We start from the raw sequence: 55195 nt of genomic DNA, 5'->3' as shown, positions 1-55195 counted from the left end.
GGAGGTTGAGGCTTTCCTCCAGCGCGCTGATCTGGCGGCTGACGGCCGACTGGCTAAGGTTCAGCACTTCGCCCGCATGGGTGAAGCTGCCGGCCTCGGCCACGGCGTGAAAAACCCTCAGTTTGTCCCAGTCCATGGTGCGACCGGTCTCCTCCCCTGGCGGATTATTTTTTCCGCCTCCCCAATCATTGCAGGCTACTGTGCCGTAACTTAACCGCCATGTCCATGCGCCGCGAGGAAGCGTTCGGCTTCCAGCGCCGCCATGCAGCCGGTGCCGGCAGCGGTGACGGCCTGGCGGTAGATCTTGTCCTGCACGTCGCCGGCGGCGAACACGCCGGGGATATTGGTGGAGGTGGCGCCCGCCTTGGTGATCAGGTAGCCCTCCTCGTCCATCTCGAGCGCGCCCTTGAACAGGTCGGTGTTGGGGGTGTGGCCGATGGCGATGAACACACCGTCCACCGGCAGCACGGACAGCGCGCCGGTCTTGACGTTCTTGATGCGCACGCCGGTGACGCCGGGGGGATTGCTGTCGCCGACGATCTCGTCGACGACGCTGTCCCAGGCGACCGACACCTTGGAATTGGCGAACAGGCGGTCCTGGGCGATCTTTTCCGAGCGGAGCGCGTCGCGGCGATGGATCAGGGTCACCTTCGACGCGATGCCGGCCAGGTAGAGGGCTTCTTCCACCGCCGAATTGCCGCCGCCGACCACAGCAACTTCCTTACCGCGGAAGAAGAAGCCGTCGCAGGTGGCGCAGGCCGAGACGCCGAAGCCCGAAAACTTCTTTTCCGATTCGATGCCCAGCCAGCGGGCGGTGGCGCCGGTGCAGATGATCAGCGTGTCGCCGGTATAGGTGTCGCCCGAATCGCCCACGGCGGTGAACGGACGCTTGGAAAGGTCCACCGAGACGATGGTGTCGTCCATGAAGCGGGTGCCCACATGCTCGGCCTGGGCCTGCATCTGCTCCATCAGCCAGGGGCCCTGGACCGCCTCGGCGAAGCCGGGGAAGTTTTCCACGTCGGTGGTGATGGTCAGCTGTCCGCCGGGCTGCAGGCCGGCCACCAGCATGGGTTCAAGATTGGCGCGCGCCGCATAGATGGCGGCGGTGCAGCCGGCGGGCCCGGAGCCCAGAATCAGAACCTTGGAGTGGTGGTGCGCCATGGACAGCTTCCCGGTTTGGTTACGATGTTGTTGCGCTACAGCATAAGGATGGGGCGCACCGCTGGCAAGCGGTGCGCCCCTTCGGACTCGACGAAAGGCCTACAGCTCGGAAGCGTGCTTGGCCAGGTACTCGGCGACGCCGTTCGGGTTGGCCTTCATGCCGGCCTTGCCCTTGTTCCAGCCGGCGGGGCACACCTCGCCATGCTCCTCGGTGAACTGCAGCGCGTCGATCAGGCGCAGCGCCTCGTCCACGTTGCGGCCCAGCGGCAGGTTGTTGACGTGGGCCGACTGCACGACGCCGTTCTTGTCGATGATGAAGGTGCCGCGCAGCGCCACCGAATCATTGATCAGCACGCCGAAGGACTTGGCGATGTTCTTGGTCAGGTCGGCCACCATGGGGAACTGGACGTTGCCCAGGCCGCCCTTTTCCACCGGAGTGTTCTTCCAGGCCAGGTGGGTGAAGTGGGAATCGACGCTGACGGCGATGACCTTGGTGTTGCGCTCGGCGAAGGCCTTGACGCGATGGTCGTGGGCCAGGATTTCCGACGGGCAGACGAAGGTGAAGTCCAGCGGGTAGAAGAACACCACGCCGTAGGAGCCCGCCAGATAGGACTTCAGGTTGAACGACGGATTGATCTCGTTGTCGGGCATCACGGCCGGGGCAGTGAAATCGGGGGCGGCCTTGGTCACCAGAGAGGTCGGATTCACAATCGCGTCGGACATTATGGAAGCTCCATCATAGGGCTTGGGACGAATGATGCCGAGAAATCTAGTCTGGTTCTCGACCTCGCACAAGATGGAATGATTACAAAACTAACGCCATGCCCCCGCGTGCGAAGGATATTAACTTGCACTTTCCCTGTGGTCTTGCCGGTGACGCGCCGAGCAGCCGTCTCGGCTGCCGCCAAGGGCTGAAAATCGTCGCCGCGACAGAACGTTGGGCTTGCTGGCGGCGGCCGAGTAATATAATTTCGCAAACCAGAGTTCTTTTGGAGTTCCCTTATGCAGCGGGTCAAGCTTGACCGCATCGATCGGCGCATTCTGGCCGACCTTCAGGCCGATGGCCGGATGACCAATGTCGAACTGGCCCGGCGGGCGGGAATCTCCGCGCCGCCGTGCCTGCGACGGGTGCGGGCGCTGGAGGAGGCCGGTTACGTCAAGGGCTACCATGCTGAAATCGACCCCGGCGCGCTGGGCTTCAACGTCACGGTGTTCGCCCATGTGGGGCTGAACAGCCAGGCCGAGGCCGATCTCAAATCCTTCGAGGAACTGGTCAAGGGCTGGCCCGAGGTGCGCGAGTGCCACATGCTGGCCGGCGAGACCGACTTCCTGCTGAAAGTGGTGGCCCACGACTGGGACGACTACCAGCGCTTCCTGACCACGCGGCTGACCGCCGCGCCCAACATCAGCCATGTGAAGAGCGCGTTGGCCATCCGCACGTCCAAGCTGCAGCCCGGCGTGCCCATCGACGTCGAGGCTGGGCCCGAGCCCGAGCACGAGTAGGTTCTTCAGCCCCTCAATCGCCGGGCGGGCCGTCTGTGCCGGCCCTTGGCTCTCGCGGCATAAGCCGCGGCGCGCCTTGCGCTTGCCTCCGCGCCTGCGGCGCGTCGGAGGTTTCAGCCCCCCGATCACCGGGCGGTTTCCTAATTGGCCAGCCTCTGGCGAATCTCCCCTTCGCAGCCCATCAGCCAGGCGATGCGCTTGAGCCGGGCGCTCTGCTCGGCCATGTCGCGCCGCTCCTTCTCGGCGCGGTCGTCCACCCGGCCCTGTTCCCGGTTCAGCCTGTCCATGCGCCCCTCGATGGCCGAGGCCTCGGCCTGAATCTGGGCGTCGATGCGGGCCCGGCGCGCCGGGCGGGCCAGAAGGTCGTCGCGTTCGATCAGCACCGCCATCAGCTGCTTTTCCCAGAAGGTGCCGGGAAACAGGGTCGCGCTGATGGCCGGCGGACCATTGGTGGGCTTGCACGATTCATCCAGGGACAGCGAGGACGGCGGCGTCACCGCCCAGGCGAGAAAGCCCAATCCGGCTCCGATCAGCAGCATGTCGCGAAGGCGCAAGGTTGCCATGGCACGTTCCTCCTGCTTTTCGCATGTTAGGACGGCAATCCGGCCACGGCAAATGCCGATCGGCCGGGGATGGTCTGCGTGGAAGGGATATTGCCCTTTTGCTCAACTTGTTCCAGCGGGCGGGGCGGGGGTACAGTACCGAGGTCGCGGGCTTTGGGAGGATGGTTTGCCAGTCAAGGGGCCACGCGGCGTGACGCCCGGCCGGGAATTGCTGCGCAGTGAATCCGTGGCGCGGCTGCGGGCGCGCATCAAGGCGCTGGAGGCCGCCCAGCGCGAGGCCAAGCGGACCCAGGGGGCGCTGTTCGCCGCCACCCGCGCCCTCCGCGAAAGCGAGGAGCGCTATGCCCTGGCCATGCGCGGCCCCAACGAGGGGCTGTGGGACTGGAACCCCATCACCAAGGAACTGTATCTGTCGGCCCGCCTGCTCTCGATCCTCGGCTTCGAGAGCGAGACGCTGCGCACCACCTCGCACGAATGGCTGAAGCTGGTCCATCCCGAGGACCGCGACCGCTACCAGTCGACCCTGGTGCGCCACTTGAAGGGCTTCGACGCCCATTTCGAATGCGAATACCGGGTCAGCGACCGCCAGGGGCAGTGGCGCTGGATGCTGGCGCGCGGCCTGGCGGTGCGCGACGCCGAAGGGGTGGCGACCCGCATGGTGGGCTCCATCGGCGACGTCACCGAGCGCCACGCCTACCAGCGCGCCCTGAAGGACGCCAACGAGCGCCTCGAACAGCGGGTGGCCGAGCGGACCGCCGAACTGGATCTGGCGCGGCGCCAGGCCGAGGAGGCCAACCGCTGCAAGAGCGAGTTCCTCGCCAATATGAGCCACGAACTGAGGACGCCGCTCAACGCCATCATCGGTTTTTCCGACGTGATGCGCTCGGAGATCTTCGGCCCCGTGGGCAATGCCCGCTACGAAGAGTACGTCTCGGCCGTCTGGGAATCGGGCAACCATCTGCTCAGCATCATCAACGACATCCTCGATCTGGCCAAGGTGGAGGTGGGGCGGTTCGAGCTCAGTTCCCGGCCGACCGGCATCGCCCAGCTGCTCGACGCCGCCATCCGTCTGATGGCCGAGCGCGCCGCCCAGGCCGAGGTGCAGCTCGAATGCCTCGCCGCCCCGGATGTGGGGGAGGTGATGCTCGATCCCCTGCGCATCAAGCAGGTGCTGCTCAACCTGCTGTCCAACGCCGTCAAGTTCACCCCGGCCGGCGGCAAGGTGCTGCTCAGCGCCCGCCTGTCGGACAACGATCTGGTCATCCAGGTGGCCGACACCGGCATCGGCATGGACGGCGAAAGCCTGGAACGGGCGCTGCAGCCCTTCGTCCAGGTGGAATCCAGCCTGTCGCGCCGCTATGCCGGCACCGGGCTGGGGCTGCCGCTGGCCAAGTCCTTCGTCGAGCTTCACGGCGGCTCGCTCTGTCTGGTCAGCCGGCCGGGGGCGGGCACCACGGTGACCGTGCGGCTGCCTCGCCGCTGATGCCGCCGGCCCAATGGCAAGCCTCGGAATGATTCCTTTCTCCCGCCACAAAGCATGAGCTTTGCGCATGGCTGCCTTCGAACTCCTTTCGCACTTGCGAGAAGAGGCGTAGATGGCAAGGGACGGCCGCGCCATGCTTGCGGCCAAGGAGAGAACGATGATTGCTTCGACCATGGACATCGTGATGGCCGCCATCGGCGTGCTGACCATCGTGGGCCTCGGCATTTCCATCAGCGCCTGGCGGCATGCCGCCCGGGTCGAGCGCGAACTGGCCAAGGAAGGCACCCAGGCCGGCATTCCCTCGGCCATCTGACGGCTAGGGCTGTCCCAGGGACAGCCACAGGCCCGTCCGGTCCCGTTTGAGGGACAGGCCGGCACGGGTCGCGAGCGACGGCAGCCGGCCCCGGATATCAAGGCCGAAGCGGCGGATCAGATGATCGCCGACGCCGCCGGCGGCGGCCCAGCCCCCCGCTCCGGCGATCTCCACCACCACCAGACGCAGCAATCCACCGTCGTCCAGGTCGAAATCCTGGCGGGCGGCGATGCCCATGGCCGTCAGATGGGCGATGTCGGCGGCGAAGCCCCTGTCGTTGGAGGCGATCACCACCGGCCCGGCCGGCGGCGGGGTCGTCATGAGGCGGACGGCCCGCGCGATGGCCTGGTCGGCGGCCTGGGAGGGGGCGTCGTCGGGAACCGGCGTTTCCGCAGCCGCAGGCAATCCCCGCCGCGCCAGGGCGGCCCGCCACGGCGCCATGGCCGCCTCGCGCCCGAACAGCTCGATGCGCCCGGCTCCCGCCCAACGGCCAAGGGCTTCCAACCGTCGGGTGCCGGTCAGATTCTCGCAGTCAATCAATACGATGGCGCTGTGGCTGGTCATCAGAATCTATTCCGCATGGCACAAATCTCACGACACGGCTTCCCGTCCGCCTCCGTGTCATATAACCTCTGTCCTGTCGGGGCTGTTTTCGGACCCGGCGCGATGATCATCTCATCTAAGGTGAATTCGGCGGGAGTAGGAATGTTCAAGCGCAAGTCCGTTGATGCACAGGTCGGCGACATGTTCATCAAGACCCACGACACCAAGAAGAGCATTTGGGTGGTCGAAAAGATCTTCGAGCACGTGGACGGCATCATGCACGCCCGTCTGTTCAACAAGGCCCAGCCCAAGACCATGATCACCGTCTCGGCATCGACGCTCGCCGATCCCGACTTCTTTCACCGGGCTCCCGCGCTGCCGCAGGACTGAGGTCCGGTCAGGGCCTTGATCGGACCGGCATGGACCATGGTGGGCGGCTGGAACGGATTGCCCTGCACCAGCACGATGGCCGCCGTGGGCGCTGCCGCCGCGGCGAAGATCGCCATGGCCAGGATTTCGGCGCGGGCCTGGTCCACATGGACCATGGCGATGGAAATCATGGTGAGGAAGCCGAGAAAGGCCATTCCCAGCCATTTCAGCGGATTCACGTGGGTCTGGGACAGGGCGATGCGCGCGCCCCGCGCCGTCCGCACCTGGGTGGCCTGAGCCAGCATCAGGCTGTGGACCCCGGGCGGGGCGGCCCCGGAGATTCCCGGCCCCGACAGCAGGGCCAGCAGGCCGTCCAACTGTTCGGCCGCCAGGCGGCTGCTCTGGCGCCGGGCCAGCAGCGGCCATTCCTCGTTCACCGTGATGCAGGCATAGTCGCGCACCGCGCTCACCAGGCCGGCCTTGACCGGAGGCGGCAGGTGCTCGGCCAGGGCGTCGATGCTGCGCAGGCCGTCGGCTTCCTGATAGACGGCGTTCAGCGCCCGGTCATGGGCGTTCCAGGTGTCGTTGGCGAGAAAGGCCAGGGTCAGGGCGAACAGCACGCCCACGACGCCCAGGAAGGGCGGCGACACCCCGCGCCACAGGCGGATCCGCTCGGCCCAGGGCGAGCGCAGCGTCACCCACAGCAGGAACCAGGCGCCGAGAAAGGTGCCCAGCAGGGCGATGGCGGCGTAGCCGTAATGATCATAGGTGCCGAGGAGGGTGGTCATGGGCTTTCCTGAACGGGGAGGCGGCCCATTTCATCGCAACCGGCCGCCAAGGGCCAGCGATTGCTTCAGCGATAGGCGATTCCGGCCATGTCGAGATGGCTTTTGAAGTTGATGTCGCCCTTCAGCAGGTAGTCGACGAAGGCCATGCGCATCTCGGTGGCGATGCGCCGGGCGTCCGACAGGTTGGTGCCGGCCTTCACCATCTCCCTCAGCCGTTCGAGGCGGGCCAGATTGGCGGTTTGAACCTCGCGGATGTGGTCGATGCCGGGATAGTCGGTGCGGACCAGCAGCTCCATCTCCTCGGCCTGATGGCTGACGAGGTGCCGCAGCAGGCGGTCCAACAGGGCGCAGGCGCTCTCGCCCTCTCCTTGGCCGAGGGCGGCCTCTATCTCGCCGATGGTGTTCAGTTGCTCGCGATGGGCGCGGTCGAATTCGTCGACTCCGACACTCAGCGCGTCAACCCAGAAATCCGTGGACATGGGCTTGGTACGGGCCATGACGGTTCATCCTGGCTTGATGCTATCACAGGGCCATACTTTCCGCCAGTTCTCCTGAAATCACCCGCGGGCGCGGGCCACCTTCGAGCCGGTGGGCCGGTCCAGGGCCGAACAGATGAAGCGTCCCGCCTCGATCAGCCGGTCCAGATCGATGCCTGTGTGGATGCCCATGCCGTTCAGCATGTAGACCAGATCCTCGCTGGCCACGTTGCCGGCCGCGCCCCTGGCGTAGGGACAGCCGCCCAGCCCGGCCACCGAGGAATCCATCACCGCCACGCCGCGTTCCATTACCGCCAGCAGGTTGGCCAGGGCCTGGCCGTAGGTGTCGTGGAAATGGGCGGCCAGCATCTCGACGGGCAGGTGGGCGGCCACGGCATCGATCATGGCCTGGGCCTTGGCCGGGGTGCCGACGCCCACCGTGTCGCCCAGGGAAATTTCGTAGCAGCCCATGGCGGCCAGCTTATCCGCCACCCCGGCCACCGCCTCGGGGGCGATTGCGCCTTCGTAGGGACAGCCGAGCACGCAGGAGACATAGCCCCGCACCCGCAATCCCTCGGCCTTGGCGCGGGCGGCCAGTGGGGCGAACCGCTCCAGGCTTTCGGCGATGGAGCAGTTGATGTTCCTTTGCGAGAAGGTTTCGGACGCGGCGGCGAACACCGCCACTTCCTCGACCTTGGCGGCCAGCGCCGCCTCGAGGCCCTGCAGGTTGGGGGTCAGCACCGGATAGGCGATGCCCGGCCGGCGCTTGATGGCGGCCATCACCTCGTTGGTGGCCGCCATCTGCGGCACCCATTTGGGGCTGACGAAGCTCCCTGATTCGATGGCGGCCAGCCCGGTCTCGGTCAGGCGGTCGATCAGTTCGACCTTGACCGCCACCGGGACCGGCCGGGCCTCGTTCTGCAAGCCGTCGCGGGGGCCGACCTCGACGATCTTGACGCGGGCGGGGTGACGCATGGCGCTCGTATCCTTGATCAACCTCTTGGCCTTTCCTGGAGCGCGGGCGTCCCGCCCGCTTTCACCCGGATAGGCCTATTCCTTCACCTCGAAGGCCAGCAGCTCGGTGCCCTCGGCCACCGCGTCGCCCACCTTGAAGTGGATGGCGGCGACCACGCCCTCGGCGGGCGCCTTGATGGCGTGCTCCATCTTCATGGCTTCCACCACGATCAGCGGCTGGCCCGCGGCGACCGCGTCGCCGGGCTTGACCAGCACCTGCACCACCGTGCCGGGCATGGGGGCGGCCAGACGGCCGTCGCCGCCTTCGCGCTCGGCCGCCGTGGCCGACGGGTCGTCCAGCTTGATCTTCCAGACATGGCCGTCGTGCAGCACGGTCAGCTCGAAGCCGGCGCGCACCACGGATGCCGTGCGGCGTTCGCCGCCGATTTCCGCCGTGAGCGTGGTGCCGGAAAGGGTGGCGCGCCGGGCAGGCAAGGTCTGGCCGGGCAGGTCCAGCGACCAGCCGTCGGCGACGAAATGCACGGTGACCCGGCGCTCCTCGCCCGCATCCACGAAGCGGAAATCGTGGTGGTTGTCGTCGTTGAGCCGCCAGCCGTTGGTCTGGTGCCAGGGCGAATGGGGATCGCCCGAGGTGGCGGCGGCGTGGCGGCCGTCCTCTTCGCGCCACAGCAGCAGGGCCAGCGACGCGAAGGCGAGGCCCAGCGCCGGCACCGGGGCGGGGGGCGGCAACAGGTCGGCGCGGTAGCGCTCGATGAAGCCGGTGTCGATCTCCAACGCTCCGAAGGCCGGATGGGCGGCGATGGCGCCCAGGAAGGAGACGTTGGTGGTGACGCCCGCCACCTGATAATCGGCCAAGGCCCGGCGCAGGCGGCGCAGCGCCGAATCGCGGTCCTCGTCCCAGACGATCAGCTTGGCGATCATGGGATCGTAGAAGGGGGTAACCTGATCATTCTGGCGCACGCCGGTATCGACGCGCACATGGCGGTTCTCGGCCGGAGGGGCCAGATGGACCAGCCTGCCGATGGCCGGCAGGAAGTCCTTTGCCGGGTCCTCGGCGTAAAGCCGGGCCTCGAAGGCGTGGCCCTTGCGGGTCAACTGCTCCTGGGCGAGCGGCAGCTTGCCTCCCGAGGCGACCTGCAACTGCCACTCCACCAGATCCAGGCCGGTGATCATCTCGGTGACCGGATGCTCCACCTGCAGCCGCGTGTTCATCTCGATGAAGAAGAAGCGGCCGTCCTGGTAGAGGAACTCCACCGTGCCGGCGCCCACGTAATCCACGGCTTGTGCGGCGGCGACGGCGGCCTCGCCCATGGCGCGACGGGTCTCGTCGGCCAGCGCCGGGGCGGGGGCCTCCTCGATCACCTTCTGGTGGCGGCGCTGGATGGAGCAGTCGCGCTCGAACAGATAGACGCCGTTGCCGTGGGTGTCGCAGAACACCTGGATTTCCACATGGCGCGGACGGCCCAGATAGGTCTCGAGCAGCAGGGAATCGTCGCCGAACGCCGCCTTGGCCTCGCGCTTGGCCGAGGCCACCGCGTCGGCCAGACCCGCCGCTTCCGTCACCACCCGCATGCCCTTGCCGCCGCCGCCAGCGCTGGCCTTGACCAGCACGGGATAGCCGATGACGGCCGCCTCGCGGGTGAGCTCTTCCAGCGTCTGGCCCTTGCCGTGATAGCCGGGCACCAGGGGCACGCCGGCCGCTTCCATCAGCCGCTTGGATTCTGCCTTGGAGCCCATGGCATGGATGGCGCCCACCGGCGGGCCGATGAACACGACGCCGGCCTTGGCGCAGGCCTCGGCAAAGCCGGCATTCTCGGACAAAAAGCCGTAGCCGGGATGGATGGCCTGGGCTCCCGTCCGCTTGGCTGCTTCCAGGATCACGTCGCCCTTGAGGTAGCTCTCGGCCGCCGCGGCCGGGCCGATCAGCACCGCCTCGTCGGCCATGGCCACGTGCATGGCGCCCGCGTCGGCCTCGGAATAGACCGCCACGGTGCGGATGCCCAGACGCTTGGCGGTGCGCATGACCCGGCAGGCGATTTCGCCGCGATTGGCGATCAGGATCTTGTCGAACATGTTTGTTCCCCGAGACACTCTAAATCCGAAAATCGTCATACCCGGACTTGTTCCGGGCATCCACGCCGGTCCGCAACTCCACCCTTTGGGATTTGCCGCACCACATGGATGGCCGGGGCGAGCCCGGCCATGACGCACAATAAGGCTAGTTCTCCACCCAACCCGGCTTCCGCTTTTCCAGGAAGGCGCGGATGCCTTCCTTGCCCTCGTCGCTGGCGCGACGTTCGGCGATCTGTCCGGCGGTCCAATGGCGAAGGTCGTCGTCCAAAGGCTGGTCGGCGGCGCGGCGGATCAGTCCCTTGGCGGTGGCCATGGCGTCCGGGCCGTTGCCCTTGACGCGGGCCAGCCACTTGTCACGCACCTCGGCCAGACGCTCGGTGGGCACCACCTCGTGCACCAGCCCGGTGGCTTTGGCCTCGGCCGCGTCGAACAGTTCGGCGGTGACGGCGTAGCGCCGGGCGGCGCGGCCGCCCATGGCGCGCACCACGTAAGGCGAGATCACCGCCGGGACGATGCCCAGCTTGACCTCGGACAGGCAGAAGGTCGCCCCTTCCGCCGCCACGGCCAGATCGCAACAGGCCACCAGCCCGACGCCGCCGCCATAGGCCGCGCCCTGGACCACGCCGATGACGGGGCGCGGGCAGGCATCGATGGCTTCGAGCATGTCCGACAGCGCTTGGGCGTCGGCCAGGTTCTCGGCGTGACTGTAGCCCGCCATGCGCTTCATCCACTCGAGGTCGGCCCCGGCCGAGAAGCTTTTTCCGGTGGAGTCGAGAACCACGGCCCGCACTCCGGGGGCGTGGCCTGCATCCTTGAAGGCGGCGGCCAGCTCCTTGATCAGGGCATCGTCGAAGGCGTTGTGCCGTTCGGCCCGGTTCAGCGTGATGGTCCGCACACCGTCATGGGTGGTGACGAGAAGGGCGCTCATGGCCTTACATCCGGAACACGCCGAACTTGGTCGGCTCGATGGGGGCGTTGAAGGAGGCCGACAGCGACAGCGCCAGCACCATGCGGGTCTCGGCCGGGTCGACCAGACCGTCGTCCCACAGCCGGGCCCCGGCGTAATAGGGGTGGCCCTGGGTTTCGTACTGGTCGCGGATGGGAGCCTTGAAGGCTTCCTCCTCGTCCGCCGGCCAGCTTTGGCCCTTGGCCTCCATGGCGTCCTTCTTGATCTGGGCCATGACGTTGGCGGCCTGCTCGCCGCCCATCACCGAGACGCGTCCCGTCGGCCACATGTAGAGCATGCGCGGCTGGTAGGCCCGGCCGCACATGCCGTAATTGCCCGCCCCGAAGCTGCCGCCCATGATCACGGTAAAGCGCGGGACCTTGGCGCAGGCCACGGCGGTGACCATCTTGGCGCCGTCCTTGGCGATGCCGCCGGCCTCGTACTTCTTGCCGATCATGAAGCCGGTGATGTTCTGCAGGAAGATCAGCGGGATGCCGCGCTGGCTGCACAGCTCGACGAAATGCGCCCCCTTCTGGGCGGATTCCGAGAACAGGATGCCGTTGTTGGCGACGATGCCCACGGGGTAGCCCCAGATATGGGCGAAGCCGCAGACCAGGGTGGTGCCGTAGGTCTGCTTGAACTCGTCCAGGCGCGAGCCGTCGACGATGCGGGCGATGACTTCGCGCACGTCATAGGGCTTGCGGCGGTCCTTGGGGATGATGCCGTAGATTTCCTTGGGGTCGTAAAGGGGCTCCTCCGGCGTGGCCATCTTGAGGCTGACCGGCTTGGTGCGGTTCAGGTTGCCGACGATGCGCCGCGCGATGGCCAGCGCATGGCCGTCGTCCTGGGCGTAATGGTCGGTGACGCCCGAGGTGCGGCAATGGACATCGGCGCCGCCCAGTTCCTCGGCCGAGACCACCTCGCCGGTGGCGGCCTTCACCAAAGGCGGACCGCCCAGGAAGATGGTGCCCTGATTGCGGACGATGACGCTTTCGTCGCTCATGGCCGGGATATAGGCGCCGCCGGCGGTACACGACCCATGCACCACCGAGATCTGCGGAATGCCAGCGGCCGACATCTGGGCCTGGTTGTAGAAGATGCGGCCGAAATGGTCGCGGTCGGGGAACACCTCGTCCTGGTTGGGCAGGTTGGCGCCGCCGGATTCCACCAGATAGACGCAAGGCAGGTTGTTTTCCTTGGCGATGTCCTGGGCGCGCAGGTGCTTCTTCACCGTGAGCGGATAGTAGGAGCCGCCCTTCACCGTGCCGTCATTGGCGACGATCATGCATTCCTGGCCGTTGATGGAGCCGATGCCGGTGATGATGCCGGCCCCCATCACGTCCTTGGAATACATGTCCCAGGCGGCCAGTTGCGAGAATTCCAGGAAGGGCGAGCCTACGTCGAGCAGGCGGCGGATGCGCTCTCTGGGCAGCAGCTTGCCGCGTGCGATGTGGCGCTCGCGCATGGCGGGGCCGCCGCCCTGCTTTACCTGGGCGACCACCTTCTTCAGGTCGTCCACCAGGGCCTGCGTGGCCTCGGCATTGGCCTTGAACTCGTCCGAGCGGGGATTGACGGTGGATTTGATGACGGTCATGTCCACAAGCCTGTCGTGTCGTAGGTGACGATCTTGGAGCGGCAACGCTCGGCGATTTCGGCGGGCAGCGACGCCGCCCGGCGGGTGGTCTTGTCCAGGTGTACGCCCACCAGTTCGGTGACGGCGGCGACCTCTCCGGTCTCGCCGTTTCTCATCTCGTGGACGAAGCGGACGGACTTGTCCTTGACCTCAAGGAGGCCGGAACGGATCGTCACCACGTCGCCGGCGTGCAGTTCGCGCCTGTAGGCGATCTTCTGGCTGACGGCGGCCATGCCGCGCTGATTGTCGCGCATCCAGGACGGCGTGACCCCCAGCGCGGTGAACACGTTCCAGGTGGCCTCGTCGAACTTGCCCACGTAATGCATCACGTTCATGTGGCCGACATGGTCGCAATGCCAGGGATAGACCGCACCGCGATAGCTGTCGATCCACCCGGGCATTACTTGGTTTCCTCGAACAGCTCGCGGCCGATCAGCATGCGGCGGATCTCGCTGGTGCCGGCGCCGATCTCGTAGAGCTTGGCGTCGCGCAGCAGCCGCCCGGTGGCGTATTCGTTGATATAGCCGTTGCCGCCCAGCGTCTGGATGGCTTCGAGCGCCATCCAGGTGGCCTTTTCCGCGCCGTAGAGGATGACGCCGGCGGCGTCCTTGCGGTTGGTCTCGCCCCGGTCGCAGGCCTTGGCCACCGCGTAGGTGTAGGCACGGCAGGCGTTGAAGGTGGTGTACATGTCGGCCAGCTTGCCCTGCATCAGCTGGAAGGTGCCGATGGGCTGGCCGAACTGGACGCGCTCGTGGACATAGGGAACCACCACGTCCATGCAGGCGGCCATGATGCCCAGCGGCCCGCCGGTCAGCACCACGCGCTCGTAGTCCAGCCCGCTCATCAGCACGTTGACGCCGCGCCCGATGTCGCCCAGCACGTTTTCTTCCGGAACCTCGCAGTCCTGGAACACCAGCTCGCCGGTGTTGGAGCCGCGCATGCCCAGCTTGTCCAGCTTCTGCGCCACCGAGAAGCCCTTGAAATTCTTCTCCACCAAAAAGGCGGTGATGCCGCGCGGGCCGGCGTGGATGTCGGTCTTGGCGTAGACCACGATCACGTCGGCGTCGGGGCCGTTGGTGATCCACATCTTCGAGCCGTTGAGGATGTAGCGGTCGCCCTTCTTTTCGGCCTTCAGCTTCATGGAGACCACGTCGGAACCGGCATTGGGCTCACTCATGGCCAGCGCGCCGATGTACTCGCCCGAGATCAGCTTGGGCAGGTACTTCATCTTCTGGGCTTCGGTGCCGTTGCGCTTGATCTGGTTGACGCACAGGTTGGAATGCGCGCCATAGGACAGACCCACCGAGGCCGAGGCCCGGCTGATCTCCTCCATGGCCACCACGTGCTCGAGATAGCCCATGCCGGCGCCGCCGTACTTCTCCTCGACCGTGATGCCCAGCAGGCCCATGGCGCCCAGGCGCGGCCACAGCTCGTTGGGGAACTCGTTGGACCGGTCGATCTCGGCTGCGCGGGGCGCGATCTCGGAGGCCGCGAAGGCGGCGACCGAGTCGCGCATCATGTCGGCGGTTTCGCCCAGATCGAAGTTCAGCGCGGAATTGAAGCCGGTCATCGCTCGCTCCCTAAAGAAGGCCGGTGAATTTGCGTTAAACGAGCATACGTTTTTTTAATTGGGTCGCAAGGGGAATCAGTGGCCGGGCAGGGCCAGAATCCACACGGGCATGATCAGGGCGGCGGCCACGGTCTGGGCCGAGAGCATGGTGGCCACCAGCGGCGCGTCGCCGCCCATCTGGCGGGCCACCAGATAGGAGACCGGGGCGGCGGGCAGGGCGGCGTAGAGGGCCGCGCCGGCCAGGGTGGCTCCGTCCAGCCCGAACAGGCCGCCCAGCGCCACCACCATCATGGGCAACGCCCCCATCTTGGCGGCGATGGACAGCAATACGGAGGCGCCCGCGTGGCGCAGCGCGCCGAGGCGGATGCCGGCGCCCACCGCCAGCAGACCCAGCGGCAGCGACGCGCCGGCCAGGATGTCGAGGAAGGGGCCGATCACCGGCGGCAGGCCGATGCCGCCCAGATTAAGCGTGATGCCGACCAGGCAGGACAGGATCAGCGGATTGCGCGCCACCGGCACGATGGCGTCGCGCCAGCGGAAGGAGGCGCCCTCCTTCCCCGCCCAGCGCAGCAGGGCCAGGATGCCCAGCAGGTTGACCAGCGGCACCACGGCCGCCGTGCAGATGGCGACCAGGGCCACGCCCTCGCCGCCCCACAGCCCCGCCGCCACGGCAAGGCCCACATAGGTGTTGGGGCGCATGGAGCACTGGAACAGCGAGGTGAAGGCCGGGCCGTCAAGGCGCCACGGCCCGCCTTTCAGCCCGGGGGCGGCCAGTCCCGCCGCCACCGCCATGACCAGCACGGCGCCGGCCTCGGCGGCCATGATGCCGCCCACCGGCAGGCCGCCCAGCCGGGCGCGGGCCAAGGCGGTGACCAGCAGGGCGGGAAAGAACAGGAAGAAGGTGGCGCGTTCGGCCGGCAGCCAGAAGGATTCGTCGATCCAGCGCTTTGATCGCATCTGGTGGCCGAGTGCGATCAGGGCGATGACCGGGGCCAGCGCGCCTAAGACCTGGATCATTCCACCCCGTGTTCGGCCAGCATGGCCCTTGCGTCGGCCAGGTCGTCGCCCAACTCGCGGATGGTCGACAGCAGCGATTGGATCAGGGTGTTCAGCCCCGGCGGCGCCTGGTCCATCATGGTGCGGATGGCGTCCTTGGTCAGCACCAGGCAGGTGGCGTCGTCGTCGGCGATGGCGGCGGCCATGCGCGGGCCGTCGTCGATCAGCGCCAGCTCGCCGAACACCTGGAACGGCCAGACGCGGCCGATGGTGACCTTGCGGCCGGCCACCGTCTTGAAGATGCGTACGGTGCCCTGCTGCAGCATATAGGCCTCGTGGCCCGAATCGCCTTCCTTGAAGATCACCGTTCCCCTGGGAAAGACGCGTTGCAGTCCTGGCGTGCCGCCGGTATCGCTCATGGTCAAAGTCCCCTCACCCCGACTTGAAAGGTGGGACAGCATAACGCGGGCGTCCGGCTTCTCCAATCAGGTAAGGCCCGGGCGCGACTGTAACGATACCTGCGGTTGCCAGCGGGGGCGGGCTCGCGGTACGCTTTGACAAAACAAGGACGGTAACCGTCTTCTCCGGGAGGATCGCTCAATGGGAAAACCCCATCGGATTGCGCTGGCCCTGCAGGGCGGCGGCGTGCATGGCGCCTTTACCTGGGGCGTGCTCGACGCGCTGCTGGACGAGGCGGCGGCCGGCACCATCGAGTTCGTCGGCATCAGCGGCGCGTCGTCGGGGGCGCTGACCGCCACCGCCATGGCCTATGGCTACCATGAAGGGGCCGCCCAGCCCGGCCCGGCCAGCGCGCGTTCCAAGCGCATGGCCGAGGCGGCGCGCACCAAGATCCGCGAATTGTGGGAGACGGTGGCCCGTGCCGCCTTCTGGGGCGGCAATCCCTTCGTCGCCGCCATCGGATTGGCCCAGGGCTGGAACATCGACGACACCCCCGCCGCCCGCTGGGCCGACGTTGCCGGCGCCAACACTCCGGCCGCCGAATCGGGGCTGGCCACCTATCTCACCGCCGTGCTGCGGGACGTGCTGCCGGAAATTCCGGCCATCTTCGCCCTGCCGCAGGACGGCACCCCCACCCTGATCGTCGCCGCCACCGACATCGGCGAGTGCCGCCGCCAGCTGTTCATCGACGGCGCGGTGTCGCCCGACGCGGTGCGGGCGTCGACCAACCTGCCCACCTCGCTGCACACGGTCAGCATCGGCGACCACCATTATTGGGACGGCGGCTACATGGGCAACCCGCCGCTGACGCCTCTGGTCGAGCGGCTGCGCGAAGCCGACGCCGAGGACCTGCTGCTGGTGACGCTGAACCCGCTGCACCGCGACGGCCCGCCGCCCAAGGGGGCGCGCCAGGTGCTGGACCGCCTGAACGAGGTGGCCTTCAACGCCTCGCTGGTCCACGAGGTCAACGCCATCGAGACCATCAACCGGCTGGTGGATTCCGGCATGATCAAGGATCCGCCGCCCGGCCAGCATCCCTATCGCCGGGTCAACCTGCACCGCATCCACGCCGACGAGGAGATGGTCAAGCTGGGCGTCTATTCCAAGGACGCGCCGGCCTGGGACTTCCTGGTCTATCTGCGCGACCTGGGGCGCAAGGCCTTCGCCGACAGCTGGTCCTCCATCAAGCCGGCGCTGGGCAAGCGGTCGTCGTGGGACACCAATTCGGTGTGCGACCAGATCCTGGCGCGCAAGGCCATTACGCAGCGGGAGAAATAGCCCTTTCCCTCCTTGACCGATTGCATGCAACCGGTCACCCTGCACGTCATGGACGAGGGTAAGAGGCAACTTTCAGCTTCTGAACGGTTCGACTGGCTCCGGCTGATCCGGAGCGAGAACGTCGGGCCGCGCACCTTCTCGCGTTTGCTGGAGCGGTTCGGCTCGGCCGGGGCGGCGCTGGCGGCGCTGCCCGATCTGGCCCGCAAGGGCGGCGCCCGGCGTCCCTTGAAGATCTGTCCCAAGGCCGATGCCGAGCGCGAGATGGAGGCGACCGAGCGTTTCGGCGCCTGCCTGCTGGGGCTTGCCGAGCCCGGCTATCCCTCGTGGCTGGCGGCGCTGGACGACGCGCCGCCGCTGCTTTGCGTTTTCGGCAATCCCTCGGTTCTGGCCAAGCCCATGGTGGCCATGGTGGGGGCGCGCAACGCCTCGCTCAACGGCCGCAACTTCGCCCGGCGCTTAGGTGCCGACCTGGGCCGCGCCGGCTTTTGCGTGGCCAGCGGCATGGCGCGGGGCGTCGACACGGCGGCCCACCAGGGGGCGCTGGCCACCGGCACCGTGGCGGTGCTGGCCGGCGGCGTGGACGTGGTCTATCCGCCCGAGAACGCGGATCTGTGGCGCGAGATCGCGGGGGGCGGCGCGGTGGTCTCGGAGATGGCGGTGGGGACCCAGCCCCAGGCCAGCCACTTTCCCCGCCGCAACCGCATCATCTCGGGCCTGTCGCTGGGCGTGGTGGTGGTGGAGGCCAACGCCCGCTCGGGCTCGCTGATCACGGCGCGCTTCGCCGCCGACCAGGGCCGTGAGGTGTTCGCCGTGCCGGGCTCGCCCATGGACCCCCGCGCCGCCGGTCCCAACGACCTGATCCGCCACGGCGCCACCCTGACCGAAAGCGTCACCGACGTCACCGATGTGCTGGGCGACATGTTGCGCCGCCCCCTGGCCGAGGGCAAACGCGCCGATTTCCGCGGTCCACAGCCGGCCGAACCCGATACTTCCGAGATGGATCGGGCCCGTGCGGCGGTGGTCGAGGCCCTGGGGCCGGCACCGGTGACGGTTGACGACATGTACCGATGCTTATTGGAAATGCCGAAAAAGCCGAGGAAATCTGCCACTTTCAGCATCCTCAGAATAGCCGCATAAGTCGGAAATAAGCAACCAGCAAGCTGGCCGCCACAGATGAGCGGAGCATGAAAAAGCCCCCAATATCAGGTGGGGGCTTTTTGCTGGAGCGTCATCCGTCAATTGCTGCGTCACGGCAGTTGGTTCGTGCTGCTAACTTTTTTAGAGTCAACCCAGCGAATTAAATCGGATCGCTTGTATAAAATCCGACCGTTCGCGAACGGCTTACTGAAAGGCGGTCCACCACCAAGACGGCGATAGCGTTCCAGTGTATATGGGTGGTTCCGAAGAAGAATAGCAGCTTCCTTTGGAGTGAGGTATTCATCGTCTCTGTCCATTCTTTTCCCCTATACAGTTTGCCAGTTTTGTATACGCCTGAACTGTGAATAGTTCAATCGCGTGCCAACACATTTACAGTCAACTCAAAGCGGCAAACAATATGGACGCCATGAAATTCAGTTTCTTTTTTGGTTGTCGTGGCCTGAATGCAACAGTCCAATCTCCCCATCTTTGAACTCAGGCACCATCCCCTCCACATCACGACACGCCTGCCTGACCAATTCCAGGTCTCGGGGATCACTCAGCCAGACGATGACGGCTACGTAGCCGATATGGTGCAAAACCGTTTGCCAGTGAATCTCAGTCAGATCGCCGCCGCCGTTATCGGTAAGCAACACCTCCCCATGCCGCCCCATCAGGGCCGCGTCCAGGTAGTCTCGCCCTTCGTCATCGACCGCCAGCATGATCGATGATGGGTATCGGGAAGACAGTTCCTCCAATCGACGCTCAATGGCGGCAACCAGAGTTATCTCTGCTTCAGATTTCATCATCGGGAAACTCGGCAGCAGCAAAGCAGTTGTCGCAGATGATCTTGTTGGTGAGCGTTATAAGGTAATGGATGCCCCCACATCCAGGGCATGTCCTGGCGTAATGGTCTGGGTTCATATCTATAATTTCCGGGAATAGGATTACGTTATTTGACTTCTCCTGCATGACGCACCTCGCTTTCATATTTATTTATCCTGCGAGTGCAGTATTGTGTCCCAGCGACGGAAATGGTGCAGGAACCATAGATTCTGGTGCCTGCACCATCAGTCCGTTCGTCCTCAATGAGCGGAGGTCAATGTGGTTTCTTACGGAGCAATCGCTGTGTCGTGGATCGAAGTTTCCTTTGGTTCCGCCAACTGGAAGGGGTGGATGCAGTAATACAGATCATTCCTGTCTCGCGGTGGACAAGACGGTAGTGGTCGCCCCCTGTTCTGCTCACCTCCCACTCATCGCCATAGGCTTTGCGAAGTTCACGCTCGAATTTTTTCATGGCGGTCAATCCAACTGGTCGGCAACGCCGGTCCAGGTCGGATCATCCTTGGCAAATGCCCAGAGGGCGTTCATGCACCCGCGATACCAGTCAATGGCCTTGTTAATATCCAGGCCATTGATGAAGCTGAGGGCCAGAAAGTTCGGGTCATGCTGGAGGGCAACGGCCAACTGGCTGAAAACCACGGCTGAAACAAAGATACCGTACTGGCTCGGGGTCATGGTGGTGGAAGCCCCATTGTCGCTCCGCTCCACCGTCTCAGGGTTAGGCACGAACGGAATGGGGATCAGGTGCTTTCCTGCCTTCAGGTAGCCCCAGCTTGCGATCTTAAGCGGGATCAGCTTGGCAAAAACAGTGTGCCAAATCTGCGGTACGCTGCCGAAGATAGCGTAATACTCCCGCAGGTAAAGCTCAGTGGCATCGTCTGAAAATTCCACGCTGTCATTCGGCATGAAGAGCGTCGCCTTGTCCGACGAAAGCACAATGTCGTAGAATAGTGCTGTCGGGGTGTACGCCGGATCATCGATTGCCGCTGCTTCCGGTGCATTCTGATAGTTAGTTGTACTTTTGCTTCTCGATTTCATCATTTCCTTCTTTCGAAGGCGTGTTCCGCTTCATGATTGATTCGGATTTCGACGGGCTTCATGCCACGTCTGTTCAACGCCGCCATCGGTGGTGATGGATGGGAACGACCCATCGCCTGCGACTTTCGTCACCGCTCTACGGTGAGCTACATCACCCAGTGATCGTCTGCCTGTCGGCATGGGGTCACGACCAAGACCCAACCACGTACCCGTCACCATGTTGGCTATTGCCGCCGCACCATTTCGGTTACAGGTGGAGGGTTGATGAGAACCTCGACGACCTCGGACATTGTTATGTCACGGGAGAGGGTGATCAGATTGCCGACAGCCGTGTAGCGGTGCTGGCCATCTATAACTTTCCTGTGTTCACGAAGGGTGATGCGTAAGCCGATGCCAATTGCGAGGGCGAAGACATCGCTTCCTATCCCGGTCAATTCGATATCGTAGCCGTCAAAATCCCCCGAGAATTCGTCGAACATGGCGGTTAGTTCGATGGATAGCGGCCCATCGGGGATGGCACCCATTCGATCAAACGAACCATCGTCCGATATGGTCAAGGTATTGCCATCCAGTCGAAGATCGACGGACATCCATGGGGCACCACACACCTGCGGTATTCCAGTCAACTTGCACGATTTTGACTTCATGGCACCTGGGGAGGTGCCGGGGGTCAATTCTCCGGTAATTCCCTCAGCCAACAAGCCAACTTCAGCCAAGCCTGTGTGATATCTGTATGTCATGGCAGCAACCTCCAATGTTCATCTGTTCCACGATCCCTTGACGAATCCGTGCTGGTCCACGTCCACCCAAGCCGCCCGAATATCGCGGGGGAATGGCTTGGATTTTCCCGAGGCCGGACCCGTGGCCCCCTGCTTCTGGAGTGCCTTGAGCTTGGATATTTCCCGCCGTAGTCGAGTGATTTCGGCCATTTGGCGATTTACCACCGCCTCCCAATCCACGGAGTCTTCGTCCGTGGTGATGACGAGTTGGCTCGCGTGGGTTCCTTCGGCGTTGAGAATCGCGGCGACCTTCCCCATGGCCGTCAGCTTTTCGGGATCGGTTGCTGCAGGATCGAGTGCGGTGGCAAGGAGTTTGATGAGCTTGTCCATTTCTGCGACCTCCCAGCCCTCAATCACCTAATCGGACGCTGAAGTTCCAGGCCATTTCCTCACGGGCAACCCGAACCGAGTGCCAGCCCTCATGGTCGGCAAAGATCGGGTCGTGCTGGTTCTTCGAGTGCCAAACGCTTGGGGAGAAGGCCCAGACCCGCCCATCAATGGTGACCACGACCCTGGCGGCCCGGATTTCATGGCTTTGGCCGACAGTGTGTTGAGGCCCGATTTCCTTAGCGACCTTGGGCTGGCCACGTTCTGGAACCAGCAGCACATCGCCCTGCCGAATGCCGCTCGCCAACTGGCGTTCCGTCACCTCCCACATCCACCGCTGTGCAGCACGAACTGGTGCTGCTGGATCGGTCGGATCGCGACGGATTGAGGCTCGAACAGCAGCGGCTCCAACCGGGTGCCGGAATGGCAGCTTGGTCAATTCGTTGAACCCGCAGAGAACGTAGGTCTTGTGCTGGTTGAGAAAGCCATTGCGGTAACGGCGGAAGCTGTGCCGGACCTGAACCACGGCCACATCCTGTTCGGGATCAACCCCGTACAGATCGTAGTTCAGGGCATCCCCGCGACATGCATTGTCATACTTTACGAACCGCTCGGGGAGAGCGGCCTTAAAGTGATCCAAGATGTTGGTTGCTGGCTTCGAATCGACAGTTTCGATCTGATCGAAGCGTCCACGTTTAATATTCATCGCGGCGTTCTCCAGTGACGCATAAATTCAACGGCAAGGCTCTCCGTGCATATGGAGGTTTCGCCGTGTTGTTTTGCGTACTACGGCCGCAATGTGCTGTTAGTCAATGCCATAATTAACCAAAATTGTTCACAAACATTCTTATAGAATTATATCATCAGGGTTGTATTTAGGCTGAAATCCGCCTGATATTTAAATCAGGCTGATTTGCGGTTTCGTACGGAATAGGAATCAATTGGCCGGTCTTTTTAGAACTTAAAGTGAACGCTCCTGTCCTGGCATTGTTTCCCGCAGCGTATGGAAATGTGCGGCCCGAATGTCACGGTTTCAAAAATCTTGAATTCTCGGTTCAGCGGCGGCGACTGAATGTCCGAAAAGCGGACTTCATGGGCTTCCGGTAGCGTTCAATCTGATCGCCAGCCATGCTCCCGTGACAGCTTCGGTCACCCATGCCGGTTTCATTTCTGATTCCGGTCTGACTCCAGGTTGCCCACTCGCTCGTTGATGGATAGGCTATTGCGTCCATTGTTCAGGGGAAGACATGTCAGTTCTGACGCTTCAGCAGCTTGAGAGCCACCTGTGGGGTGCGGCGGACATCCTCCGTGGGTCCATCGATGCGGCGGATTACAAGCACTACATTTTCGGGCTGCTGTTCTACAAACGGCTGTGCGATGTGTGGGAGGAGGAGTTCGATGAGCGGATGGCGACCTATAAGGACGCCAAGCTCGCCGCCCACCGTGACGAACACCGGTTCCATATCCCCGAAGGTCATTTCTGGAAGGATGTGCGAAAGCACGCCACCAACATCGGCGAACACCTGAATACCGCCTTCCACGCCATCGAAGATTCCAACACCCGTCTTCGCGGCGTGTTCCAGGACGTGGACTTCAACAACAAGGAACGGTTCCCCGACGCCATGCTGGAGAAGCTGCTTCAGCATTTCGAGGCATATCGCCTCCGCCGGTCGGATGTTGAACCGGACATGTTGGGCAACGCCTATGAATACCTGATCGGCCAGTTCGCTGACGACGCAGGCAAGAAAGGCGGCGAATTTTATACCCCCAAGATGGTGGTACGGTTGATCGTGGAATGCCTACGACCCGATGAGGGCATGAGCATCTACGATCCCACCTGCGGCAGCGGCGGCATGCTGCTGGAAGCGATCCATTACCTGGAACGCCAGGGCAAGAACCCAAAGACTCTGTCGCTGTATGGGCAGGAGCGGAACCTCAACACCTGGGCCATCGCCCAGATGAACCTGTTCCTCCACGACATCGACGATGCCTTCATTGAACGCGGCGACACCCTGATCGATCCCAAGCATCTGGTTGGTGATGGCGTGAAGGCCATCCGCACCTTTGACCGGGTGCTGGCGAACCCTCCGTTTTCACTGAAAAATTGGGGTCATGAGGAATGGAGCAGCGGCGACAAGTTTGGTCGTGACAAGTACGGCTGCCCGCCCAAGTCCTACGGTGATCTGGCGTTCGTCCAGCACATGATCGCCAGCTTGAAGGGCGATGGCATGCTGGGGGTCGTCCTGCCCCATGGTGTCCTGTTTCGCAGTGGTACCGAGGGCAAAATCCGCGAAGGCATGTTGAAGGATGATCTGATCGAGGCGGTGATCGGGTTGGCCCCGAACCTGTTCTACGGTGCGGGTATTCCTGCCTGCATTCTGATCCTGCGGAAATCCAAGCCAGCCGACCACAAGGGCAAGGTGCTGTTCATCAACGGTGCCGAACAGTTCGTTGAGGGTAAGGCCCAGAACCACCTATCTGATGCCAATGTGGCAGCACTTGCCAATGCGTTCCATGACTATGATGACATTGACCGCCTTTCTCGGGTGGTGCCGATGACGGAAATCGCCGCCAACGACTACAACCTGAACATCACCCGTTATGTCCATCTGAAAGAGGACGAAGTGGAACTGGATGTCGCGGAGGAGGTGGAAAAGCTGATCGAACTGCGAACGCAGCGTGATGAAGCCGAAGCCAAGATGATGGGTTTTCTGAGGGAGCTTGGCTATGTCCCAGAAGGTGCCTGAAGGGTGGAAAAAGGTGGCTCTTGGGGATGTCTTAGAGCTACAGAAAGGATATACATATACATCCGAAGGATATTCATCTGATCCAGATTCCCTGCCTTTTGCGGGGATAAAAGTTTTTCATAAAGGCGGTGGATTTAATTTGAGCGGCCTAAAGAAATATACCCGGATCAATGATGAGAGATTTATTGCAAAATCAGGTGATATTTTTATAGCCAATACGGATTTAACGCGAAACGGAGACATAATAGGAAGTGCAATAACAATACCTGACGATGTTGGAGAGTGCATATTTTCAATGGACATATCCAAAGTCGTTGTGCGAAGCCATGAGTTAGTGCGTGAGTATGCATACTACTTGATAAACTCGCCAATTATCCGCCGAGAGATGCGATCTTTATCTGGCGGATCGACGGTAATTCATTTGAAGACAAAGTCCGTCCCAAAAATTGTCGCCTTCCTTCCCCCACTCCCCGAGCAACACCGCATCGCTGAAATCCTGTCCAGCGTGGATGAAGCCATTGCAGCCACGCAGGCAGTCATCGACCAGACCCGCACCGTCAAACAGGGGGTGATGAACCGTTTATTGACCAAAGGCATTGGTCACACTCGGTTCAAGCAGACCGAGATAGGGGAGATTCCCGAGGAATGGGATATTAAGTCATTGGAGCATATATCTATCGTAGAGCGTGGACGATTCTCGCCTCGGCCAAGGAATGATCCTCGATACTATGGCGGGCAAATACCTTTCGTCCAAACTGGAGATGTAGTTTCTGCTGACACGATTCTATCGACACATTCTCAGACTTTGAATGAGCAAGGTCTTGCCGTGAGCAAGATGTTTCCATGTGGGTCTATACTTATTACAATAGCAGCGAATATAGGTGACACGGCAATCACATCCTATGACGTGTGCTGCCCAGATAGCGTTGTTGGCATAATTCCAAACGGAAATATTGATGTTTGGTGGCTTGAGGCATTTCTGGCTTCGAAAAAATCTTACTTGGATAGCGTCGCAACCAAAAATGCACAAAAGAATATTAACCTACAGCATTTGAGGCCGCTGAAAATTCCTGTTCCGCCACAGCCTGATCAGAAGCATATCGGATTAATTGCAAATTATTTTTACGATGCACTTCGTGTGCATTCTGCACAACTTGCATCGCTGAAACGAACCAAATCAGCCCTCATGTCCGATCTTTTGACTGGGCGAAAGCGTGTTTCGTCGCCAGGGGAAAGTTGGTGAAGGTTGGATTCGCAACGCTCGATCTGTTGGCGGATGTCCTTTACGACACCCGCATGACCAGTTCCCGGCTGATCAGTTTTTTCAATCAATACAAACTGAATAAGCCACAGCAGAACATGTTGGAGAGCAAACGGCGATTCGCCCGTGACTGCCTGGATGAAATCAATGGCACTCCCGCCTTGACTGAATGCATCAAAGACATGATGCATCCGACGTTTCCTGTTGCCGACCGAGATGAGACCTTGGCAAAATTGAACAGGGCGTTGGGATACGACGGATATCGAATCGATGATCTTGGAATCGAGATTCAGGTCGTGCCACTGGTGAAGTCCGCGTTGGGCCACCTTGAAGAAATCCGTAAGCATGCCGTCGCCATCAACCACGAATGGCTCCAGAGCGAAATTCGCCGCATAGAGCGGAGCGGCGATGGCGATCCCACCGCTGCAATTGGGGCAGCCCGAGACATGCTTGAATCCGTTGCCAAGAGCATTCTCGAAGGGCTGGAAGAGCCATACGGTTCATCTGAAAAGCTGCCCGTATTGGTCAAAAAAGTCTGTAAGCGACTTGGGCTGGTACCGGACGACGTGTCGGAGAAGGCCAAGGGTGCGGAATCGATCCGGCTTGTGCTGAGCAATCTGGGGACGATTGCCCAACATGTCGCAGAACTACGGAATCTTTACGGTAGCCACGGCGGCTCTCCCGAGCGAAAGGGGCTTAAGCCAAGGCATGCCCGATTGGCAATTGGTGCCGCTGGAACGCTGGCCCTTTTCCTTCTGGAAACTTACGAAGATCAAGCCGGGTCTGGGGGATGCAATGGGTAGCGAATGGACACTGGCGGAAATGCCGACCATCGAATGCCTGCAAGGTATGGGCTATCGCTTCATCCCATCCGCCGACCACCCATCGCTGCGTGACGGCGAAAACCACGTCCTGTTCCGACCGCTGGTGGTCGATGCCATCCGCCGCATCAATGGCCTTACCGAGAGTGATGCCCAGGCCGCCTATGTGGACCTGCTGGTAAAGGACGACAACGGGGACTGGCTGGGCATTCTACGTGGCAATTACAGCCGCACGGTCCAGGGCAAGACGACCAAGCAGACCCTTCGCATCATCGACTTCCAGAACCCCGCCAACAACGTCTTCACCGTCACCAACCAGCTTTACGTTAAGGCCGAGAAATCCCGCATCCCCGATGTGGTGGTCCATGTCAACGGCATCCCGCTGGTGGTGATAGAGCTTAAGTCCCCCTTGAACAACAAGGACAAATCTGGCGAGGCGTTCGACCAAATCCGCCAATACGAACGAGACATTCCCCGGCTGTTTTTCTCCAATGTGTTCAACATCGTCAGCGACGGCACCAACTGCCTGTATGGGGCCACCGGCAGCCCCTCGAAGTTCTATGGCTCTTGGGGCGACCCGTGGCCGCGTAAGGCCGATGAATTTACCGACGAACTTTCCAAGGGGATGTGGAGCCTGCTGGAGCCGGGTCGCCTGCTCGATCTGATCGCCCACTTCGTGGTGTTCGAGGCGACCCGATCCGGCAAGGTCAAGAAGGTCTGTCGCTATCAGCAGTTCCGGGCGGTCAACAAGATCGTCAATCGCATCATCGAGGGAAAGCACCGCCGTGGCCTGATCTGGCACACCCAGGGGTCTGGTAAATCGCTGACCATGGTGTTCGCCGCGTTGAAGCTGAAGACCCATCTGACGGTCAACCATCTGGCACTTACCAATCCCAATATCATGGTGCTGACCGACCGCATCGATCTGGACGATCAGATCAGCCGCACCTTCCAGGCTTGTGGCCTGCCCAATCCGGTGCGGGTTGAATCCATGAGTGACCTTCGGTCGGTCATTGGCAAGGGGCTGAATGGTCTGACCGTGCTGTCCACCATCTTCAAGTTCGCCGGGTCGCAGCAGGCCATTCCCGATTCAGGGTCTTGGATCGTGATGGTGGACGAATGTCATCGCACCCAGGAAAAGGATTTGGGGGCATATCTGCGTGCCACCTTGCCCGATGCCCGTTTCTTTGGGTTCACCGGCACACCGGTCAAAAAGAACGACAAGGACACCTATGCCAATTTCGGCATCGAGGGTGAAGGTTACCTCGATAAATACGGCATCGATGACGCCGTGGCCGATGGGGCGACGGTCCCGATTCACTACACCGGGCGGAAGACCGATTGGCACATCGACGATGCCAAGATCGATATCCTGTTCGACAACTGGTTCGCCGATCTGCCCGACGACAAACTGGCCGAGTTGAAGAAACGCGGCGTCGCCATGGCCGATCTGGTCAAGCACCCCCGGCGGAACGGGCTGATCGCCTATGACATCTGGACTCACTTCAAAGCCTATGCCTTGCCTGATGGTTTCAAGGCCCAGATCGTGGCGTTCGACCGCGAAGCGGTGATCCTCTACAAGCAGGCCATGGACGCGGTGATCGCCGATGATCTGATCAAGCAGGGGCTGTCGGAATCCGATGCCAAAGATCAGGCCGCCGCCATGTCGGCCTGCGTCTATTCCAAATCCCAGGAAGACGACAAGCCCAGCGAGGATTCACAGACCGACGCGGTGCGGGCCGAATTACGGCGGCACTACCTGGATTATGACGGCGAAAAGGATGCCAAGGACGCCTTCGACAAGCGGGGACAACCCCCCCATTTCCTGATCGTCTGCGACAAGCTTCTGACCGGGTTTGATGCCCCCGCCGAATGCGTCATGTATCTCGACAAGCCGTTGAAGGAACACACCCTGCTGCAAGCCATCGCCCGCACCAACCGGGTGGCCGATGGCAAACGCAATGGACTGATCGTGGATTACATCGGCGTGTCGCGGAACCTGGACGCGGCTCTATCCACCTATCGTGCCGACGACGTACAGAACGCCATGCGTGATCTCGATGATCTTCGCAGCCAGCTTCGTGCCGCCCATGCCGCCGTCATGAAGTTGGCAAAGGGTGTCAAACGCGGATCCGGCAATCTGAAGGCTGAATACGACGCCCTGGTGGCGGCATTGAAGACCGAGGATCACTGGTTCGAGTTCCGCACCAAAGCACGGGAGTTCATCGGCCTCTATGAAGCCCTGTCCCCCGACACGTCGGTGTTGGAGTTCACCGCTGACCTGAAATGGGTAGCGAACTTCATCCAGTACGGCACCCAGGTGTTTGAGAAGAAGGAAGCCTTCGACCAGCGGGAGTACAGCCGCAAGATCAGGGACATGCTGGCCGAGCATCTGGACGCAACCGGCCTGAGCGTCACGGTGAAATTGCGGCACATCACCGACCCGGAGTTCTGGGATGACTTCGATGCCGAGGACAAGGACGAGAGCGACCTGAAGACGGCGGCGATCCGCAAGACCACCGAGCTTCGCAAGGTCACTTACGAAAAGATCGCCGACAATCCGCACCAGTTCGGCAAGTTCTCCGACCGGCTGAAGGCGTTGCTGCGGAAGATGGACGATGCCCAGCTATCATGGGCCGAGAAGCTGAAAGCCGCTGAGGAATTGGCGAAGGACATTCAGGACGAAGAGGCCGCCCATGAAGGCTCTGGGTTGTCGAAGGACGCCTTCGGGATTCTCGCCGTACTTAATTCCTTCGAACCACAAGCCGATACCCCTGAATTGGAAATCCTGGCATCGGCCATTGAAGCTCTATACACCGACAGCGAATCCGCACCGTCCTTGTGGCAGGAAAAGGGTGAACTGCGAAAAGCCCTGCGGCAAAAGGTGCGGCAGATTTCTCATTCCCTGGGATTCAGCGATGTCATGGCCCTGTCGGAACAGGTCGAGGAATACGCCATCAAGCATCTTTCGAAGGGCTGACCCATGTCCGTGCTGACGGTCGGCAGCACCGCGATCCCCTATACCCTGAAACGCTCGCCCCTGGCCCGGCGGGCCAGAATCACCGTGACCCCAGATGAGGTTGAGGTGGTGGTACCGGAAGATGCCACCGATGCCCAGATCACGCGGGCCTTACACCGCCGCCGTGCCTGGATACTGGAACAGACCCGCTGCATGAAAGAGCGGGTCGCTCAAACCCACACCGTGCAGCGTTTCGTGACCGGCGTGAAAATCCCCTATCGCGGCAGGTTGATGAAACTGACCGTCACCCCTGGCACCGACACACTGGTGGAGGTCACCTACCGTAATGGATTCTGGGTCACCTATCCCCTGACCGTTTCGCCGAATGCCCGTGATTCCCTGATAGAATCGGCCTTGCGTCTGTGGTTCAGAAAGCGGATGCGTGAAGATGTTGCCACCTTCGTCCAGCACCATTCCGGCCTGGGCTTGATCCCCAAGAGTCTACAGATCAAAGACCAGAAGCACCTGTGGGGTAGCTGCGGTCGGGATCGGGTTGTGAACCTGAACTGGCGTCTCATCTTCGCCCCCAAGCCGGTGCTGGAATACGCGGTTGTTCACGAGCTTTGCCATATCCGCCACCGCAACCACGATCCCGAGTTCTGGCGTTTGGTCGGTAGCATTATCCATGATTGGGAGGAGCGGAAGCTCTGGCTGGAAAGAAACGAGCATCTGCTTGGGTTCGAGAAGGTGGAACCGGCACAATGATCCGCATCAGCATAGGATCGACCGGCCAAATCGGAAGGATACGGAATGCTCACCCTTGATGATCTATCCGATGTTGGGCGTCTCGTTGCCATTGATGCGGAAACCACGGGTTTTCGGGTGCCGACCGCTGCCGAGATCAAAAAGATGCCCAAGGGGCTACGGTTGCCCGGCGTCATGATCGAGATCGGCTGCGTCGAATTGCTGCGTGGTGAGGACGGGTGGAAAACCGGTGAAAGCTGGCACCGCCGCATTCAGCCGGGCGGCCCTATCGCCAAAGCCTCGATTGCGGTTCATGGGATCAACCCCGCCGACCTGAAAGACGCCCCCCAGTTTCGCGATGTGCTGGACGAGTTCGAGACGTTCATTGGTCAGGACGTTCTGCTTGCCCACAGTGCCGAAAATGAGATCGAGTTTCTGAATTTCGAGTACGCCAGGGTAGGCCGGTGCGGCTTCGATGAAGTCATTTTCTCGGACAATGATTTCGTCTGCACCCAAGAGCTATCGCGGCAATTTTTCCCTGGCGTGCCGGGATCGTTGGACGTTCTGTGCGACCGGCTGTGGATCGACCGATCCGATAGATTCGAGCATCATGGTGCCTTGCTTGATGCCATTCTGACGGCAGAAGCCTTCATGAAGATGGCTGGTGGCTTCGTCCAGGACGACACCCGCTACATGAGCTTTGGGGATCAGTAGGCGGGGGTTCCATGGACACGACTTCCGCCATCATCACCGCAAACAGGGTCACCCCGGTCGCCAACGCAGGAAAGCTCCTGGGATTGGCCGACGTTTCAATCCTGATGGATGGGGTTGAGGTTGTGATCCATGGGGTACAAATTCGTGCCGACAGCAATGGAACCGAAGTGACCCTCCCGAAATACCGAGCACCGGATGGTGCTTGGATGGCAGCGATCACCCTGCCGGACGAACTCAAAGGCCCCATGGGCGACGTGGTGATGGCTGCGGCCATTGAAGAGGGGATTCTGAAGGAGAGACAGCAATGAGTTTTGGTCGTCTTTCGATCATCGTGGCAACGATGACCCTGCTGATGACTGCTCATGCCGGGATGGCCGCTGACCGTCAGATCGATGTCTGCTTCACCCCTGGAATGGACTGCACTGGGAAGGTCGTAGAGGCCATCAGTGCCGCTCGACGCACCATCCTGGTCCAAGCATATTCGTTCACCTCACCGCCTATCGCACAGGCTCTGGTGCAGGCCAAAAAACGTGGTGTCGATGTGCGGGCCGTTCTGGACAAAAGCCAGCGGACAGAGAAATACAGCGGTGCCGATTTCCTGGCCAACGGCGGGGTACCGGTGCAGATCGACGCAGCCCACGCCATCGCCCACAACAAGGTAATGGTGATCGACGGCGGCACGGTCATCACCGGATCGTTCAACTTCACCAAGGCTGCTCAAGAACGGAACGCTGAAAACCTGCTGGTGATCCGCGATTCCGAATTGGCTGCCAAGTACGAGTCCAACTGGAAGAAGCACGCCGAGCATTCGGAAGCATATGGTGGTCGTGGCAGGTGAACTCAGTGCCTTCGCCCTATTTCCGAGAACTTTTTCCGTGGACGCCAGGATGTAGGGCCAGGGATTGGCCTGCGGCATGACCAGCTTCGAACGCACCAGCCGCGACCTTCTTCCCAGATGCACGACCGCGACGCAGGTTCAGGTCCAGTTTGGCGAATTCAGATTCCACGATGGCGTGGCGGATCACCACCAGATCACGGCCACTGCTGACCCGATTGGCTTCGTCGCGTTCGGCCTTCATGGCGATCAGCTTCTCCCCAATCGACACCGCCATGCCGAACAAGAACGATCCCTTTTCGTCCTTGCCGTAACGGAGAATTCGTTGGCCCAGGGCATATTGGACCCAGGCGGTCTGCATGGCCGTGGCGATCACATCGTAGACGTAATGGGCCATCTCGATGCTGGGGCGAAGTCCGAAGAAGACGTACCGGATGCCCTTGTCGTCCTTCTCCCGCCAGACCTTGCAATCGCAATATTCGGCGATGGCCGGGATGCACGCTGAGATCGGCTGTCGCTGTTTGCGGTTGGTTTCAATGGTGGACTTTTCACACTGCTCTTCGCGAATTTCGAGGTCCGTAATGGACAGATCATGGCGATCCAATAGCTCGGCCACCTTCGCTGCCGCCGCCAAGGCTTCGTCGCGAACCACGGTCCACATGTTGGCGATGCCAGAATCGAGGTCGTTGATCCAGATTTTCCGGGTACGCCCAATCCGTGCCATGCGAAGGGCAACGGCGGCACTTCCAGCAAACAGTTCGCGGTACTCATCCAGATTGAACGGAGCGAGGTTGACCAGATCACGAGCCAGACGGTGCTTCCCACCAGGGGAGCGGATGATGCTCGACATCCTTTCGGGAGCGAGAATCAGAGGGACGTCCAGGTGGGGCTTGATGGCGGGTTTCATCAGATGGCCTCCTTGAGTTTCTGATTGTCATTGCTGTTTTTCGTCAGGCGGCGAATCTCGGCACGGTGCTTACGGCGGTATTCCTTCCAGAACGCCGAGCAGCCCTCGAACTTCTTGTACTCGCCGTATCCAGCCTTGATCGCCTTGATGGCCCCAATCGTGATCCCATAGCGTTCCATCAGAACCGAAGGCGGGTCGTCGGTGAGGATGATGTCAGCAGCCTCGTCAAGAGAACGGCGGACCTTGCGGACTTTCCCAACCTTCTTGGTCGGCGGCAACGGGATCGACATGGCGTGATCCAACAGCCACAGAGCGATCTTCCGCATGGCCTCGGATTCGGGGTGGTCGAAGGGCGTCCGCAGGGTGTAACGGGCGGCTTCAATCTGGGACTTGGTGAACATTTAAATGGCCTCCTTCATGGGCTGATTGTCGTTGCTGCCGGTCTTGGTGACCTGGGCAGCCTTGCGGGTGAGCAGACGGTCGATTTCGTCCTGGTCGCGTTCAACGACCCGTAAATTCGTAAGATTGAACTGCTCGTCGATGTCACCCACGATCAAGACACGACCCGGCGATTGGGCCAGAGCTTCGAGAGTCTGGCTGTCTTTGACATCATTGATGGTCGTGCACTGATGGTCGGCGTAGTGGGTGGTGGTGCCGATCTGCGGCAAACCGGCGACGTAGGTCTGGATGGTGCGGACCTTCTTCTCTTCGCGGCTCGTGTCGCGGTGGGTCCGCCTCTCATTGCGGAAAGCTTTCACCAGCCCCGACATACCGCCCTGGTCGTGAATCAACCGCTTAATGTATTCGGCGGGGAATTCGTCACGGTGCAGTTCCAGATACCGAAGGGCGGTCGCAATCTGCCCAAGACGGCGGCGGAAGTCCGTCTTCTCCGAGACGTTGTGGAACAAGACCTTGACCACGAGCAGGGTGAAATCGTCCACCGCCTTGCCCTTGACGGTCAGCCCATATTGCTGCTTGGCGAAATTGATAAACGCGGCCTCGTCCTTGCGGAGTTCGGGCAGCACCGCAAAAGCGGCGACGACGACGTTGACGAGGGCAATGTGGGTACGAAGACCCAGGGAGACGGCGGAGTTCACCGCCTTCCGGGAAGGGCGAAGAATGGTTTCATAGTCGGACATGGCGGGTACTCCTCTTGATCAGGCGGCCAGCCGCATTGCCATGGTGGGGGGCTTCGGCGGTGTGGGCGGGTTGTTGTCATTGGCAGGCGTCGGAGTGGTCGAGTGCCGTTCGCAAAGCACCAACCGGAAGCCGGTTGAGCATCCAACCAGCACATTGAAGTCCATGTGCATCGTTTGGTTGGCAAGTGCAGTGCAATTGGTAGCCATCTCAAACTCCCTTGAATGCCGACGCTGCATTTGAATTCAGCGTGTTTACAAGGCTATCAGGCGAATTGGAGGCAGTAACGATGCAGCGAGATGATTCGGAGAAGGCAGTTTGAAACTGGCCGGAATCCTGAGAATATTGGAGTGAACAACGGTATTCTTGGTGAGGAATGGCGTGGAATGAACCGGAAACGAAAGCCATGTGCAGCATTCCTCTGGACACACAGAGGGCATGATAGGGATCGCATCAAAAATGATACGCCCTTGGATGTTGCCCTGGCTCAATCGGTCACATTAAAGGTGCAGCATAAAAAGGCAGGCGAGATGGCCCGCCTTGCTGGCTTTGAAATTTCAAAAGTATTTTTGTTTGAAGAGACGGGGCATCTTCCTACATTTAAGGTATTCCCGACGATTAATCTTGCAATGTCATGGTGCGAACGGAATGACGCACCGCTAATTATTCATTCTTTTAGACATCACAGTGGTCGCGGGTTTTCATCACTAACTACTGGAAGGATAAAATTCCAAACAGAGATTAACCATCGCGGCATCCAAATTATATGGATTGACCCTGCCGATAGGGACGAAGCCCTCCACGAGTATTTTGAACAGCAGAGAGATAAAGAGCGGCAACGGAGAAGAGATAAAATCAAAAAGCTTAGACGCACTGCGGGTCTAAAAAAATTCATTTCCGATGGCGGTAAACTCGGGTTTGCCGCAGAGTGGGCTAATAAGAAGGATGCACAGTCAAAAGGACGAGCAGCACAGAGTGATGCTGCAAAAGAGCGTGCTAAAATAATAATTGATGCAGTTAAAAACATAAAGTCAGACCATAAATCTGTTCCGAACAGACATCTTGCCGATATAATAAACGCTATGATGATGAATAATCCTGAACTTTTGCCGCCGAGAGGGACGCGGTGGACAGAGTTTTCTATCCGTATCTACATCAAGAGGCATGGCGATAGCGATCAACAAGACACAACATAGCTATCTACGAAATGTTCTGTTGAAAACAATTTGAAGACATATTCTCTGCAACATTAAGGTATACCCTGCTGCAACTCCGCCACAGTCATGAAATATTGTTCCAGATGGGTTGATTTTGTATTTATGGAACGCTTTAATATATGGGTCTATGGCCCATATGGAGCAAATCCATGTTTTACGGATATGCCCGCTGCTCTTCTACAGATCAATCCCTCGACATCCAGATTGATGCCTTGAAGGCTGCCGGTTGCCAGATCATCAGATCGGAAAAGATCAGCGGCACGAGTCGTGATGGTCGCCGGGAACTGGAAACCCTGCTGGAGTTCCTTCGCGAAGGGGATGTTCTGGTCGTCACCCGGATCGACCGGCTGGCCCGATCCATCGGCGACCTCCAGGACATCATCAAGGTACTGAAGGAAAGGGGAGCCAGCTTGAAGGCCACCGAGCAGCCGTTCGACACGGGCGACATCTACGGTGCATTGACCATCAATCTGCTCGGGGTGTTCGCCCAGTTCGAGACCGAGCTTCGGCGGGAACGACAGATCGAAGGAATCCGGCGGGCGAAGAAGAATCACCCTGAACGGTACCGTGGACGCCCTCCGAAGATCGACGCTGGTAAAGTTCGGTGGCTCAAGGATCAAGGATTCAGTGTTGCGGCCATCAGCAAGGAACTGGGCATCGCTCGCACATCGGTTTATCGGTCATTGGACGTGATTAGCTGAACTCGCATTGGCTCGGGCCAAGGAGATTTTGAAATGACCAGCCTGAATGACCTCAAGGCTAAAATGCTGGCTGATCCCGAGGTGAAGGCCGAATATGACCGTCTCGCCCCAGAGTTCGAGATTGCGGAAACCCTTATCCGTGCCCGTCAACGGGCTGGTCTATCTCAGGCCGAACTTGCGAAGAGAATGGGTACCACCCAGTCCGTGGTAGCACGGCTGGAAAGTGGCCGTTCCCTTCCTTCATCGACTTCACTGGCACGCTTCGCCGCCGCCACAGGAAGCCGCCTTCATGTTGAGCTACTTCCTGGCCGGTGAACGACATCTGCGGCCACGATAAGGGGGACGATGTGCTGGCCAAAACCGCGATTATTCTCCAATCCAAGATCACCTGCCCCCATTGCGGCCACCACGAGGTGGAGGTGATGCCGAGCGACGCATGCCAGTTTTTCTATGATTGCAAAGGGTGCGGCATTGTTCTGCGACCCAAGCCCGGCGATTGCTGCGTGTTCTGCTCCTATGGTTCGGTGCCGTGTCCGCCGATCCAGGCCGACAAATCATGCGGCTGTGGCTGATCCCTGTGATCCTCCACTGATCACGCCTTAACCACCGGTATGTCGTCCCAACTGGTCGTGAAGCTCGGGGTTCGGTTGCTGCATCGCATCTTCCACGGTGCGTCGTCGGGAACCAACCCGAATCCGACAGCCCCTTTGCCCATCTTTCCGTTGATGCCATCTACCGCAGCCATCAACGCCGTTGGCCGTGCACCTGATTCTGGTGGTGGTGAAAACAGGTCACGCGGGATGTCTTCGGGGCGGACCAAATCCAGCATGATCACCCCGGCCTTCTTGTAAGCGTAGCCGTCACGCCATGCTGATTTCAGCCCCTTCAAAGCCGCCCCAATGATGTGCGGCGTGGATGAAGTCGGCGGCGAAAGACGGATCATGGCATTCAGGGAAAATTGTGGCTGGTCGGGGCGGAACCGGTCGGTGTAGGCGAACACCTGCACCGCACCGGCCACCAGTCCGTCTCCACGAATTTTCTCCGCTGCCCGGCTGGCGAAGGTCAGCACTGCATCATGGACCTGTTGGAATTCGGTGACAGATTCTCCGAACGAACGCGAGCAGCAGGTGGTGTGTTTGTCCGATGGTGCAGTGTCCAGGGTATGAACCGGCGTTCCACGCAATTCCATGACGGTGCGAAGGCCGACCGCCCCCATGGTCTTCTTGATCCATCCATCTGACTGCAAAGTCAGGTCATAGGCGGTGCGAATGCCATTCACGCCACAATGGGCGGCATACTGGCGGCCAATTCCCCAGACATCGCCGACCGGGGTCTGCTTGAGGGCGGCCTCTATCCATCGGGCATCACGGCTCAGATCGAGCACGCCATTCGCCTTCTTGGATTTCTTTGCGAGTCTGTTGGCCAGTTTCGCCAAGGTCTTGGTGGTGCCGATCCCGACCGACACCGGAATGCCGGTCCAACGTCTCACCGTGGCCCGCACCTGCTGGGACCACGCAGTTAGGTTGTCCACCGGCATACCATCCAAATCAAGGAAGCATTCGTCGATGGAATAGACCTCGGCCCCCGGTGAGAACGTCGCCAGCACCGACATGACCCGTTCCGACATGTCGCCGTACAGGGCGTAGTTCGAGGACAACATGATCAAGCCATGGCTATCGACCAAATGCCGCAATTTGAAGGCGGGTTCGCCCATACCGACTCCAATGGCCTTGGCTTCGGCGGAACGGGCCACGGCACAACCATCGTTGTTCGACATGACGATGACCGGCTTGCCTTCAAGCGATGGGGCGAAAACCCTCTCGCAGGAGACGTAAAAATTGTTGCAGTCCACAAGGGCGTAGACCGCCATGACTGATCACCGCTTGGTCAGGGACGACACTGCGAAGGTGACGACGCCCCAAATCTGGACGCCATCATCAGGATCGACTGGGAAGCTGGGATAGTCTGGGTTGGCCGAGGCCAATTCCCAACCATCCTCGGTCTTCCGCAATGTTTTTACGGTCAGGCCCCCGTCAAGGGTCGCCACAACGATGTCGCCGTCATGGGGCTGAACAGAACGATCCACCACCAGCAAATCGCCGCTGTGGATACCTGCACCGGTCATGGAATCGCCATCTGCCCGGCAGAAGAATGTGGCCGCCGGTCTCTTCACCATCAACTCGTGGAGATCGAGCTTGCCCTCCAGGTGGTCGTCGGCGGGGGACGGAAACCCAGCGGCCACCAGGGCGGAATAAATGGGGGCCGTGGCATCCGATGGTGCGAAGCCACGGGACGATGGCTGACATGTGCCTGGGGGTAGCGGCGTATTTTGATTCTGCGAGAACATGGCAAGAACATTACACCGTGGGCACGGGATCGGGCAATATCCAGTGTTCGACCGATTGACCCGTTGATCAGCAGGTCTATTATACTTTCGATAGAATTTCTAAGGGCACAATGCCATGCGATTACGTTGGCAGGACACGATGAACCTGGGCGTGGCAGAGATAGATGCCGGTCACCGGCACCTATTTCATCTGCTCGATGCCGTTGCGGCTGCTGTTGAAGCTCGGATGCTGGAGGCTGCTCAAATTTCAGCGGGTGAATTTCTGGATGCAGCGTTACAGCACCTTGCCAGCGAAGAAAGTCTGTTCGACCGCGTGGCTGAATTCCATGATTCTTCCCGCCATTTGAACACCCACAATGAAGCTCGCCGAACCTTTATGCGGCTGCATACTGCGATCTGCGATAACGCTGATCTGAGCGAAGCTCGGACTATTCTGGACGGGTTGATTCCCGACATGATCATCCGGCTGCACCAGGAGGACACGGCCTTGGCTTCAGCTTTGAAAAGTTGATTTATGATCTCCGGGCGTTCCACGATACAGCGGAATGAACGCAGGTAGGCTGATCAGGCGAACATGGCGATATTCGGACGAAAATCACCACCCATCCAGGTCGGCGACCGGTTTGTAAAAGCCAACGACCAGACCCGGAAAGTCTGGGAGGTATCTCGCCTGTGGACGACAGTCGATGGTGTGCCTCATGCTCGACTGGTGAACCAGCATGAGACGCTGATGGTGTCCATTCGCACCCTGGGGGATCAGGAGTTCTTCGTGGCTGTGCCTGTGATTCGGAACGATCCGTAAAGCAGGTCGGCGGTGGCGAACTGGCGAGAACTCCACCGCCGGATCATGCTGGATGGACTTGGGTTACGGGGGAGGGTCCATCCAGATGTGGCCGCATTGGGAGGATGCCACCATGAAACGGTATCGCATTCGCCCTGTGCCATCAAGACGTACAGGATGAACTTCTCGCCCATATGGTGAAAATCTTGAACGCAAATCCGACCATGGACACTGCATCGGTTACTGTATCGGCAATCGGCATCACCGAAGTGAAGAATGCCGGGAAGCTACGTGCCTTGGCCGATGTTGATGTCGTCTTTGATGGCATCGAGATGATCATCCAAGGAGTCAAGGTGAGGGCTGATGACAAAAGTACCGAGGTTTCCTTGCCAACATATCGAGCACCAGATGGCTCCTGGAGGGCCGCAATTATTCTGCCTGATGAGATCAAGGATGCCATTTCGGACACGGTGATTGCTGCGGGATTGGAGGCAGGAATCCTCCGGGTGAAGAAGGAGTCCGTTGGGGATCGCTGTCGGGATGCGACAGAAGCCAAAGCAGACCAGGAATGATTGCGGGTTGTAAGCGGATTGACGGCCTGAAATGCCAATGTCATTCCTTATAACCATACCTTTTGTAGGGAGGGGCAAATGAACAAGTCCGAATTGATTAATGCCGTTGCCGATGGTGCCAACATGACCAAGGCCGACGCGGGCAATGCCATTGACGCTGTTTTTGCCGCCATCACTACCGCCATGAAGTCCGGCGATGATGTGCGTTTGGTCGGCTTCGGAACTTTCTCGGTTTCTGCCCGCCCTGCACGTGAAGGCAGGAATCCGCAAACTGGCAAGCCCCTCACCATCGCGGCCAGTAAGTCTGCCAAATTCACCGCCGGAAAGACCCTCAAGGACACCATCAATGACCGATGACATCAAGGCTCTGACCACCAAGATCGTTGCCGCCTACCTGGGCAGCAACGCCTTGGCAGCCACGGAAATTCCGAACCTAATCAAGTCCGTTTTTTCGACTTTGGCCAGTGCGGATACCCCTGCTTCAGCACCGTCTGAACAGCAACAACCTGCTGTTTCGGTAAAGAGGTCAGTGACCCCCGGACATATCGTCTGTCTGGAATGCGGTGACCATCAGAAGATGCTCAAGCGGCATCTCCTGACCGGCCACGGACTGACTGCCGACGAGTACCGGGCGAAGTGGTCGCTGCCCAGGGATTACCCCTTGGTCGCACCGGAATATGCTGCACGCCGATCCGAACTCGCTAAAGCGGCGGGCCTTGGCTATACGCGGAAGAATCGTCGGCCCAAATCAGCCACCTGATGAGCAGGGGAAGGGATCGCCATGCCGCCACGTAAGAGTTCCAAACCCGCAACCGCCCCCGAGCCTGCCAAGGTCGCCAAGAAGGCTGGTCGGTCCACCAGAGGTCGCTTGGACGACGGCAGTGCCAACCCCATTGATGTCCATGTTGGTGCCCGCATTCGGCTTCGTCGGACCCTGCTTGGCATGAGCCAGGAGAAGCTTGGTGAATGCCTTGGGCTGACCTTCCAGCAGGTCCAGAAATACGAACGTGGGGCCAATCGGGTCGGAGCATCCAGGCTGTTCGACCTATCCCGTGTTCTGGATGTCCGGGTTGGCTACTTTTTTGAGGAAATCTCTTCGACTGCCCAGGCAGCATCGCCGGTCGAGGTGATCCGGGGCAACGTCACCAAGGCAATCGATGTCGCTGACGACAATCCCATGACAAAGCGGGAAACCCTCGAATTGGTACGGGCCTATTTCAGTATCAATGACCCCAAGGTTCGGGATCAGGTTTTGGCGATGGCAAAGGCTCTGGGTGGTGCCAAATAATGGGGGGGCTTGGCGGAACACCATGCTGCTCTGGAAATTCCCTAAAGCTTCAGGACTATCTCGTCTGCAATCGCCCTGATCGACCGACCTTCCTTTTCGATCAACCCCGCAGCGGCCAGGGCGTCCACATCTTCATAGACGTTTTTATAATCTCGACCGAGTTGCCGGGCGAGTTCTGCAACTGATGTCGTGGGGTGCTCCCGAAGGAAGCGAACCATTTCCAATCGCTTCGGCGTAACGTGACGGAGAAAAGCCTCCATAGACTCGAATGTCACGTTGAGTTCGGGTTCACCGATTTTTCCATGTTCGGCGTTATGCCATGCCGCGATCACTCTCTTGCCCATGTCATCAAGAGGATCGCTATGCCCGTTGCCGATGGAAACATTGATCCGGTTCAATTTGCCCTCCGCCGTCTGACATCGGCCTTAAAATCCTCAATCAACTGCTCAATGGTGGAGAATGAGTACGCAGTCTCATCGCCATCAAGATGACGGTGATCGCCCTTTCCAGCCTCGTTGTCGTAGCCGACGAGCCGCCTTCCATCTCGACCGTAGAACAGCGAGTACTTGAAACCATGGCCGCTGCCTTGAACCTGCATCGGCACTGCCCAGACTTTCATCTCAACGATGGACCCATCGTCGTAGACCGCCTTGGTGTGGATAATAAGGGTCGCCTTCATCCGATCCTCAGAACCATATCAGATTTATGGTATCCACGGCCATAGATTGCTGCGGGCTGCTGCATCTAATCGCCCATCATTGCAGATGCCAATCCCTCTGCAATGTCGTGATTCGCCTTGAGCTTGGTTTTCCGGGCAATCTTGTTGTAGTGGATTCTGGTGACCTCCGGGCTTGAGTGCCCAACTGCCTTCGAGACCGTCTCAAGGCTAATCTTCAAGTCATCAATGGCGAACGTAATCCATGATCGGCGAAGATCGTGGATGTTCACATGGGGCAAGCCAGCTTCCTTTCGGACATCACACCATACTTCGTCAACTGAGGTGATGTGTAATTCCGGGGACGTGGAACGAGCAAAAAGCCACTTTGAGTTTTTCGGGATTCGGTCAAGCAGTTCCTGAACGGGTTCCGTGATCACGATTTGCTTGATCTTCGGCTTACGACGCCGTGAATTTCCTTTGTCAGTCACATGAATATATCCATCTTTTACGGCATCCCACTGCATTGACAGCACCTCCATTTTTCGGGCGGCTGTGAAAATAATCATTTCGATAGCCAGATACATTGATGGGTTGTTTTGAGGGTTTGCTGCTCGGTGGGCAATTAGGGATTTGTATAGCTCTCTATATTCATTTTCATCAATCACAACATCTCTTGATTTCTTCTCGTTCATCTCAACTTTAAATGTTGGGTTGCTGTTCATCGGCAGAATTTTTGGGATACACCAGTTCCAGGCGGATCGAAGGTAGCCAACGGCATTGTTGCCATTCCCTTCTCCCGATGTCTCCGTCACATGATCGAGTAGCTTCTGGCAGTCATCTTGGGTGACATCCTTCCATGGCTTAGTTCCCATGAATGGACGCACATAATTTTTATACATCGCTCTGTATGAACGCTGCGTGTTTGCTCCTTTTTTCTCAATATGATTTGCCATGTACAAATCAAGTATATCATTTATAGTGATGCACTTTTTGTCATCCTGCTTGTCTTTAGCGGGATCGCCGCCCAGGGTTACTTTCGCCAGCACTTCTTTCGCTCTGGTTCGAGCTTGCTCAATGGTCAGCACTCGCACATCTGAAAGTGTCATGCGTCGATCTACGCCATACGAGTTGCGGTACTGAACGACATAGCTCCTGTGCCCATTGGGGGTGACCTTGACGCCAAACCCCGGCAGAGTTTCATCCCAGTAGATTCTGTCAGTGCATTGCGGCACGAGGTTGCGAAGAGCGGTGGTGGTTAGGCGAATTTTAGGCACAGTGGATTCCTTCGACGTGTTAGGCTTTGCTCATCCAGAGAAATGGCGGATTTCCGCCTTTCTTATTCGAATGTCGGCAGCCTTTTCGGGAAAGCAACCGGTAAGCAGCGAAGTACACTCGTGTACGTTATGTTGGCGTTGTGTTCTGTATGCATTCTCAGTTCAGCCCCCCGTTAGGACATTGAAATTGAGAAAAAAACAATAAAATCAATGGCGTGCGATTGGGGTTGACGAAATCATCCGCCAATGCCAATTGTCACCCTCCATGGTGTCCTGGGTCCTGCTGGAGATTGAACTGGCGGGTCGGTTGGAGCGCCATCCCGGCAACCGGGTCTCGCTGCTGATCGGCTGAGCCCGGGCGCCTTTTGGATGTGAATGGGTGCGGATGAAAGTCGTCGTCGTCGAGTCTCCGGCCAAGGCCAAGACCATCAACAAGTATCTGGGCAGCGACTTCCACGTGCTGGCCTCCTACGGCCATATCCGCGACCTGCCGCCCAAGGACGGCTCGGTGCGGCCCGACGAGGGCTTCGCCATGGACTGGGAGACGGATGCCAAGTCCGAGCGCCAGATCAAGGAGATCGTGGCCGCCGTCAAGGGCGCCGACAAACTGTTCCTGGCCACCGACCCGGATCGCGAGGGCGAGGCCATCTCCTGGCATGTCCGTCAGGTGCTGGAGGCGAAGAAGGCGTTGAAGGGCGTCGAGGTCAAGCGCGTGGTGTTCAACGAGATCACCAAGTCGGCGGTGACCGAGGCCATGCGCAATCCCCGCGACATCCATCAGGAACTGGTGGACGCCTATCTGGCGCGGCGCGCTCTCGACTATCTGGTGGGGTTCACCCTGTCGCCGGTGCTGTGGCGCAAGCTGCCGGGCTCGCGCTCGGCGGGCCGCGTGCAGTCGGTGGCGCTGCGCCTGATCTGCGAGCGCGAATCCGAGATCGAAAGCTTCAAGCCCCGCGAATACTGGACCATCGCCGCCGACTTCCTGACGCCCAAGGGGGCGCTTCTGTCGGCGGGGCTGACCCATCTGGGCGGCAAGAAGCTCGACAAGTTCGACCTGTCGTCCGAGGCGCTGGCCCGCGACGCCGAGAAGAAGGCGGCATCGGCCCGCTATTCGGTCGCCTCGGTGGAGCGCAAGCGGACCAAGCGCAATCCCTATCCCCCCTTCACCACCTCGACCCTGCAGCAGGAAGCCAGCCGCAAGCTGTACTTCGCCGCGGCGCGCACCATGCAGTTGGCCCAGCGCCTGTATGAAGGTGTGGACATCGGCGGCGAGACGGTGGGTCTGATCACCTATATGCGAACCGACGGCGTGCAGATGGCTGCCGAGGCCATCGCCGGCGCCCGGGCCGTGATCGCCGAGGATTTCGGCAAATCTTACGTCCCGGATGCCCCGCGCCTCTACAAGACCAAGGCCAAGAACGCCCAGGAAGCCCACGAGGCCATCCGCCCCACCGATCTGGCGCGCCGTCCCGAGGACGTGGCCCGCTATCTCGATCGTGACCAGATGCGCCTCTACGAGCTGATCTGGAAGCGGACGCTGGCCAGCCAGATGGCGGCGGCCGAACTGGATCAGGTCGGCGTCGACATCGCCGGCGACCAGCACGGCATCGTCTTCCGCGCCACCGGCTCGGTGGTGGTGTTCGACGGCTTCATGAAGGTCTATCGCGAGGACAAGGACGATTCCGACGACGAGGATGCGGAAAAGCTGCTGCCCGACGTGACCGAGAAGGATGCCATGGAGCGCAAGGCCATGCGCACAGAGCAGCACTTCACCCAGCCGCCGCCGCGCTTTTCCGAAGCCAGCCTGGTCAAGCGCATGGAAGAGCTGGGCATCGGGCGACCGTCGACCTACGCCTCCATCCTGTCTGTGCTCCAGGACCGTAATTACGTCCGCCTGGACCAGCGGCGCTTCATCCCCGAGGATCGGGGTCGTCTGGTCACCGCCTTCCTGGAAAGCTTCTTCGGCCGCTATGTGGAGTACAACTTCACCGCCGATCTGGAGAACCAGCTGGACGACATTTCCGGCGGGCGCATCGACTGGAAGAAGGTGCTGGAGGTCTTCTGGAAGGACTTCTCCGGCGCGGTGGACGAGACCAAGGATTTGCGCGTCGCCCAGGTGCTGGACGCCCTGGACGAACTCCTGGGGCCGCACTTCTTCCCCGATACCGGCTCGGGCCACGACCCGCGAACCTGCCCCACCTGCAACGCCGGGCGGCTGTCGCTGAAGCTGGGCAAGTTCGGCGCCTTCATCGGCTGCTCCGCCTATCCCGAATGCCGTTTCACCCGGCCGCTGACCACCGGGGGCGAGGGCGAGGACGAGGTGAGGGAAGGCCCCAAGGAACTGGGCAACGACCCCGAGAGCGGCCTGCCCGTTTCTCTCCGCAAGGGGCCCTACGGCCATTACGTCCAGCTGGGCGACGAGACGACGCTGAAGGCCGAGCCCGCGCCCGCGCCGGAAAAGGGCAAGAAGGCGAAGGCCGCCAAAGCGCCCAAGCCCAAGCGTGTGTCGCTCTACAAGGGCCTGGAGCCCGCCGACGTCACCCTGGAGATCGCCTGCCGTCTGCTGGCCCTGCCGCGCCTGATCGGCACCCATCCCGAGACCGGCAAGTCCATCTCCGCCGGTGTCGGACGCTTCGGCCCCTATGTGGTGCATGACGGCGTCTACAAGTCGCTGACCAAGGACGACGACGTCCTGATTGTCGGCATGAACCGCGCCATGGAGCTCTTGTCCCAGGCCAAGGGACGCGGGGCCGCCGGTCCGCTCAAGACGCTCGGCGAGCACGAGGGCAAGCCGGTCACCCTGCACGAAGGGCGCTACGGTCCCTATGTGTCGCGCGATGGCGTGCATGCCACCCTGCCCAAGGACGTGACCACCGACGCGGTGACGCTCGAGGCCGCCCTGGACCTGATCAAAGCCAAGGCGGCCAAGGGGCCGGCCAAGCCGGTGCGGGGCCGCAAGGCCGCGCCCGCCGCCAAGGCCGCGCCCGCCGCCAAGGCCGAAGCCGCGCCGAAGAAGGCCGCCGCCAAGAAGGCTCCGGCCAAGAAAACCGCGGCGAAGAAGGCTCCGGCCAAGAAAGCCGCCGCCAAGACATGAGCGGCGGCGCCGTCCTCTTCCTCGGCCCCGCCGACTCGCCGCTGCTCGCCTGGCTGCGGAGCCGGGGGGGCGAGGTGGTGCAGACGGATCAACGGATCGACGCCGATTTCGTGCGCGCCGGCGGCTTTCAGGCGGTGGTCAGCTACGGCTATCGCCACATCCTGAAGCCCGACGTTCTGGCGGCCATGCCCGAGGTCGCCGTCAACCTGCACATCTCGTTGCTGCCCTGGAACCGGGGGGCGGACCCCAATTTCTGGAGCTTCGTCGACGACACGCCCAAGGGCGTCACCATCCACTGCCTGGCCGACGGGGTGGACACCGGCGACATCCTGGCCCAGACGGAAGTGGCGTTCGGACCGGGCGAGGACACCCTGGCCTCCACCTATGCCCGCCTCCAGGCGGAGATCCAGACTCTGTTCAAGGAGTGCTGGCCCTCCATTCTCGCCGGCGCCTGCCCGCGCCTGCCGCAGGTGGGGGAAGGCAGTCTCCACCGGATGAAGGATAAGGAAACGCTGGCGCACCTTCTCGCCGATGGATGGAATACATCCGTGCGAGCCCTGGAGCCGCGCGCCCGGCGCTGAAAAGTGGTAGTACCGGAGTGGCGGAGACCGTAATTCTGGGCGGAGCTATCGCCCCAGGCGGCGGATCGCGCGATAATTTAGGCTGTTTCACTGACTGATGGTCCGGCTGTTCCGGACTATATTCTGATGAATACAGTAATGTTACTTAGCGCTCGGGGTGAATATCCTTTTGGGGAGAAGGGTTAATAAATCCTTTATTCCTGAACTCGGCATCATGTTGAAGTGATTGGCAAAAATTCGGTTGCACCGGGACTGTCAGTTGATCTAGACTGATGTTGTTAGGAAGTGTGCTCCCTGCATGCGACCCGCAGCCAGTGGCTTGCCGGTTGCGGGGAATGTAAGGAAGCCCGGGGCGAGAATCGCACCGGCCTCTCTAGAAAGGAGATTTGTTATGTCTGACGTCACCCTTACCTCTGCCGTCCGCAGCAATCTGCTGGCTCTGCAGTCCACCCAAGGCCTCGTGAATCGTACTCAGAGCCGTCTGTCGACCGGTTTGAAGGTCGCCAGCGCCATTGACGATCCGGTCGCCTACTTCCAGGCCAAGGCGCTGTCCGACCGCGCCAGCGACTTCCAGGGCAAGAAAGACAACATCGATCAGGGCGTGTCCGCCCTGTCCACCGCGCTGCAGGGCATTTCCGGCGTCACCACCCTGGTGAAGCAGCTCAAGGGTCTTGCGCTGAACGCGCAGTCCGCTTCCAGCTCCCAGATCGGCAGCCTGGTGTCGCAGTTCAACGCTCTGCGCAGCCAGCTCGACAATCTGGCCACCGACTCCCAGTATCAGGGCCAGAACCTGATCGCCGGCAAGGGCCAGACCCTGACCGTCAGCTTCTCGAACCTGACCGGGTCCAGCCTGGAAGTGGGTTCGGTGGACGTGAAGGTCGGCGCCGCCGGTCTGAACATCGCCAAGGCCGTGACCTCCAACGGCGGCTTCCAGCTGTCGTTCGACGACGCCACCGGCGTGGCGCTGGGCACCAGCGGCGTGGTCAAGGCCACCTATGCCGGCACCGCCACCTCGCTGACCTCGGGCTCCTACACCTTCTCGTACGGCTCGGCCACGGTGAGCTTCACCGTGTTCTCCGCCGGCAGCAGCAGCGGCGCCGACCTCGGTGCCGACGTGGCCTTCACCACCACCTCGGTGTTCACCAACGGCCAGGACTTCAACTTCCGCGCCACCACTGCCGATCTGACCGGTGCGGGTCTGTCCGACCTGAACGTCACCCAGGGCAGCATCCAGAACAACACCAAGTTCGCGGTCGAGTACGCGGCCCTCACTGCGGGCGGCATCTCTGGCTTGGACAAGGGCGACACCATTGACATCACCCTCAATGGCCTGACCGGCAACTCGCTGGCCAAGGGTACCTACACCTTCGCCTACGGCGCCTACAACCTGACCTTCACCGTGGCGTCGGCCGGCAACTCCGCCGCCGGTACCTTCACCACCACCAGCACCTTCGTCAACGGCAGCTTCGGCACCGCGGCGGGTGCGGTTCTGACCCTGACCCTGGGCTCCGGCTCGGTCACCGGCCAGGACACCGTGTCGTTCTCGGCGGTGGGCGTGTTCGCCTCGGCCAACGGCGGCAACATCAAGGGCCAGGCCTACTTCAGCGCCGGCGGCCTCACCGGTGCCTACGGCATGCACATCAGCGCCGAAACCAACCTCGGTTACGTTTCCGGCCAGTATGTGCTCGACGCCAATCTGTCCGGCGTGGTGAACGATCTGGTGAACAATCTGGACAACAACCTCGGCACTCTGCGGTCGGTGTCCCAGAATCTGGGTACCAACGTCGCCCTGCTGAACACCCGTCTGGACTTCACCAAGAACTACGTCGACCTGCTCCAGGCCGGTTCGGGCAAGCTGACCCTCGCCGACCTGAACGAGGAAGGCGCCAACCTGCTGGCCCTGCAGACCCGCCAGCAGCTGGGCATCCAGGCGCTGTCCTTCGCCGGTCAGAACGAAAAGTCGATCCTGTCGCTGTTCCGCTAAGTCGAAATGGCGTAAAACTTGGGAGAAGAGGTGGCTTTGCCACCTCTTTTCTTTTGTCCGCTCTTCGGCGAAATTCCTCCCGCCTGGATGGAAGGCCGCGCCGGCGGAAAGACGGACGGTACCATGGCCCCGATTGGGGGAAAGGAAGAATGGGCATGCTCGAGACGGCAATCGTCGACAACGACCTGGTCTCCAGGAATTTGCAGGCGTTCATCGATCTCATGCCCGAGCTCGGCGCCCGTCTCAGCAGTTACCAGCCGCAAAGCCGCCTCGTCACCAATCAGGACGGTGACCTGGATGTGGAGTTCCGGGGCGAGCTGCTTTACGGCCCCGGCGGCCGCAAGCGGATCGAAGCCATGGTCGAGGCATCGGCTACCGGCATCGACAGCCACATCAACATGAACCCCCTGACCAGCGGGCATGTGGACCTGATCACCCAGCGCTTCCTTTACCGCACCTTGAAGCGCGCTACCGAAGCCGGCATGGAATTCCTGCAATCTCCCGAGGAATCGGGGGGCTTCCATCTGGCGTGCATCGGGCTTGGCCTCGGCTATCAGATCCCCCTGCTGCTCGAGCAGGTCAAGCCGGCTGGCATCCACATCGTCGAGCCCAACCTGGATTTCATCTATCACTCGCTGGCGACCATGGAGTGGCGGCCGCTTCTCGAGACCCGCCGCGAGAATCCCTACCGCTTCAATCTGATCATCTCCGACAATTCCGGCGACATCGCCCGGTCGCTGCGGGCGGCCATCCGCTGCTGCTGCCCGGTGGTGGTCGATTGGGCGCGGGTGTTCGTCGCCTACAACAGCCCGATCCTGATGGCGGCCATGTCCGAGTTCATGCGCGACGCCCAGCTGATCGGCATCGGCCTTGGTTTCTTCCATGACGAGATGGAGATGACGCGGGCCTCGTACATGAACCTGCGCGACGGCAATTACCAGGTCATGCAGCGCTCCGCGCACGCCCTGAACGCGCCGGTGTTCATCGTGGGCTCGGGGCCGTCGCTGGACGACGATATCGAGGTGATCAAGGCCAATCAGGACCGGGCGGTGATCGTTTCCTGCGGCACGGCGTCGCGGGTTCTGCTGGCCAACGGCATCCAGCCGGACTTTCAGATGCTGCTGGAGAACGGCGCCGCGCCCTATCGCGCCCTGGCCGCCGTCCACGACGAATTCGGCTTCGGCGACGCGGTGCTGATCGCGTCGAACACCGTGGACCCCAGGGTGCGCAGCCTGTTCGACAACGCGGTCTACTACTTCCGTCCGGCTCTCAGTTCCTATGCGCTGTTCAGTCCCGGCCCGCAATACTCCCTGGAGGATTCGGGGCCGACGGTGACCAATACCGGCACCACGGCGGCGCTGGCCCTGGGGTTCCGCGAGCTTTACCTGTTCGGCGTCGATCTCGGCAGCCGCAATCCCAAGCGCCACCATTCCAAGCATTCCCTCTATCGCCACGACGACGACCAGATGGAAGGCCAGAAGGGGGCAATGGACTTCACGGCGGTGTTCGACGTTCGCGACGTGGGCAATTTCGGCGGACTGGTCTACAGCGAGACCATCATGCTGTGGACCCGCGACGCCCTGGGGCGGATCATCGGCCGCTACCGGCCGGGCGTCGACGCCTATAATTGCAGCGACGGGTTGCTGATCGAGAACACGCGGCCCCTGAGCTCCCAATCCATCCGGCTGAAATCGACGCCCGAGATGAAGGCCAAGGCCCTCGCCAAGGTCAAGGCCACCTTCCTGCCCGGCACCGAGGCCCATTTCACCGAGCGCTGGGGCCGCGAGAATTGGCCGCAGAGCATCATCTCGCTGCTGGAGGAATGCGTGGCGGCCATGGACGACCACCTGGGCGACGTCAACGCCATGGTGCTCAAACTGTCCGACCTGCTGATCAGCGACTACAAGGCGCCGCCCACCGTCGCCCAGTTCTTCGTGCGCGGCACCGTCATGATGGCGGTGATGTGCTTCGACTATTACGCCAAGCGGGTGAAGGACCCCGAGCACAAGGCGGCGTTCTGGGACATCGTGCGCGATGAATTCCTCGAGGTCGTCCGGGCAATGACGTTGCAGACCGAATGGTATTTCGAGAACATCGAAAAGTTCGAATCGGACGAGGAATTGTTCGAGAAGGTGACGGGGTGGCAGTATGAGTGACGAATTCGCCGCGGACATCGCGGAGCTGGTCGGCATCCTTCAGAACGGCACCGCCGCCGAACTGATGGAACACTGTCAGGCGAGGATCGGGCAGGGCAGCCTCAATCCCTACTATTTCCTGGCCATGGGCATCACCTCGTTTTGCAGCGGCGATGCCGGTCTGGGCATCCAGCTGCTGGAGCGCGGCCATTCCATCGCGCCTGATTGCCGCGAGGTGGTGGACGTTCTGGCCAGCCTCTACACCCGGGTGGGGCGCCTGGCCGACGGGCTGTATTACGGCAAGCTGGCCGTGTGCCTGAAGCCGCGTCCCGACGCCAAGGATCTGGTGCCGGACGACCTGTCGTCCTACATGGCGTCGCTGCTGAACGTCGGCATCTCCCATCACCTGACCAAGGCCGAGGCGGCCTTTCATCTGGGGCTGTTCCGCGAGGCGCTGGACCAGGCGGAAAAGCACCTGCGCATCCATCCCGGCGATGAAGCCAGCATGCTGCTGATCGCCCGGTCCATGCTGGAGCTGGGCCGTCCCTTCGCCGCCGCCTCCATGATGCGGGCCGCCCTGCACCACAAGCCGGCCGACGCCAGGATGCACGCGGTTCTGGCCGATTCCATGATGGCCTGCGGCCGCCACGACGCCGCCATCGAACACCAGAAGATCGCCTTCGAACTGGCCGGGGACGACGACGCCCTGCGGGCCGCCCTGGCCGGTTCCCTGGTGCTGCAGTCGGGGGCGAACTGGCCGGTGTCCCAGGCGCTGCTCGACGCCTTCGTGGCCGAGCGCGAGGCTCCGCTGCGGCGGGTCAACGCCCGGGAGAAGGCTGACTCGCCGGTTGTCGGCCTGATGTGGGACCAGGTCTATGACAGTCCGCTGGCCCATTGCGTGGCCCCGGTGATGAAGCATCTGGAGATGACGGTCCTCTACACCCTCAATCCGCGCCACGACCCGGTGACGGACCTGCTGCGCACCAGCGTGATGCGTCCGCGCCAGTCCATCGGCATCGACGAGGCGACCTTGGGGCGCATCGTCGTCGGCGATCAGCCCGGCGTCCTGCTGAATCTCTGCAGCCCCGGCGAGCGGGCCAGCTATCCGGTCTTCAAGGGGGAGGGGGCGCCCGTCACGGTTCACTGGATCTCGTCGCCCATGTGCGACCGGATGCCGGGCGTGAGCGTGGTTTTCTCCGACGAGGAGACCGCGCCCGTCGACCGCCGGACCTACGGCGAGGAGCGGATAATATCGCTGCCCAATCTGCTGGCCTTCCGGTTCCCGCAGATTCTGGCCCCCGAGGAGGATGTCCTCGACCTGCCGCGCTCGACGCGGGGCTTCGCCATGTTCGGCGTCCACGGCGATGGCGCCGGAATGACCGAGGAAAGCGTGGCTCTGTGGTCGCGGGTGCTGTGGGCGGTTCCCGGCGCCCATCTGATGATCGGCGGGCGCGACGACTGGGAAGAGGAGATGATCTCCTGGGGACTGGAGGCCTTCGCCGAATACGGCGTCTCCAACCGCGTCCATTTCCAGGCGCCGCTGGAGGATAACGCCACCGCCGCCGCCAAGGCCTTTCCGCACATGGTCGACATCGTGCTGGACTCGACCCCGGTCAACGGACTGACCGAGCTGGCCTGGGACCTGTGGATGGGGCTGCCGGTGGTGTCCCTGCGCGGGGACCGCCGGGTCGGGCGTATGGGAGCTTCCATTCTGCGGGCGGCGAACCGGCCGGAGTGGATCGCCGACGATCCGGCCGGCTATGTGGCTATCGCCGCCGGGCTGGCCCGGGACCCGAACCTGGGACAGATCCGCTCCGAGCTGCGCCAGCAGGTCCTGGCTTCGCGCCTGGGCAATCCGGATGCCCTGGGCACCGAGATTTCCGTGCGGTTGAAGGGAATCCGGGCTCTCGATCTGCCGCGCGGCTAGATCATGGCCTCGGACCCGTTGGCGGCGGCCTTCCAGCGCATCGAGGCGGGCGACCTGGCCGGGGCCATGGACATCTATCGCGCGGCCCAGGGCGGCGGCGACCCTCGGGTCAAGATGTGCCTGGGCCAGATGCTGCTCCTTCACGGCGATTACCGCCGCGGCCTGCCCTTGGCCGAATACCGTCCCCAGCCCGAGTTCCACGGCCCCCGCTGGCGCGGGCAGCGCCTGGCGGGTGAAACCGTCCTGATGCGGGGCGAGCAGGGGTTCGGCGACAATATCCAGTTCGTGCGCTATGGGGCGTTGCTGGCGGCGCGCGGCGCCCGCGTGGTGGTGGGCTCGCCCGCCGGATTGGGAGCCTTGCTGTCGACGGTGCCGGGGGTGGCCCAGGCGGTGGAGCCGGGGCAGGCGATGGAGCCGCCCGACTTCCAGGTGCCGATGATGTCGCTGCCCCACGTGTTCGGCACCACCTTGCAGACCATACCCGCCGACATTCCCTATCTGCGGGCGGATTGCGGGCTGGCGGCCCAATGGCGGGAGCGCCTGGGCGCCTATGGCGGACTGAAGGTCGGAGTGGTGTGGGGCGGCAATCCCGAGGCCCCCTATGACGGGCGGCGCTCGCCGGGGCTGGCCCCTTATCTCGCCCTGCTGGACGTGCCGGGCGTGACGTTCTTCAGCCTGCAAAAGGGTCCCGCCGCCCTCCAGCTCGAGGGGCGGAGCATGCCCGGGAATTTCGTCGATCTCGGTCCGCAATTGAGCGATTTCAGCCAGACCGCCGCCGTCATGGAATCGCTGGATCTGGTGATCTCGTCGTGCACCTCGCCGGCCCATCTGGCAGGGGCGCTGGGGCGGCCTGTCTGGGTGGTGCTGTCCAGCTTTCCCGACTGGCGCTGGCTGCTCGATCGCGACGACAGCCCCTGGTATCCCACGGCCCGGCTGTTCCGGGCCGCTCACGCAGAGGGCTGGCAGGGCGTGCTGGGGCGCGTGCGCCAGGCGCTTTTGGAACGGGCGGGCTGATCAGCCCTTCTTGGTCGCCGCGGCGGCGTTCTTCTGGCCTTCCAGCAGGCCTTCGGCCAATTGCATGTTGATGTTGATCAGGGTGTTGAGCGAGGAATCGCCGATGGACGCGCCATTGGTGAAGGTGGTGTGGGCGACGAATTCGCTCAGCCGGATCAGGCTGGCCTTGAGATCGGGGGGCAGCGGGCTGCCCGGCGACCGGGCCAGGGCGCGGATGGCCACCCAGACCTCGAGATTGTGGTTGAGCGCCGCCACCAGTTCGGCGGCGCGGTTCTCGCCGCTGCGGGCCCGGTCCAGCGCGATGGCGGCCTCGGCCAGGCTCAGGGCCTCCTGCTCGGGGAGGGGAAGGCTCGAGAGGTCGCCGATTTCTTCGGTCATGGGAGTCTCCTGGGGCGGCGTTCGGTGCGCGGACATTGTTGATTCTGGCCGATAATTCTGCGGCATCTTCGGTTAGAAAACTGTTAACCCCGCCACACCGGCCGCCGGCCCGCCGACCCCCCGATTTATGGATTTCTTAACGGAACGATGCTAGGCTCGGCATGGGTGAAGAACTCGCCCGCCGCGTGGGAGGTTCCCTTGACCGATACCGTGCTCAGTGCCTATGCCGGCGATCTGACCCAGATGCTCAGCACGCTGTCTGGCATGTCGGCGCGCCCGGCGTTCAACCTTGCCTTCGCCAATATGCAGAACGCCATGGTGGTGCGCTACAACGACGAGGTCTCGGCGCTGCAGCGCAAGGCGCTGGACAGCTACGACACCAACCTGGACAAGGAACTGGCCCAGCTTCAGACGCGCCTGCCCAAGCTGGTCGAATACCAGTCCCAGGTGAACAACGCCCGCACCCAATTGCTGGACCGGCTCGACGACTTCGGCAACCTGACGTCGCTCAATGCCGAGCAGCAGATCAACTCGGCGGCCGGCGATCCGGTGGACGCCACGAGATACGATGCCGAGATCGATAAGTTCAACGCCAGCCTGGGCAACCTGCCGTTTACCGAGGGAACCGACGTGGACCTGATCGGTGACGAGGGAATGGGGCAGATCCGTATGAACGGTCTTGGCCTCCAGCATTTCTCTGTCGACGACGACGATGCCAAGACGGGGGCCACCTACAATCTCAGCAGTTCGCTCGATAAGCTCAATCTCGCGCTGAAGCGGATTTCCAACCGTCTCGACATCGTCGCCAGCGAAGTGGACTGGGTCGAAACCCGGATTACCGAGATTAAGGATCACCAGCAGCAATCCATGGCCGACATCAAGGCCGACGTCGCCAAGCAGGTCCAGCAGAAGAAGCTTCTGATCGCCCAGCAGCTTCAGGCCGTCTCCATCGGGTTCGAAGCGGCGCAAGCCAGCAGCGAGAAGATGGACAAGGCCTTCACCAACGATACCTACCAGCCGGGATCGGTGGTCAACCTGTTCTCGTAACAGGGGCCGCGGTATTTCCGAGAAGTGATGGGAGAGGTTATGAATCCTTACAGCAACGCAGCCCACGCCGCCAGTATCCCCCAGGAGGGCAATCCGCGTGAAACGGAAGCCTGGGCGCTGACCGAGGCGGCCCGTCGCATGGCTTCGGCCTCCCGCGGCGAGGCCGAGGGCATGCGCGAGGCGCTGCGGCTCAACTGGAAACTCTGGACCATCTTCCAGGCCGACCTGATCGGCAAGGTCGAGGCTGGCGAGTCGACGGAGACCGTCGTCAACATGCTGAGCCTGTGTCAGTTCGTCGATTTCCATACCGTCGCCGCCCTGACCGAGCCCACCGCCGCCAAGCTCGAGGTGCTGGTCAACATCAACCGCAACATCGCCAGCGGCTTGCGCGATTCCCTGGCGCGCGAGGCCCGTGAAGCCGCCGCCGCCGGTGCGACCGACCCCGCCGCCGCCGCGCCCGCGCCCACCGGCGCCTACGCTCCTCCGGCGCCCGGCGCCGCCCACACGCCCATCAGCGCCACCGCCTGATACGGGCGCAGGGTGCCTTCTTTCATCCCCGGACCTGGGCCCGCCGCCTTCGTCCGGGGATTTTGATTCCGCATCGCCCCGTCCAGTCCCGCCCCGCCCCGCCATGACCCGACCGTCCCGTCCCCTGATGCTGTTCGCCGCCGCCGATCCGGGGGGCGCCAACGCCATCCTTCCCGTTGCCGTGCTGCTGGCCGGGCAGGGCGACGAGGTGGCCATTCTCGATCACGGCTTTCTCGGGCGTAACGCGCCGGCCGGTCTGCGTCGCCTGTCTCCACCCACCGGGGAAGACCT

Annotated in this window: 63 protein-coding genes (2 of these 63 only partly in view); 33 read left to right on the top strand and 30 right to left on the bottom strand. The window is 61.6% G+C overall.

Translation table 11 applies throughout. The annotated features are described in order from the left end of the window. From XM1_RS21960 to XM1_RS21950, 3 genes are all read right to left on the bottom strand, one after another. On the bottom strand, window positions 1-136 hold the beginning of the coding sequence (locus XM1_RS21960) for a LysR family transcriptional regulator (protein ID WP_068437271.1). The gene continues 758 nt to the left of window position 1, outside the view; 136 of the gene's 894 nt are visible here — the first part of the coding sequence; the start codon lies at window positions 134-136; its stop codon lies off the left edge, out of view. Between the two features lie 74 nt (window positions 137-210). After that, on the bottom strand, window positions 211-1161 hold the full coding sequence (trxB, locus tag XM1_RS21955) for a thioredoxin-disulfide reductase (RefSeq protein WP_068437268.1): 951 nt from the start codon (window positions 1159-1161) through the stop codon (window positions 211-213). A 99-nt stretch (window positions 1162-1260) separates the two neighbouring features. Then, window positions 1261-1884 carry a peroxiredoxin gene (locus tag XM1_RS21950; RefSeq protein ID WP_068437267.1) on the bottom strand — a complete coding sequence of 208 codons (624 nt, stop codon included), beginning with the start codon at window positions 1882-1884 and terminating at the stop codon, window positions 1261-1263. 279 nt (window positions 1885-2163) lie between these two features. Here XM1_RS21950 and XM1_RS21945 point away from each other — a divergent pair, with 279 nt between their 5' ends. Next, window positions 2164-2664, top strand: coding sequence for an Lrp/AsnC family transcriptional regulator (locus XM1_RS21945; protein ID WP_011383108.1), 501 nt, complete (start codon window positions 2164-2166; stop codon window positions 2662-2664). A 140-nt stretch (window positions 2665-2804) separates the two neighbouring features. Here the strand turns inward: XM1_RS21945 and XM1_RS21940 are convergent, their stop codons facing one another. Further along, window positions 2805-3227: a hypothetical protein gene (locus tag XM1_RS21940; protein WP_068437264.1), complete on the bottom strand. Its 423-nt coding sequence runs from the start codon at window positions 3225-3227 to the stop codon at window positions 2805-2807. A gap of 166 nt (window positions 3228-3393) precedes the next feature. Between XM1_RS21940 and XM1_RS21935 the strand changes: the two genes are divergently transcribed. Beyond that, entirely contained in the window at window positions 3394-4710 is a 1317-nt protein-coding gene (locus XM1_RS21935) for a PAS domain-containing hybrid sensor histidine kinase/response regulator (RefSeq protein WP_068437261.1), read from the top strand. A gap of 157 nt (window positions 4711-4867) precedes the next feature. Next, window positions 4868-5023 (top strand): hypothetical protein, encoded by a 156-nt coding sequence (locus XM1_RS24395; RefSeq protein ID WP_156428835.1) that lies wholly within the window; start codon window positions 4868-4870, stop codon window positions 5021-5023. A 3-nt stretch (window positions 5024-5026) separates the two neighbouring features. Here XM1_RS24395 and XM1_RS21930 read toward each other — a convergent pair whose 3' ends face one another. After that, window positions 5027-5587 (bottom strand): hypothetical protein, encoded by a 561-nt coding sequence (locus tag XM1_RS21930; RefSeq protein WP_068437259.1) that lies wholly within the window; start codon window positions 5585-5587, stop codon window positions 5027-5029. Window positions 5588-5728: 141 nt separating this feature from the next. Here XM1_RS21930 and XM1_RS21925 point away from each other — a divergent pair, with 141 nt between their 5' ends. Then, window positions 5729-5956 (top strand): hypothetical protein, encoded by a 228-nt coding sequence (locus XM1_RS21925; RefSeq protein WP_068437256.1) that lies wholly within the window; start codon window positions 5729-5731, stop codon window positions 5954-5956. On the opposite strand, the gene XM1_RS21920 is transcribed toward XM1_RS21925, so the two are convergent. The 10 genes from XM1_RS21920 to XM1_RS21875 all read right to left on the bottom strand — a co-directional run bounded on the left by XM1_RS21920 (window position 5926) and on the right by XM1_RS21875 (window position 15811). Then, entirely contained in the window at window positions 5926-6723 is a 798-nt protein-coding gene (locus XM1_RS21920; RefSeq protein ID WP_068437252.1) for a DUF4239 domain-containing protein, read from the bottom strand. The two genes, XM1_RS21925 and XM1_RS21920, sit on opposite strands and share 31 nt — an antisense overlap. Before the next feature lie 65 nt (window positions 6724-6788). After that, window positions 6789-7220 carry a bacteriohemerythrin gene (locus XM1_RS21915; protein ID WP_231920623.1) on the bottom strand — a complete coding sequence of 144 codons (432 nt, stop codon included), beginning with the start codon at window positions 7218-7220 and terminating at the stop codon, window positions 6789-6791. A 60-nt stretch (window positions 7221-7280) separates the two neighbouring features. Beyond that, complete coding sequence (locus XM1_RS21910; RefSeq protein ID WP_068437250.1) at window positions 7281-8174, bottom strand: hydroxymethylglutaryl-CoA lyase; 894 nt, start codon at window positions 8172-8174, stop codon at window positions 7281-7283. A 75-nt stretch (window positions 8175-8249) separates the two neighbouring features. Further along, the gene (locus tag XM1_RS21905; protein WP_068437249.1) at window positions 8250-10247 is read right to left on the bottom strand and encodes an acetyl/propionyl/methylcrotonyl-CoA carboxylase subunit alpha; all 1998 of its coding nucleotides are present in this window, start codon (window positions 10245-10247) and stop codon (window positions 8250-8252) included. A 145-nt stretch (window positions 10248-10392) separates the two neighbouring features. Further along, entirely contained in the window at window positions 10393-11175 is a 783-nt protein-coding gene (locus tag XM1_RS21900) for an enoyl-CoA hydratase/isomerase family protein (RefSeq protein WP_068437247.1), read from the bottom strand. Between the two features lie 4 nt (window positions 11176-11179). Then, the gene (locus XM1_RS21895) at window positions 11180-12787 is read right to left on the bottom strand and encodes a carboxyl transferase domain-containing protein (protein WP_068437245.1); all 1608 of its coding nucleotides are present in this window, start codon (window positions 12785-12787) and stop codon (window positions 11180-11182) included. Then, complete coding sequence (locus XM1_RS21890; RefSeq protein WP_068437238.1) at window positions 12784-13227, bottom strand: thioesterase family protein; 444 nt, start codon at window positions 13225-13227, stop codon at window positions 12784-12786. The genes XM1_RS21895 and XM1_RS21890 overlap by 4 nt, the downstream gene beginning before the upstream one ends. After that, the gene (locus XM1_RS21885; protein ID WP_068437236.1) at window positions 13227-14396 is read right to left on the bottom strand and encodes an isovaleryl-CoA dehydrogenase; all 1170 of its coding nucleotides are present in this window, start codon (window positions 14394-14396) and stop codon (window positions 13227-13229) included. Before XM1_RS21885 ends, XM1_RS21890 begins: the two co-directional genes overlap by 1 nt. A gap of 75 nt (window positions 14397-14471) precedes the next feature. After that, window positions 14472-15413: an AEC family transporter gene (locus tag XM1_RS21880; protein WP_068437235.1), complete on the bottom strand. Its 942-nt coding sequence runs from the start codon at window positions 15411-15413 to the stop codon at window positions 14472-14474. Next, window positions 15410-15811 (bottom strand): Crp/Fnr family transcriptional regulator, encoded by a 402-nt coding sequence (locus XM1_RS21875; protein ID WP_068437234.1) that lies wholly within the window; start codon window positions 15809-15811, stop codon window positions 15410-15412. Before XM1_RS21875 ends, XM1_RS21880 begins: the two co-directional genes overlap by 4 nt. 181 nt (window positions 15812-15992) lie before the next feature. On the opposite strand from XM1_RS21875, the gene XM1_RS21870 reads away from it, so the two are divergent. Together XM1_RS21870 and dprA are read left to right on the top strand one after the other, a co-directional pair. Beyond that, window positions 15993-17129: a patatin-like phospholipase family protein gene (locus XM1_RS21870; protein ID WP_068437233.1), complete on the top strand. Its 1137-nt coding sequence runs from the start codon at window positions 15993-15995 to the stop codon at window positions 17127-17129. A 24-nt stretch (window positions 17130-17153) separates the two neighbouring features. Beyond that, the gene (gene dprA / locus XM1_RS21865) at window positions 17154-18266 is read left to right on the top strand and encodes a DNA-processing protein DprA (protein WP_082700668.1); all 1113 of its coding nucleotides are present in this window, start codon (window positions 17154-17156) and stop codon (window positions 18264-18266) included. A gap of 110 nt (window positions 18267-18376) precedes the next feature. Here the strand turns inward: dprA and XM1_RS25335 are convergent, their stop codons facing one another. The 6 genes from XM1_RS25335 to XM1_RS25095 all read right to left on the bottom strand — a co-directional run bounded on the left by XM1_RS25335 (window position 18377) and on the right by XM1_RS25095 (window position 21959). Continuing rightward, the gene (locus XM1_RS25335; protein WP_081608973.1) at window positions 18377-18583 is read right to left on the bottom strand and encodes a helix-turn-helix domain-containing protein; all 207 of its coding nucleotides are present in this window, start codon (window positions 18581-18583) and stop codon (window positions 18377-18379) included. 117 nt (window positions 18584-18700) lie between these two features. Beyond that, the gene (locus tag XM1_RS21860) at window positions 18701-19075 is read right to left on the bottom strand and encodes a hypothetical protein (protein WP_231920622.1); all 375 of its coding nucleotides are present in this window, start codon (window positions 19073-19075) and stop codon (window positions 18701-18703) included. A 493-nt stretch (window positions 19076-19568) separates the two neighbouring features. Beyond that, window positions 19569-20147, bottom strand: a complete 579-nt coding sequence (locus XM1_RS21855) for a hypothetical protein (protein WP_156428834.1) — start codon at window positions 20145-20147, stop codon at window positions 19569-19571. Window positions 20148-20371: 224 nt separating this feature from the next. Beyond that, window positions 20372-20737 (bottom strand): hypothetical protein, encoded by a 366-nt coding sequence (locus XM1_RS21850; RefSeq protein WP_068437216.1) that lies wholly within the window; start codon window positions 20735-20737, stop codon window positions 20372-20374. Window positions 20738-20905: 168 nt separating this feature from the next. Continuing rightward, window positions 20906-21256, bottom strand: coding sequence for a hypothetical protein (locus XM1_RS21845; protein ID WP_082911069.1), 351 nt, complete (start codon window positions 21254-21256; stop codon window positions 20906-20908). A gap of 19 nt (window positions 21257-21275) precedes the next feature. Beyond that, window positions 21276-21959, bottom strand: coding sequence for a hypothetical protein (locus XM1_RS25095; protein ID WP_231920621.1), 684 nt, complete (start codon window positions 21957-21959; stop codon window positions 21276-21278). A gap of 541 nt (window positions 21960-22500) precedes the next feature. Between XM1_RS25095 and XM1_RS21830 the strand changes: the two genes are divergently transcribed. Genes XM1_RS21830 through XM1_RS21800 form a run of 8 tightly spaced genes read left to right on the top strand, consistent with a single transcriptional unit; the run spans window position 22501 to window position 31337 of the window. Beyond that, the gene (locus XM1_RS21830; protein WP_068437207.1) at window positions 22501-24000 is read left to right on the top strand and encodes a type I restriction-modification system subunit M; all 1500 of its coding nucleotides are present in this window, start codon (window positions 22501-22503) and stop codon (window positions 23998-24000) included. Beyond that, window positions 23981-25243, top strand: coding sequence for a restriction endonuclease subunit S (locus XM1_RS23715; RefSeq protein ID WP_082700667.1), 1263 nt, complete (start codon window positions 23981-23983; stop codon window positions 25241-25243). The genes XM1_RS21830 and XM1_RS23715 overlap by 20 nt, the downstream gene beginning before the upstream one ends. Next, entirely contained in the window at window positions 25240-26064 is an 825-nt protein-coding gene (locus XM1_RS25090) for an abortive infection family protein (RefSeq protein ID WP_068437203.1), read from the top strand. Before XM1_RS23715 ends, XM1_RS25090 begins: the two co-directional genes overlap by 4 nt. Further along, entirely contained in the window at window positions 25970-29062 is a 3093-nt protein-coding gene (locus tag XM1_RS21820) for a type I restriction endonuclease subunit R (RefSeq protein WP_369816054.1), read from the top strand. The genes XM1_RS25090 and XM1_RS21820 overlap by 95 nt, the downstream gene beginning before the upstream one ends. A 3-nt stretch (window positions 29063-29065) precedes the next feature. Further along, window positions 29066-29806: a M48 family metallopeptidase gene (locus XM1_RS21815; RefSeq protein WP_068437193.1), complete on the top strand. Its 741-nt coding sequence runs from the start codon at window positions 29066-29068 to the stop codon at window positions 29804-29806. 45 nt (window positions 29807-29851) lie between these two features. Then, window positions 29852-30499, top strand: coding sequence for an exonuclease domain-containing protein (locus XM1_RS21810; protein WP_068437190.1), 648 nt, complete (start codon window positions 29852-29854; stop codon window positions 30497-30499). Window positions 30500-30510: 11 nt separating this feature from the next. After that, on the top strand, window positions 30511-30807 hold the full coding sequence (locus XM1_RS21805) for a hypothetical protein (protein WP_068437183.1): 297 nt from the start codon (window positions 30511-30513) through the stop codon (window positions 30805-30807). Further along, window positions 30804-31337, top strand: a complete 534-nt coding sequence (locus XM1_RS21800) for a phospholipase D family protein (protein WP_068437179.1) — start codon at window positions 30804-30806, stop codon at window positions 31335-31337. The genes XM1_RS21805 and XM1_RS21800 overlap by 4 nt, the downstream gene beginning before the upstream one ends. Window positions 31338-31353: 16 nt before the next feature. Here XM1_RS21800 and XM1_RS21795 read toward each other — a convergent pair whose 3' ends face one another. The 3 genes from XM1_RS21795 to XM1_RS21785 are packed head-to-tail and all read right to left on the bottom strand — an operon-like array spanning window position 31354 to window position 33380. Beyond that, window positions 31354-32241, bottom strand: a complete 888-nt coding sequence (locus XM1_RS21795; RefSeq protein WP_197603096.1) for a DNA adenine methylase — start codon at window positions 32239-32241, stop codon at window positions 31354-31356. Next, window positions 32241-32642 carry a hypothetical protein gene (locus XM1_RS21790; RefSeq protein ID WP_068437176.1) on the bottom strand — a complete coding sequence of 134 codons (402 nt, stop codon included), beginning with the start codon at window positions 32640-32642 and terminating at the stop codon, window positions 32241-32243. Before XM1_RS21790 ends, XM1_RS21795 begins: the two co-directional genes overlap by 1 nt. Further along, on the bottom strand, window positions 32643-33380 hold the full coding sequence (locus XM1_RS21785; RefSeq protein ID WP_068437173.1) for a hypothetical protein: 738 nt from the start codon (window positions 33378-33380) through the stop codon (window positions 32643-32645). Between the two features lie 348 nt (window positions 33381-33728). Here XM1_RS21785 and XM1_RS24390 point away from each other — a divergent pair, with 348 nt between their 5' ends. The 4 genes from XM1_RS24390 to XM1_RS25245 all read left to right on the top strand — a co-directional run bounded on the left by XM1_RS24390 (window position 33729) and on the right by XM1_RS25245 (window position 35868). Next, window positions 33729-34574, top strand: coding sequence for a hypothetical protein (locus XM1_RS24390; protein ID WP_156428833.1), 846 nt, complete (start codon window positions 33729-33731; stop codon window positions 34572-34574). Between the two features lie 170 nt (window positions 34575-34744). Continuing rightward, a complete protein-coding gene (locus XM1_RS21780) occupies window positions 34745-35296 on the top strand; it encodes a recombinase family protein (RefSeq protein ID WP_068437170.1) in 552 nt (183 codons plus the stop codon). A gap of 33 nt (window positions 35297-35329) precedes the next feature. Continuing rightward, window positions 35330-35611, top strand: coding sequence for a helix-turn-helix transcriptional regulator (locus XM1_RS23710; RefSeq protein ID WP_082700666.1), 282 nt, complete (start codon window positions 35330-35332; stop codon window positions 35609-35611). Continuing rightward, the gene (locus XM1_RS25245) at window positions 35608-35868 is read left to right on the top strand and encodes a GDCCVxC domain-containing (seleno)protein (protein ID WP_011384465.1); all 261 of its coding nucleotides are present in this window, start codon (window positions 35608-35610) and stop codon (window positions 35866-35868) included. The genes XM1_RS23710 and XM1_RS25245 overlap by 4 nt, the downstream gene beginning before the upstream one ends. 20 nt (window positions 35869-35888) lie before the next feature. Here the strand turns inward: XM1_RS25245 and XM1_RS21770 are convergent, their stop codons facing one another. After that, the gene (locus XM1_RS21770; protein WP_068437168.1) at window positions 35889-37166 is read right to left on the bottom strand and encodes a Y-family DNA polymerase; all 1278 of its coding nucleotides are present in this window, start codon (window positions 37164-37166) and stop codon (window positions 35889-35891) included. Window positions 37167-37172: 6 nt separating this feature from the next. After that, window positions 37173-37643: a LexA family transcriptional regulator gene (locus tag XM1_RS21765; RefSeq protein ID WP_082700665.1), complete on the bottom strand. Its 471-nt coding sequence runs from the start codon at window positions 37641-37643 to the stop codon at window positions 37173-37175. Between the two features lie 139 nt (window positions 37644-37782). On the opposite strand from XM1_RS21765, the gene XM1_RS24385 reads away from it, so the two are divergent. From XM1_RS24385 to XM1_RS21740, 5 genes are all read left to right on the top strand, one after another. Beyond that, window positions 37783-38154 carry a hemerythrin domain-containing protein gene (locus tag XM1_RS24385; protein ID WP_156428832.1) on the top strand — a complete coding sequence of 124 codons (372 nt, stop codon included), beginning with the start codon at window positions 37783-37785 and terminating at the stop codon, window positions 38152-38154. Between the two features lie 467 nt (window positions 38155-38621). After that, window positions 38622-38996 carry a hypothetical protein gene (locus XM1_RS21750; RefSeq protein WP_231920807.1) on the top strand — a complete coding sequence of 125 codons (375 nt, stop codon included), beginning with the start codon at window positions 38622-38624 and terminating at the stop codon, window positions 38994-38996. Between the two features lie 78 nt (window positions 38997-39074). Then, a complete protein-coding gene (locus XM1_RS21745; RefSeq protein ID WP_068437153.1) occupies window positions 39075-39353 on the top strand; it encodes an HU family DNA-binding protein in 279 nt (92 codons plus the stop codon). Continuing rightward, a complete protein-coding gene (locus XM1_RS23705; RefSeq protein ID WP_082700664.1) occupies window positions 39343-39756 on the top strand; it encodes a MucR family transcriptional regulator in 414 nt (137 codons plus the stop codon). Before XM1_RS21745 ends, XM1_RS23705 begins: the two co-directional genes overlap by 11 nt. Window positions 39757-39777: 21 nt before the next feature. Beyond that, a complete protein-coding gene (locus XM1_RS21740) occupies window positions 39778-40284 on the top strand; it encodes a helix-turn-helix domain-containing protein (protein WP_231920620.1) in 507 nt (168 codons plus the stop codon). 41 nt (window positions 40285-40325) lie between these two features. On the opposite strand, the gene XM1_RS21735 is transcribed toward XM1_RS21740, so the two are convergent. The 3 genes from XM1_RS21735 to XM1_RS23700 form a co-directional block, all read right to left on the bottom strand. Then, on the bottom strand, window positions 40326-40682 hold the full coding sequence (locus XM1_RS21735; RefSeq protein ID WP_008616589.1) for a helix-turn-helix domain-containing protein: 357 nt from the start codon (window positions 40680-40682) through the stop codon (window positions 40326-40328). Further along, window positions 40679-40963 (bottom strand): DUF6516 family protein, encoded by a 285-nt coding sequence (locus XM1_RS21730; RefSeq protein ID WP_068437151.1) that lies wholly within the window; start codon window positions 40961-40963, stop codon window positions 40679-40681. Before XM1_RS21730 ends, XM1_RS21735 begins: the two co-directional genes overlap by 4 nt. A 65-nt stretch (window positions 40964-41028) precedes the next feature. Further along, the gene (locus XM1_RS23700; protein ID WP_082700663.1) at window positions 41029-42216 is read right to left on the bottom strand and encodes an integrase family protein; all 1188 of its coding nucleotides are present in this window, start codon (window positions 42214-42216) and stop codon (window positions 41029-41031) included. 220 nt (window positions 42217-42436) lie between these two features. On the opposite strand from XM1_RS23700, the gene XM1_RS25185 reads away from it, so the two are divergent. The 7 genes from XM1_RS25185 to XM1_RS21695 all read left to right on the top strand — a co-directional run bounded on the left by XM1_RS25185 (window position 42437) and on the right by XM1_RS21695 (window position 52951). Continuing rightward, window positions 42437-42568: a hypothetical protein gene (locus XM1_RS25185; RefSeq protein ID WP_255360621.1), complete on the top strand. Its 132-nt coding sequence runs from the start codon at window positions 42437-42439 to the stop codon at window positions 42566-42568. Between the two features lie 33 nt (window positions 42569-42601). Further along, window positions 42602-45310 carry a type I DNA topoisomerase gene (gene topA / locus XM1_RS21720; protein WP_068437147.1) on the top strand — a complete coding sequence of 903 codons (2709 nt, stop codon included), beginning with the start codon at window positions 42602-42604 and terminating at the stop codon, window positions 45308-45310. Further along, complete coding sequence (locus XM1_RS21715; protein ID WP_068437145.1) at window positions 45307-45891, top strand: formyltransferase family protein; 585 nt, start codon at window positions 45307-45309, stop codon at window positions 45889-45891. Before topA ends, XM1_RS21715 begins: the two co-directional genes overlap by 4 nt. Before the next feature lie 391 nt (window positions 45892-46282). Beyond that, window positions 46283-47875, top strand: a complete 1593-nt coding sequence (locus XM1_RS21710; protein ID WP_068437143.1) for a flagellin — start codon at window positions 46283-46285, stop codon at window positions 47873-47875. A 155-nt stretch (window positions 47876-48030) separates the two neighbouring features. After that, the gene (locus tag XM1_RS21705; RefSeq protein WP_068438180.1) at window positions 48031-50031 is read left to right on the top strand and encodes a flagellin glycosyltransferase Maf; all 2001 of its coding nucleotides are present in this window, start codon (window positions 48031-48033) and stop codon (window positions 50029-50031) included. After that, on the top strand, window positions 50024-51937 hold the full coding sequence (locus tag XM1_RS21700) for an O-linked N-acetylglucosamine transferase (RefSeq protein ID WP_172821960.1): 1914 nt from the start codon (window positions 50024-50026) through the stop codon (window positions 51935-51937). Before XM1_RS21705 ends, XM1_RS21700 begins: the two co-directional genes overlap by 8 nt. Window positions 51938-51940: 3 nt before the next feature. Then, the gene (locus tag XM1_RS21695; RefSeq protein ID WP_068437142.1) at window positions 51941-52951 is read left to right on the top strand and encodes a glycosyltransferase family 9 protein; all 1011 of its coding nucleotides are present in this window, start codon (window positions 51941-51943) and stop codon (window positions 52949-52951) included. On the opposite strand, the gene XM1_RS21690 is transcribed toward XM1_RS21695, so the two are convergent. Next, window positions 52952-53329 (bottom strand): flagellar biosynthesis regulator FlaF, encoded by a 378-nt coding sequence (locus tag XM1_RS21690; RefSeq protein WP_068437141.1) that lies wholly within the window; start codon window positions 53327-53329, stop codon window positions 52952-52954. A 198-nt stretch (window positions 53330-53527) separates the two neighbouring features. Between XM1_RS21690 and XM1_RS21685 the strand changes: the two genes are divergently transcribed. The 3 genes from XM1_RS21685 to XM1_RS21675 all read left to right on the top strand — a co-directional run. Beyond that, window positions 53528-54376 (top strand): hypothetical protein, encoded by an 849-nt coding sequence (locus tag XM1_RS21685; RefSeq protein WP_068438177.1) that lies wholly within the window; start codon window positions 53528-53530, stop codon window positions 54374-54376. 39 nt (window positions 54377-54415) lie between these two features. Further along, window positions 54416-54904 (top strand): flagellar biosynthesis regulator FlaF, encoded by a 489-nt coding sequence (locus XM1_RS25180; protein WP_304439550.1) that lies wholly within the window; start codon window positions 54416-54418, stop codon window positions 54902-54904. A gap of 103 nt (window positions 54905-55007) precedes the next feature. Then, a protein-coding gene (locus XM1_RS21675; RefSeq protein WP_068437139.1) for a hypothetical protein crosses the window boundary here: on the top strand, window positions 55008-55195 show its 5' end (the start). It continues 910 nt past the right edge of the window; only the first 188 of its 1098 coding nucleotides appear in the window; it begins with the start codon at window positions 55008-55010; its stop codon lies beyond the right edge, outside the window.

Source organism: Magnetospirillum sp. XM-1, assembly GCF_001511835.1.
GTDB lineage: Bacteria > Pseudomonadota > Alphaproteobacteria > Rhodospirillales > Magnetospirillaceae > Phaeospirillum.
Note: the sequence above shows the minus strand (reverse complement) of the source record. Positions and strands in the feature narration are given on the sequence as shown.

Coding starts and splice junctions, on each gene's coding strand:
- trxB (WP_068437268.1), bottom strand. CDS start 1,161: ATGGCGCACCACCACTCCAAGGTTCTGATTCTGGGCTCCGGGCCCGCC.
- XM1_RS21950 (WP_068437267.1), bottom strand. CDS start 1,884: ATGTCCGACGCGATTGTGAATCCGACCTCTCTGGTGACCAAGGCCGCC.
- XM1_RS21945 (WP_011383108.1), top strand. CDS start 2,164: ATGCAGCGGGTCAAGCTTGACCGCATCGATCGGCGCATTCTGGCCGAC.
- XM1_RS21940 (WP_068437264.1), bottom strand. CDS start 3,227: ATGGCAACCTTGCGCCTTCGCGACATGCTGCTGATCGGAGCCGGATTG.
- XM1_RS24395 (WP_156428835.1), top strand. CDS start 4,868: ATGATTGCTTCGACCATGGACATCGTGATGGCCGCCATCGGCGTGCTG.
- XM1_RS21930 (WP_068437259.1), bottom strand. CDS start 5,587: ATGACCAGCCACAGCGCCATCGTATTGATTGACTGCGAGAATCTGACC.
- XM1_RS21925 (WP_068437256.1), top strand. CDS start 5,729: ATGTTCAAGCGCAAGTCCGTTGATGCACAGGTCGGCGACATGTTCATC.
- XM1_RS21920 (WP_068437252.1), bottom strand. CDS start 6,723: ATGACCACCCTCCTCGGCACCTATGATCATTACGGCTACGCCGCCATC.
- XM1_RS21915 (WP_231920623.1), bottom strand. CDS start 7,220: ATGGCCCGTACCAAGCCCATGTCCACGGATTTCTGGGTTGACGCGCTG.
- XM1_RS21910 (WP_068437250.1), bottom strand. CDS start 8,174: ATGCGTCACCCCGCCCGCGTCAAGATCGTCGAGGTCGGCCCCCGCGAC.
- XM1_RS21905 (WP_068437249.1), bottom strand. CDS start 10,247: ATGTTCGACAAGATCCTGATCGCCAATCGCGGCGAAATCGCCTGCCGG.
- XM1_RS21900 (WP_068437247.1), bottom strand. CDS start 11,175: ATGAGCGCCCTTCTCGTCACCACCCATGACGGTGTGCGGACCATCACG.
- XM1_RS21895 (WP_068437245.1), bottom strand. CDS start 12,787: ATGACCGTCATCAAATCCACCGTCAATCCCCGCTCGGACGAGTTCAAG.
- XM1_RS21890 (WP_068437238.1), bottom strand. CDS start 13,227: ATGCCCGGGTGGATCGACAGCTATCGCGGTGCGGTCTATCCCTGGCAT.
- XM1_RS21885 (WP_068437236.1), bottom strand. CDS start 14,396: ATGACCGGCTTCAATTCCGCGCTGAACTTCGATCTGGGCGAAACCGCC.
- XM1_RS21880 (WP_068437235.1), bottom strand. CDS start 15,413: ATGATCCAGGTCTTAGGCGCGCTGGCCCCGGTCATCGCCCTGATCGCA.
- XM1_RS21875 (WP_068437234.1), bottom strand. CDS start 15,811: ATGAGCGATACCGGCGGCACGCCAGGACTGCAACGCGTCTTTCCCAGG.
- XM1_RS21870 (WP_068437233.1), top strand. CDS start 15,993: ATGGGAAAACCCCATCGGATTGCGCTGGCCCTGCAGGGCGGCGGCGTG.
- dprA (WP_082700668.1), top strand. CDS start 17,154: ATGCAACCGGTCACCCTGCACGTCATGGACGAGGGTAAGAGGCAACTT.
- XM1_RS25335 (WP_081608973.1), bottom strand. CDS start 18,583: ATGGACAGAGACGATGAATACCTCACTCCAAAGGAAGCTGCTATTCTT.
- XM1_RS21860 (WP_231920622.1), bottom strand. CDS start 19,075: ATGATGAAATCTGAAGCAGAGATAACTCTGGTTGCCGCCATTGAGCGT.
- XM1_RS21855 (WP_156428834.1), bottom strand. CDS start 20,147: ATGAAATCGAGAAGCAAAAGTACAACTAACTATCAGAATGCACCGGAA.
- XM1_RS21850 (WP_068437216.1), bottom strand. CDS start 20,737: ATGTCCGTCGATCTTCGACTGGATGGCAATACCTTGACCATATCGGAC.
- XM1_RS21845 (WP_082911069.1), bottom strand. CDS start 21,256: ATGGACAAGCTCATCAAACTCCTTGCCACCGCACTCGATCCTGCAGCA.
- XM1_RS25095 (WP_231920621.1), bottom strand. CDS start 21,959: ATGAATATTAAACGTGGACGCTTCGATCAGATCGAAACTGTCGATTCG.
- XM1_RS21830 (WP_068437207.1), top strand. CDS start 22,501: ATGTCAGTTCTGACGCTTCAGCAGCTTGAGAGCCACCTGTGGGGTGCG.
- XM1_RS23715 (WP_082700667.1), top strand. CDS start 23,981: ATGTCCCAGAAGGTGCCTGAAGGGTGGAAAAAGGTGGCTCTTGGGGAT.
- XM1_RS21820 (WP_369816054.1), top strand. CDS start 25,970: ATGCCCGATTGGCAATTGGTGCCGCTGGAACGCTGGCCCTTTTCCTTC.
- XM1_RS21815 (WP_068437193.1), top strand. CDS start 29,066: ATGTCCGTGCTGACGGTCGGCAGCACCGCGATCCCCTATACCCTGAAA.
- XM1_RS21810 (WP_068437190.1), top strand. CDS start 29,852: ATGCTCACCCTTGATGATCTATCCGATGTTGGGCGTCTCGTTGCCATT.
- XM1_RS21805 (WP_068437183.1), top strand. CDS start 30,511: ATGGACACGACTTCCGCCATCATCACCGCAAACAGGGTCACCCCGGTC.
- XM1_RS21800 (WP_068437179.1), top strand. CDS start 30,804: ATGAGTTTTGGTCGTCTTTCGATCATCGTGGCAACGATGACCCTGCTG.
- XM1_RS21795 (WP_197603096.1), bottom strand. CDS start 32,241: ATGAAACCCGCCATCAAGCCCCACCTGGACGTCCCTCTGATTCTCGCT.
- XM1_RS21790 (WP_068437176.1), bottom strand. CDS start 32,642: ATGTTCACCAAGTCCCAGATTGAAGCCGCCCGTTACACCCTGCGGACG.
- XM1_RS21785 (WP_068437173.1), bottom strand. CDS start 33,380: ATGTCCGACTATGAAACCATTCTTCGCCCTTCCCGGAAGGCGGTGAAC.
- XM1_RS21780 (WP_068437170.1), top strand. CDS start 34,745: ATGTTTTACGGATATGCCCGCTGCTCTTCTACAGATCAATCCCTCGAC.
- XM1_RS23710 (WP_082700666.1), top strand. CDS start 35,330: ATGACCAGCCTGAATGACCTCAAGGCTAAAATGCTGGCTGATCCCGAG.
- XM1_RS21770 (WP_068437168.1), bottom strand. CDS start 37,166: ATGGCGGTCTACGCCCTTGTGGACTGCAACAATTTTTACGTCTCCTGC.
- XM1_RS21765 (WP_082700665.1), bottom strand. CDS start 37,643: ATGTTCTCGCAGAATCAAAATACGCCGCTACCCCCAGGCACATGTCAG.
- XM1_RS24385 (WP_156428832.1), top strand. CDS start 37,783: ATGAACCTGGGCGTGGCAGAGATAGATGCCGGTCACCGGCACCTATTT.
- XM1_RS21745 (WP_068437153.1), top strand. CDS start 39,075: ATGAACAAGTCCGAATTGATTAATGCCGTTGCCGATGGTGCCAACATG.
- XM1_RS23705 (WP_082700664.1), top strand. CDS start 39,343: ATGACCGATGACATCAAGGCTCTGACCACCAAGATCGTTGCCGCCTAC.
- XM1_RS21740 (WP_231920620.1), top strand. CDS start 39,778: ATGCCGCCACGTAAGAGTTCCAAACCCGCAACCGCCCCCGAGCCTGCC.
- XM1_RS21730 (WP_068437151.1), bottom strand. CDS start 40,963: ATGAAGGCGACCCTTATTATCCACACCAAGGCGGTCTACGACGATGGG.
- topA (WP_068437147.1), top strand. CDS start 42,602: ATGAAAGTCGTCGTCGTCGAGTCTCCGGCCAAGGCCAAGACCATCAAC.
- XM1_RS21715 (WP_068437145.1), top strand. CDS start 45,307: ATGAGCGGCGGCGCCGTCCTCTTCCTCGGCCCCGCCGACTCGCCGCTG.
- XM1_RS21710 (WP_068437143.1), top strand. CDS start 46,283: ATGTCTGACGTCACCCTTACCTCTGCCGTCCGCAGCAATCTGCTGGCT.
- XM1_RS21705 (WP_068438180.1), top strand. CDS start 48,031: ATGCTCGAGACGGCAATCGTCGACAACGACCTGGTCTCCAGGAATTTG.
- XM1_RS21700 (WP_172821960.1), top strand. CDS start 50,024: ATGAGTGACGAATTCGCCGCGGACATCGCGGAGCTGGTCGGCATCCTT.
- XM1_RS21695 (WP_068437142.1), top strand. CDS start 51,941: ATGGCCTCGGACCCGTTGGCGGCGGCCTTCCAGCGCATCGAGGCGGGC.
- XM1_RS21690 (WP_068437141.1), bottom strand. CDS start 53,329: ATGACCGAAGAAATCGGCGACCTCTCGAGCCTTCCCCTCCCCGAGCAG.
- XM1_RS25180 (WP_304439550.1), top strand. CDS start 54,416: ATGAATCCTTACAGCAACGCAGCCCACGCCGCCAGTATCCCCCAGGAG.